This window comes from Citrobacter sp. Cpo126 (assembly GCF_030332445.1).
Lineage (GTDB): Bacteria > Pseudomonadota > Gammaproteobacteria > Enterobacterales > Enterobacteriaceae > Citrobacter > Citrobacter portucalensis.
The window spans coordinates 1-55607 of record NZ_JAOWHT010000041.1; the positions used below are offsets into that span (position 1 = coordinate 1).

Below are 55607 nucleotides of genomic sequence, written 5' to 3' on the forward strand. Positions count from 1 at the left end.
CGGTTGATGAGACAAAACGTGGCCGCTACCAGCGCATTACTACCCGTGATGCCTACATTGACCACCTGCTGGGTTACATCAATCCCGCCAAACTGAAACCGATGAAGCTGGTACTCAATTCCGGCAACGGCGCGGCAGGTCCGGTGGTTGACGCCATTGAAGCCCGTTTTAAGGCGCTGGGCGTGCCGGTCGAGTTCATCAAAATTCACAACACGCCGGATGGCAGTTTCCCCAACGGTATTCCCAATCCTCTGCTGCCGGAATGCCGGGCCGACACGCGCCATGCAGTGATTGAACACGGCGCGGATATGGGGATTGCCTTCGACGGTGATTTTGACCGCTGCTTCCTGTTCGATGAAAAAGGTCAGTTCATTGAGGGCTACTACATTGTCGGCCTGCTGGCGGAAGCGTTTCTGGAGAAGAATCCGGGGGCGAAAATTATCCACGACCCGCGCCTGTCCTGGAACACCGTGGATGTGGTGACGGCGGCAGGCGGTAAACCGGTGATGTCAAAAACCGGGCACGCGTTTATCAAAGAGCGGATGCGCCACGAAGATGCCATTTATGGTGGCGAAATGAGCGCGCACCACTATTTCCGCGATTTTGCCTATTGCGACAGCGGAATGATCCCGTGGCTGCTGGTGGCGGAGCTGCTGTGTCTGAAAGGACAGTCGCTGGGCGAACTGGTCCGTGACCGGATGGTGGCCTACCCGGCGAGCGGAGAAATAAACAGTACGCTGGCAGAGCCGGCGGCAGCGATTGCGCGCGTGGAGCAGCATTTTTCCCGTGAGGCGCTGTCGGTGGACAGAACGGACGGTATCAGCATGTCGTTTGTCGACTGGCGCTTCAATTTACGCTCTTCCAATACCGAACCGGTGGTGCGCCTGAACGTGGAATCGCGCGGAGATATTCCATTGATGGAAGAAAAAACGAAACTAATTCTGGATCTGCTCAGGAAGTAGATAAGTGTGCTGTAGGTGCACTGCTGAGTTACTGCTTAGAGAGAATTAGGCAATTGGTGTGACATAGATCAGCAAAAGCTATTCATTCATCCTATTACTGAGTTAACATCTGGAATACATTTAAGCCGCGCATACCTTGCGCGGTGACCACACCTGACAGGAGTATGTAATGTCCAAGCAACAGATCGGCGTCGTCGGTATGGCTGTGATGGGGCGCAACCTGGCGCTCAACATCGAAAGCCGTGGTTATACCGTCTCCATCTTCAACCGCTCCCGCGAGAAAACTGAAGAAGTTGTTGCCGAGAACCCGGGTAAGAAACTGGTTCCTTATTACACGGTGAAAGAGTTCGTCGAGTCTCTTGAAACCCCACGTCGTATCCTGTTAATGGTTAAAGCAGGGGCGGGAACTGATGCTGCTATCGATTCCCTGAAGCCGTATCTGGATAAAGGCGACATCATCATTGATGGTGGTAACACCTTCTTCCAGGACACTATCCGTCGTAACCGTGAACTGTCCGCTGAAGGTTTTAACTTCATCGGTACTGGCGTATCCGGCGGTGAAGAAGGTGCCCTGAAAGGTCCATCTATCATGCCTGGTGGCCAGAAAGAAGCGTATGAGCTGGTTGCGCCTATCCTGACCAAAATCGCAGCCGTTGCGGAAGATGGCGAGCCGTGCGTGACCTATATTGGCGCTGACGGCGCAGGCCATTACGTGAAGATGGTTCACAACGGCATCGAATATGGCGATATGCAGCTGATTGCTGAAGCCTATTCCCTGCTGAAAGGCGGTCTGAACCTGTCTAACGAAGAACTGGCAACTACCTTTACCGAGTGGAATGAAGGCGAGTTGAGCAGCTACCTGATCGACATCACCAAAGACATCTTCACCAAAAAAGATGAAGAGGGTAAATACCTTGTTGATGTGATCCTGGACGAAGCGGCGAACAAAGGTACCGGTAAATGGACCAGCCAGAGTTCTCTGGATCTGGGCGAACCGCTGTCGCTGATCACCGAGTCTGTATTCGCGCGCTACATCTCTTCTTTGAAAGACCAGCGCGTTGCGGCATCTAAAGTGCTGTCTGGCCCGCAGGCTAAACTGGCTGGTGATAAAGCAGAGTTTGTTGAGAAAGTTCGTCGCGCGCTGTACCTGGGCAAAATCGTCTCCTACGCGCAGGGTTTCTCGCAACTGCGTGCCGCGTCTGACGAATACAACTGGGATTTGAACTACGGTGAAATCGCGAAGATCTTCCGCGCGGGCTGCATCATTCGTGCGCAGTTCCTGCAGAAAATCACCGACGCCTATGCTGAAAACAAAGGCATTGCTAACCTGCTGCTGGCCCCGTACTTCAAAAATATCGCTGACGAATATCAACAAGCGCTACGCGATGTAGTGGCTTATGCCGTGCAGAATGGTATTCCGGTACCGACCTTCTCTGCAGCAGTAGCCTACTACGATAGCTACCGTTCTGCGGTGCTGCCGGCTAACCTGATCCAGGCCCAGCGTGACTACTTTGGTGCACATACGTATAAACGCACCGATAAAGAAGGTGTGTTCCACACCGAATGGATGGAGTAAGTCTTCTGACGTACACTAGCCCGGTTTTTTGACCGGGCTTTTTTTTATCTCAAATTCAATTGATTTAAGTTGATTGCTTAATCTTTTCTTAATATTCCTGGCGTAATCTGATAAAGAAAATCTTAATTGTTTTAACCTTCGTTGACATGATATTCAAAAAAAAGTTAAAACATTATCCTCTTATCAAGATGTACGGCATCATGATTAAATATTAAGATAATACTGAGAGCATGAAATGAAAATCGCCATTTCTGGTACTGGGTATGTTGGTCTGTCAAATAGTCTTCTTATCGCCCAACATCATAAGGTCATTGCTCTGGACATTGTTCCCTCACGTGTCGAGATGCTAAATAATCAGATGTCTCCGATAGTTGATCAAGAAATTGAACAGTATCTGCAATCAAAAGATATAAAATTCGAAGCTACACTAGATAAATACTACGCTTATCAGAGTGCAGAGTTTGTCATTATTGCAACCCCAACAGACTACGATCCTAAAACTAATTACTTTGATACTAGTAGTGTCGAGTCAGTCATACAGGATGTTATTGAAATAAATCCAGATGCCTTAATGATAATAAAATCGACAGTTCCTGTCGGTTTTACTCAATCAATGCGTCAAAAATATAGAACAGATAATATCATCTTCTCCCCTGAATTCCTGCGTGAGGGTAAAGCTCTATACGACAACCTGCACCCATCTCGTATCGTTATTGGTGAACGTTCCGAACGTGCCGAGCGCTTTGCCGGGTTGCTGCAGGAAGGAGCGGTGAAGAAAGATATCCCGACCTTATTTACCGACTCGACTGAAGCCGAAGCCATCAAGTTGTTCGCTAACACCTATCTGGCGTTACGTGTGGCTTACTTTAACGAACTGGATAGCTATGCCGAAAGCCTTGGTCTGAACTCACGGCAGATTATTGAAGGCGTGTGCCTGGATCCGCGGATTGGTAATCACTACAACAATCCGTCATTCGGCTATGGCGGCTACTGTCTACCGAAAGATACTAAGCAGCTGTTGGCGAATTATGCATCTGTGCCGAATAACATTATTGGCGCGATCGTTGATGCGAACCGTACGCGTAAGGACTTCATTGCAGATTCTATTCTTGCGCGTAAGCCTAAGGTAGTTGGCGTGTACCGTTTGATCATGAAAAGTGGTTCCGATAATTTCCGGGCATCATCGATTCAGGGCATCATGAAGCGCATTAAGGCAAAGGGCGTGCCCGTTATTATCTATGAACCGGTCATGGAAGAGGATGAATTTTTCCATTCCCGAGTTGTGCGTGATCTTAATACGTTCAAAAATGAAGCAGACATTATTATTTCTAACCGCATGGTATCAGAATTAGCTGATGTTGCAGAAAAAGTATATACCCGCGATTTGTTTGGTAGTGATTAATCTCGTCTCCATAAAAAAGGCCTTAATATAAGGCCTTTTTTATTTTAATCAGGCCAGTAATCAAACTTTGTAGAAATCACGGTACCAGTCAACAAAGTTCTTCATCCTATCTTTTATCGTGGTTTCAGGTTTAAAACCAATTACCTCATACAGTGCTTTAGTGTCCGCGCTGGTTTCCAGAACATCACCTAGCAGTAGCGGTAGCATATTTTTCTTCGCTTCAATACTCAGTGCATCTTCCAGAGCCTGGATATAGTCCATTAGCTCAACCGGTTAACTATTGCTGATATTGTCGACGTGATAGGGCGCATGCTGGCCGCGGGCGTGCGCGTCTCTACGGTCCATTACGTGTCTGCATCAGTCCACTTTTTTAAACGTATCGTTTTCCAGTAGTGTTTGAAATACAAATCAAAATACCTGAAACAATTTGATTTTTTTATCATTAATCCTATGGCATTGCTGCAATTTATAGCTAAACTAATCCCAGTTTAAGTCTTTCCTTATTTAGGGTTTCTATGTCTGTAAGTGATAACAACATGTCCGGGCGCAGTCACGATCCGGAACAGATTGATCTGATTGATTTACTGGTACAGTTGTGGCGTGGGAAAGTAACAATCGTTATCGCGATTGTTATTGCCATAGTGCTTGCTGTGGGCTATTTGGCAGTTGCTAAGGAGAAATGGACCTCAACAGCCATTATAACTCAACCGGATGTTGGTCAGATAGCTACATATAACAACGCCCTCAATGTGTTGTATGGTGTCAGCGCCCCCAAGGCTACTGAACTGCAGACAAACGTGGTTGGTCGTTTTAGTACTTCTCTCTCTGCATTGGCTGAAACGCTTGATAATCAGGAAGAACCACAGAAACTGTCAATTGAACAATCTGTTAAAGGTCAACCGCTGCCGTTGGCGGTTTCTTATGTGGGTAGCTCACCAGAAGACGCTCAGCGTCAGCTCGCCGAATACATTCAACAAACAGATGAAAAGGTTGCTAAAGAGCTAGAACTTGACCTGGTTGATAATATCAAGTTGCAAACCACCACGTTGCAAGACTCTCTGAAAACTCAGGAAGTGGTCGCGCAGGAGCAAAAAGATCTGCGAATTAAGCAAATTCAGGAAGCGCTGCGTTATGCAGAGCAGGCCGGGGTGACTAAGCCGCAAATTCAGCAGACGCAGGATGTGACGCAGGACAGTATGTTCCTGTTGGGTAGTGATGCCCTGAAGTCCATGATTGAGCACGAATCTACACGTCCTTTGATATTGTCTGATAACTACTTCCAGACCAAGCAAAAGCTGTTGGATATTGAAAGTCTTAAGCTTGAAGGGGCTGAGTTACACGCCTACCGCTATGTGATGAAACCAACGTTACCGATTCGTCGTGACAGCCCGAAAAAAGCGATTACCCTCGTGCTGGCGGTTCTGCTCGGTGGGATGATTGGTGCAGGCGTGGTGCTGGGGCGAAATGCTCTGCGTGGTTACAAAGCCAAAGCTGAGTAAGTCTAAAGCTGACAACAAAAAACCGGGCAGTGCCCGGTTTTTTCATATCTGCAACTTACTGATGACGCTTACGTAAATTCTCAATCACCGTCGTCAGGTCGAGGTCCTGGTCTTGCAGCAGCACCAGCAGATGATACATGAGATCAGAAGCTTCATTTGTCAGCTCAAAACGGTCGTTAATGGTCGCAGCCAGCGCGGTTTCTACGCCTTCTTCGCCCACTTTCTGCGCGATGCGTTTGGTGCCGCTGGCATACAGTTTCGCGGTGTAGGAGCTAGCTGGGTCAGCGGTTTTACGTTCGGCCAGCAGTTGCTCAAGCTGATACAGGAACAGCCACTGGTGGCTTGCGTCACCAAAGCAGCTTGAGGAGCCTTTATGGCAGGTCGGGCCAATCGGGTTAACCAGCACCAGCAGGGTGTCGTTGTCGCAGTCAGGCGCAATGCTCACCACATTCAGGAAGTGACCGGAGGTTTCTCCTTTGGTCCACAGGCGCTGCTTGGTCCGTGAGAAAAAGGTCACTTTGCCGCTTTCGATCGTTTTATCCAGCGCCTCCGGGTTCATATACCCCAGCATCAATACTTCACCGGAAACCGCATGCTGCACGATGACTGGCATCAGTCCGTCGGTTTTTTCCCAGTCCAGTTCGCGGCATTGTTGCTTCGTTAACATATCCTGATCTCCACGCCCTGTGTTGCCAGGTACGCTTTTAATTCGCCAATATTGATAATTTGTTTGTGGAAGACGGAGGCGGCAAGCGCGCCGTCAACGTCGGCATCCCGGAAAGCTTCGAGAAAGTGTTCCATGGTGCCCGCACCGCCGGAGGCAATCAGCGGGACGTGGCAAACATCACGCACTTTTTTCAGTTGCTCCAGGTCATAACCGTTACGTACGCCGTCCTGGTTCATCATGTTCAGGACGATTTCGCCCGCGCCTCGTTTTTGGACCTCCTGCACCCAGTCCAGTGTTTCCCAGTGCGTGACGCGGGTACGGCTTTCATCTCCGGTATACTGATTTACATGATATTTGCCGGTGTCGGCGTCATACCAGGTATCAATGCCCACCACGATGCACTGCACGCCGAAGCGGTCCGCCAGACGGGTGATAAGCTCCGGTTCGGCCAGCGCCGGGGAGTTGATGGAGATTTTGTCCGCCCCGAAGGAGAGAATGCGCGCCGCATCGTCGACGGATTTAATGCCGCCTGCTACGCAGAACGGAATATCGATCACTTCCGCCACGCGTGATACCCAGCTTTTATCCACTACGCGGCCATCGCTGGACGCGGTGATATCATAGAACACCAGTTCATCTGCGCCTTCATCGGCATAGCGTTTTGCCAGCGGGACGATGTCACCAATAATCTCGTGATTACGGAACTGGACGCCTTTTACCACCTGCCCGTCACGGACGTCCAGACAAGGAATTATGCGTTTTGCCAGCATTGAATGGCCTCCTCAACGGTGAACTTTCCTTCCAGCAGGGCGCGTCCGACGATCACGCCGCGAACTCCGGTCCCGCGCAGGGCCGCTACGTCCTCGATTCCGCCAATGCCGCCAGATGACTGAAATGCCACCTGCGGGTATTTGGCGCACACTTCTTCATACAGCGCGACGTTTGAGCCTGCCAGCGTACCGTCGCGGGAGATATCGGTGCACAGCACGTGCTTCAGGCCAACGGGTAAATAGGTCTCAACCAGTTCTTCCAGTGAAACCCCTGAATCTTCCTGCCAGCCACTGACCGCAACCTGTTTATTCCCGTGCTCGTCAATACGAACGTCCAGCGCCAGTACCAGCGCATCGGCACCAAAATGGGCAAACCAGCTCTTGACTATCTCGGGAGATTTTACCGCCGTCGAACCCACCACCACGCGCGCCACACCTGCGTCAAGAAGCGCCGCCACGTCTGCTTCCGTACGCACGCCGCCGCCAACCTGTACCGGAACATTGACGCCAGCGACCAGCGTTTTGATCAGCGGGATCTGGCGCTGCGCCGGATCTTTCGCGCCGGTTAAATCTACCAGGTGCAGCACTTCAGCCCCCTGGGCTGCATAATCCTGCAAACGGGGGAGAGGATCGTTACCGTAATCACGTTGCTTAGCGTAATCGCCCTGATGAAGACGCACCACCGTGCCGTCGATTAAATCTAATGCCGGAATAATCATTACATCTCCAGAAAGTTTTTCAGCAACTGTGCCCCAGCCGCGCCCGAACGTTCCGGGTGAAACTGTACGCCAAAGAAATTGTCCTTTTGTACTGCCGCGGTAAACGGTTCGCCGTAATTGCACTGGGCGATGGTCCACGGGTTTACCGGCATAGCGTAGCTGTGTACAAAGTAGAAATAGGCGCCATCTTCAATACCCTGGAACAGACGGTTCCCCGCCTGCGGATAGACGCGATTCCAGCCCATATGCGGCAGCGGCAGACCGAAATCGGTCATCTTCGGGACGTCCTGCTCAATAATGCCCAGTAGGGAGACACCGTTACTCTCTTCGCTGCGACGGCCCAGCAGTTGCATACCTAAACAGATCCCCAGTACCGGTTGCGTGCAGGCTTTAATCAGTTCAATCAGTTCGCGCTCGTGCAACTGGTCCATAGCCGCCTGCGCGGTGCCTACGCCTGGCAGAAATAGTTTATCGGCGCGCAGCACCACGTCCGGGTCACGGCTGACAACAGGATCGTATCCGTGGCGTGCGACGGCGGATTTTACCGAATGCAGGTTGGCGCAGCCGGTGTCCAGAATCACCACATTCATTACAGCACTCCTTTTGAGGAGGGCAGCGTGTCGCCTTCTACACGAATCGCCTGACGCAGCGTACGGCCAAAGGCTTTAAACAGGCTCTCCACACGGTGGTGGTCATTTTTGCCTTTAGTTTTCAGGTGCAGGGTGACGCCCATAGTGTAGGAGAGTGAACGGAAGAAGTGTTCGATCATCTCCGTGCTCAGATCGCCAACGCGCTGGTAGGTAAACTCCGCGCGGTACTCCAGGTGTGGACGGCCGGAGATATCCAGCGCGCAACGTGCCAGACACTCATCCATCGGCAGCACAAAACCAAAACGGTTGATGCCGCGTTTATCGCCTAACGCCAGCTTTAAGGCTTCGCCCAGCGCCAGACCGGTATCTTCAACGGTGTGGTGATCGTCTATATACAGATCGCCCTTGACGGCAATCTCCATGCGAAAACCGCCGTGGGTGGCGATTTGATCCAGCATGTGGTCAAAGAAGCCAACGCCGGTATTAATTTTGCTGCGGCCTTCGCGGTCCAGCCAGACTTTGACGTCAATCTGCGTTTCTTTAGTATTACGCTCAACGTGTGCGTAGCGGTCACGTTTGGTCAACTGCTCGCCGATCATCGCCCAGTTCAGGGTATCGCGATGGTAACGCAATCCACTAATGCCCATGTTTTCAGCGAGCTGAATATCGGTTATCCGATCGCCAATAACGTAGCTGTTCTCGGTGTCCATGGCCTGTTCAACCAGATACTGCTCAACCAGCTTCACTTTGGGCTTTCGGCAAGCGCATTCGTCCGCTGGCAGGTGCGGGCAAATCAGCACTTCATCAAATGCCACGCCCTGAGAGGTGAATATTTGCATCATCAGTTTATGCGGACCGTCAAAATCGGCCTGCGGGAAACTCTGCGTTCCCAGTCCATCCTGGTTAGTGATCATAACCAGCTTAAAACCTGCTTTTTGCAGTTTCAGCAAAACGGGAACAACTTCCGGCTCGAAGGCGAGTTTGTCAAAGCGATCGACCTGAAAGTCACTTGGCGGTTCGGAAATCAGGGTTCCATCACGGTCAATAAAAAGATACTTCTGGCTCATACTTGCTCCGCACGTAAGGCGTCAATGACGCGCTGGCTCTCTTCACGGGTTCCGACAGTAATTCGCAGGCAGCCGCTTAACGAAGGTTGTTTATTCTGATCTCGTAAGATAATGCCCTGATCCCACAAAGATTTAAATACGCTGCTGGAGGCGGTGAAGCGCGCCAGAACATAGTTGGTTTCAGAATCGAATACCTGCTCTACACAGCGAATTGTTTTCAGGTTATCTACCAGATACTGACGTTCTTGCAGGATCTGCTCTACGCGTTTACGCATGGCGGAAATCCCTTGCGGCGTCAGCGCCTGGGCGGCGATATCTGCCACCGGCGTAGAGAGCGGGTAAGGGGCAATCACTTTTAACAGCAGATTGATAACCTCTTCATTCGCCAGCGTAAACCCGCAGCGTAAACCGGCGAGCGCAAACGCTTTGGACAACGTGCGTAATATCACCAGATGCGGATACTCAGACAGCCAGCCTGCCAGTGTGGCCTGCGGGCAAAACTCGATATACGCTTCATCGGCAACCACGATAGCTTTACCCTGCGTCATGTTGAGCAGCGAACGCAGATCCTGTGGCTTGATCAGTTGGCCGGTTGGGTTGTTCGGGCTGCATACGTAAACAACTTTCACACCATCAAGCTTGTCCGCGATGCCTTGCAAATCAAGTTGCCAGCTATCAAGGGTTGGAACGGTGCGGCACTCAACGCCAATCGTTTCGGCGCTGACGCTGTACATGCCGTAAGTTGGCGGGCAGTACAGAATCGCATCTTTACCGGGTTCGCAAAAAGCGCGCACGAGCAGTTCGATCCCTTCATCTGCGCCGCGGCTGACCAGCACCTGCTCCGGCTTGACGCCAGCATACTGCGCGTAATTCTCAATCACAGCTTTCGGCTGGCATTCAGGGTAGCGGTTCAGCGTTTGCTGAGTGAGCTGGAACTCAACGGCGGTTGGGTACTCATTCGCGTTGAGCCAGACATCGCCGTTACCGCCGAGACGACGGGCAGACTGATAGGGCGTTAATTCGCGAACATTCTTACGGGCTAAATCAGTGACGCTGAGAAAGTTGTCAGTGCTCATGCTTGCTCCTTCAGGGCGTTAACGCGCAGGGTGACGGCATTTTTGTGGGCAGTCAGTCGTTCAGCAGCGGCCAGTGTTTCAATGGTTGAGGCCAGGGCAGAGAAACCTTGTGGGGTTAATTCCTGTACGGTCATCCGTTTCTGGAAATCAGCCAGCCCAAGGCTTGAGCAGGTCGCGGTATAGCCGTAGGTCGGAAGAACGTGGTTGGTGCCAGAAGCATAGTCGCCTGCGGATTCCGGCGACCAGTCCCCGAGGAACACCGAACCGGCGCTGGTGATCTCATCAACCAGTTCACGCGCGTTGCGGGTCTGAATAATCAGGTGTTCCGGACCGTAGGCGTTAGATATTTCAACGCACTGCGCCAGATCTTTCGCCACGATTAAGCGGCTGGCGGAGAGCGCCTGACGTGCGGTCTCAGCGCGGGAAAGCTCAGCGAGCTGGCGTTCAACGGCTTTGGCAACGCCTTCGGCAAGCGTAGCGTCTGGCGTCAGGAGAATAACCTGCGAGTCGGGGCCGTGTTCTGCCTGAGAAAGCAGGTCAGAGGCAACAAAGTCCGGCGTCGCACCGCTGTCGGCGATAACCAGCACTTCGGACGGGCCAGCAGGCATGTCGATGGCCGCGCCGTCAAGACGCTGGCTGACCTGGCGTTTGGCTTCGGTCACATATGCATTGCCTGGCCCGAAGATTTTATCGACCTTAGGAATAGATTCGGTGCCCAGCGCCAGTGCGGCAATAGCCTGCGCGCCGCCTACATTAAACACCTCTTTTACGCCACACAGCTGCGCGGCGTAGAGGATTTCATCTGCAATCGGCGGCGGTGAGCACAGCACCACTTTTTTGCAACCGGCGATGCGCGCCGGGGTCGCCAGCATTAATACGGTGGAAAACAGCGGCGCCGAACCTCCAGGAATATACAGGCCCACGGAAGCGATAGGGCGGGTAACCTGCTGGCAACGCACGCCTGGCTGGGTCTCGATATCCACCGGTGGCAGGATCTGCGCGGTGTGGAAAGTATCAATATTACGCACCGCCGCCTGCATGGCTTGTTTCAGTTCGTCGCTCAGGCGACTGCTGGCTTGCTGGATTTCTTCCTCGGTCACGCGCAGCGCGCCAACCTCGGTTTTATCGAACTTTGCGCTGTATTCACGCAGCGCCCGGTCGCCGTTATTTTTGACGTTCTCAAGGATCTCGGCCACCGTACGGCTGATGCTTTCAGAGGCGGAAATCGCCGGGCGCATCAGCAGTTCGCGCTGCTGCTCAGGGCTATAGCTATTCCAGTCAATCAGGGTATTGAAGCTCATGGTCGTTACTCCATCATCGGGTGTTGCCGGATGGCGGCGCTGCCTTATCCGGCCTACAAGACCCGTAATATCAATGATTGTGACAATTCTTGTAGGCCTGATAAGCGAAGCGCCATCAGGCATCAGATCACTCCATCATCTTCTCAATCGGCAACACCAGAATTGAGCTGGCACCGAGCGCTTTCAGTTTTTCCATTGTTTCCCAGAACAGGGTTTCGCTGCTGACCATGTGCATGGCAACACGCTGCTGGTCGCCCGCCAGAGGCAGAATGGTAGGGCGCTCAGCGCCGGGCAGCAGGGCGATGACCTCGTCCAGACGATCGCTCGGCGCGTGCATCATGATGTATTTGGATTCACGGGCCTGAATAACCCCCTGGATACGGGTTAGCAGTTTGTCGATCAGTTGTTGCTTGGCTTCGGCCATTTCGCCGTCGCGCTGAATCAGACAGGCTTTAGAGCGGTAGATCACTTCTACTTCGCGCAGACCGTTGGCTTCAAGCGTTGCGCCGGTGGACACCAGATCGCAAATCGCATCAGCCAGACCCGCACGGGGAGCAACTTCTACAGAACCGTTTAACAGACAAGATTTAAACGAAACTCCTTTCTGATCGAGATAACGTTTGAGCAGGTGTGGGTAAGAGGTCGCGATACGTTTACCGTTCAGCGCTGCCGGGCCATCCCAGGCTTCATCAACCGGGGTAGCCAGCGAGAGACGGCAGCCGCCGAAGTCCAGACGGCGCAGGGTAAAATAGCGAGGGTCTTCACCCTGTGCCCGGCGGTTGAGCAGTTCCTCTTCCAGAACGTTTTCCCCGATGATGCCGAGGTCAACGACACCGTCCATCACCAGACCCGGGATATCGTCATCACGCACACGCAGAATATCGATCGGCATGTTCTCCGCCATCGCAATCAGGCGCTGGGTGTGAAGATTAATTTTAATGCCGCAACGGGCCAGTAATTCGCGTGAATCATCGCTTAAGCGGCCTGATTTCTGCATAGCTATGCGTAAACGGGTGTTGTCTAACATTCTTTATTCCTCGTTATCCTGTCTGAATCAGTTTGGGTCACGCACAAAAAAAAGCCCCCGGAAGAAATCTTCCGGGGGCTTTCTCATACGCTCATGCACCGCTGGAAGATTTAAACGTCTCCCAGCACACATCGCCTGAAAGACTAGTCAGGATGATGGTGATGATGGTGTTTGAATTGAGCGCGTGTCATAAATTTTCTCGATGAATGTTTATTCATTTGATGTCTTTTAACCTAAACCACTTTAGCTACGGAAAGCAAGGGCTTTTTTTGATCATTAATTCATTTCATATTGATACTATGAATTGTCAGCCACCGCGGGCTGGCGTAGCCTTGCGTTATAGGCCAAAAGTCAGGAGAGAAGGCATGAAAAAGGTCGCAATTGTCGGGTTAGGTTGGTTAGGCATGCCGTTAGCCATGTCGCTGGCGGCGAGAGGCTGGCAGGTTACCGGCAGCAAAACCACATTGGATGGGGTGGAAGCGGCCCGCATGAGCGGTATCGAGAGTTATTCGCTGCGCCTGGAACCTGAACTGGTCTGTGAGGCTGACGATCTCGATGCACTGATGGACGCCGATGCGCTGGTTATTACGCTGCCTGCGCGTCGTAGCGGTCCTGGGGAAGCATTTTACTTGCAGGCCATGCAGGAGCTGGTCGACAGCGCGCTGGCGTATCGGATCCCACGAATTATTTTTACCAGTTCGACGTCAGTCTATGGTGACGTTCAAGGCACAGTGAAAGAGGGGACGCCGCGTAATCCGGTTACGGCGAGCGGTCGTGTCCTGAAAGAACTTGAAGACTGGTTGCACAATTTGCCAGGAACGTCGGTGGATATTTTGCGTCTGGCCGGGTTGGTCGGTCCGGGAAGACATCCTGGTCGCTTCTTCGCTGGCAAGACGGCACCTGACGGACATCATGGCGTCAATCTGGTGCATCTGGACGATGTAGTTTCTGCCATCACGTTACTGCTGCAAGCGCCTAAAGGGGGACACATCTATAATATATGTGCGCCTATGCATCCGGCGCGTAACGTGTTCTATCCGCAGATGGCCCGCCAGTTGGGGATGGAGCCGCCGGAATTTCGCGGCGGTACGGATAACGGTAAAGGTAAAGTCATTGATGGCAACCGTATTTGTAATGAGCTTGGGTTTGAGTACCAGTATCCTGACCCGCTGGTGATGCCGATGGAGTGACAATCCAGCAGAGTGCCGCTGTATACCGCCAGGGGGCGAGTATGAAACCACTGCTGGACGTTCTTATCATCCTCGATGCATTAGAAAAAGAGGGCAGTTTCGCGGCGGCGTCGGCAAAATTGTTTAAGACGCCGTCTGCGCTTAGCTACACCGTCCATAAGCTGGAAAGCGATCTTAATATTCAGCTACTCGATCGCAGCGGACACCGGGCTAAGTTCACCCGCACCGGGCAGATGCTGCTGGAAAAGGGGCGGGAGGTGCTGCACACCGTCCGCGAACTTGAAAAGCAGGCGATTAAACTTCACGAAGGCTGGGAGAATGAACTGGTTATTGGCGTAGATGATACGTTTCCCTTTTCACTGCTGGCCCCACTCATCGAATCTTTCTATCAACACCACAGCGTGACGCGCCTGAAGTTTATCAATGGCGTGCTGGGCGGCTCCTGGGACGCCCTCACTCAGGGCCGGGCGGATATTATCGTTGGCGCAATGCATGAACCCCCTGCAGCGAGCGAATTTGGCTTTGCACGGCTCGGGGTTTTGGAACAGGTGTTTGTGGTTGCGCCGCATCACCCGCTGGCGCAGGAACAGGAACCGTTAAATCGTCGTACCATTCGCCGTTTTCGCGCCATTGTGGTGGGCGACAATGCGCAGCATGCCAACGTCTCAGGTTCCCAGGTGCTGGACGATCAAGAAGCCATTACCGTTTTTGACTTCAAAACCAAGCTGGAACTGCAAATCAGCGGTCTGGGATGTGGCTATATTCCGCGCTACCTGGCGCAGCGATTTTTGGACAGCGGCTCGCTGATTGAGAAGAAAGTGGTCGGACAAATTCTGTTTGAACCCGTGTGGATAGGGTGGAATGAACAGACCGCCGGGCTTGCCAGCGCCTGGTGGCGGGATGAGATTTTAGCAAATAGTGCTATTGCCGGGGTGTACGTTAAAACGGCTGCTGACAAATCAATCAGTTAAGAAAAAATATTCTTTTGTGGTCGCTTCAATCTCTTGTTATTTCTCCCCAATTTAGGGCAAAATACGCCGCTTGCAAAAAATGACATTAACCGACGTTTTAATACGCGTCGGTTATTTTTTTGCATCAAACCAATCATTCATAAAAGAGGCCGGGCTTCGTACCGGATAGATACTTACTTAAAAATCGACAGTTGTTGTCGCTGAGGATTAACAAAAAATGGGGCAATTTTTTGCTTACGCGACGGTTTTCGCCGTAATGGGGGATAACCATGTCGCATAACGCTACTCCAAACACCTCTCGCGTGGAATTACGTAAAACGCTTACGCTGGTTCCGGTTGTCATGATGGGCCTTGCCTATATGCAGCCGATGACGCTGTTCGATACATTCGGTATCGTATCAGGAATGACCGATGGTCACGTCCCGACAGCTTACGCCTTTGCACTGATCGCCATCCTCTTTACCGCACTGAGCTACGGTAAACTGGTGCGTCGCTATCCGTCTGCAGGCTCTGCCTACACTTACGCCCAGAAATCCATTAGCCCGACCGTTGGCTTTATGGTGGGTTGGTCATCACTGCTGGACTACCTGTTCGCTCCGATGATCAACATTCTGTTGGCAAAAATTTATTTTGAAGCCCTGGTGCCGTCGATACCGTCATGGATATTCGTGGTGGCGCTGGTGGCCTTTATGACCGCCTTTAACCTGCGCAGCCTTAAATCCGTTGCGAATTTCAACACCGTAATCGTGTTGTTGCAGGTGGTGCTGATTGCAGTGATCCTCGGCATGGTCGTTTATGGCGTGTTCGAAGGGGAAGGTGCTGGTACATTGGCGAGCAGCCGTCCATTCTGGTCAGGTGATGCACACGTGATCCCGATGATCACGGGCGCTACGATCCTGTGCTTCTCGTTCACCGGTTTTGACGGTATCAGCAACCTGTCAGAAGAAACTAAAGACGCTGAGCGCGTGATCCCGCGTGCGATTTTCCTGACTGCGCTGATTGGTGGCCTGATCTTTATCGTCTCCACCTATCTGTTGCAGCTGTACTTCCCGGATATCTCGCGCTTCAAAGATCCAGACGCTTCACAGCCGGAAATCATGCTGTACGTCGCCGGTAAGTTCTTCCAGGTTGGCGCGCTGATTTTCTCTACCATTACCGTACTGGCGTCCGGTATGGCGGCGCATGCTGGCGTAGCGCGTCTGATGTACGTGATGGGGCGTGACGGCGTGTTCCCGAAAAGTTTCTTCGGTTATGTACACCCGAAATGGCGTACTCCGTCTATGAACATCATTCTGGTTGGTGCGATTGCTCTGCTGGCAATCAACTTCGACCTAGTGATGGCGACGGCGCTGATTAACTTTGGTGCGCTGGTGGCGTTTACCTTCGTAAACCTGTCGGTGATCTCCCAGTTCTGGATCCGTGAGAAGCGTAACAAGACACTGAAAGACCACTTCCAGTATCTGTTCCTGCCGATGTGCGGTGCGCTGACCGTTGGTGCGCTGTGGGTGAATCTGGAAGAGAGCTCAATGGTTCTGGGTCTGATCTGGGCCGGTATCGGTCTGATTTACCTGGCTTGTGTGACCAAAAGCTTCCGTAACCCGGTGCCGCAGTACGACGAAGATGTCGCGTAATAACAGCATTTAACTAAAAAAAACGGAGACATGTTCTCCGTTTTTTTATGTGTGGGATTTATACAATCTCTTCGGCATACTGCCAGAGTGATTTCAGCAGCATCAACTTTTCTTTGTTATCCGCATACTGCTGGCTCAATAACTGCAGTTCATTGGCGTAATTTTGCAAAAACTCCGGTGTGAATACCTGGCGGCGGTGGTCCAGCCAGCGTTGCTGTTCTGCTTCGTCCAGCGTTCCCGGGAAGTTACGTGCACGGTAATTAAACAACAGTTTTTCAATGCGCTTATCGACAAAGGAGATATCCAGCGCCGGTAAATTGCGTGGTTCTGTTTCCAGAACGATTTTCATCGCCGCACGGTCAGCATCGCTGAAAAAGCCGTTATAAAGTTGGGCATCTACGTTATCTGATGGTGTAAAGGGTTCCGCATCTGCAAAGATCGCGACCACTTTGTCTCGTATCTGCGGATTTTCGCGCAGAACTTTGAGATTATCCAGACAGTGCTGGCGGTTAATGCCAAGACGGTCGGCATCTTCCGGACGCAGGGTATTAGCCTGTGCCAGTACCGGGCATTTGTTGATGTGCACCAGTTTAACCGGTACGGCCGGGTTATCACCCAGATCCGCTTTAGACGTGTAAAGCCGCTCGCGCAGGGCATCACTGTCGAGTTCGAGCAGCGGCGAAATATCACCGGCTAAGTCGACCATAATAACCGCGTTACGATTCTCCGGATGCCACGCCAATGGCGCTACCCAACTGGTGTTGCCGCGCCATGCGCCGAACATACCAGAGACATGGACCAGCGGCTTCATTTGCGGGACATCAATCAGCGCGGCCAGCTTGTGCTTATTACGATGGCTGTAGAGATAATCAAACAGACGCGGCTGGCGCGACTTCACTAATTGCGCCATTGCGATTGTAGCGTATACGTCCGCCATAGCATCGTGAGCATTGGTATGCTCAATACCGTTGGCTTTGGTCAAATGCTCCAGTCGGAAGCTGGGTAAGCCGTCGTCGTTTTCCGGCCAGTTAATGCCTTCAGGGCGCAGGGCATAGCAGGCGCGCATCACATCCAGCAGATCCCAGCGCGAATTATCGTTCTGCCAGCTCCAGGCATAGGGATCGTAGAAATTGCGATACAGGATGTTGCGCGTCACCTCATCATCGAAGCGCACGTTGTTATAACCCAGGATGCAGGTTTTCGGCACGGTGAACAGGGCGTGGATGCGTGCAGCAAAAGCGGCTTCATTTTCTCCCTTTTCACGTGCTTCCTGCGGTGTAATACCCGTAATCAACACCGCCTCAGGCTGCGGCAGATAATCGTCCGCGGGTTTGCAATAAAAGACTTCTGGTTCACCGATGATGTTGAAATCATTATCTGTGCGGATAGCCGCAAATTGCGCGGGTCTGTCCAGCGCCGGATGGGTACCAAAGGTCTCGTAATCGTGGAAGAGAAAACCAGGTTGCTGCTTGCCGTCATTCATTGTTCAGTTATGTCCGGGATCAATTTAGCGCTGGTTCAAGAATACCAAAAAATAGCGAGATAATCAGCTATGGCATTATAGAAGCTGGATTGTGTACGCAATAAAATTGAGATAAACAGGACATTAATGGAATTAACTAATAAATTTCGCGCGGTTAAAATAAATTACGGAAATAAAATATCTTGAGGTTGCGGGTTTGTAAATAATCTAACTGATAACCATTATTGTTATTTTCCTTTTCTTTGCTGTGTTCTGGAAACTTTAAAAATCTTTTATAAACAATGGGTTTTTATTTATGTCAATTCGCTGTCATGCATTGTAATGAAATGTGATTGATGTAAAAAATAAATAATCTAAACGCCATATAATTATTGGATATATCTAATAACAGGAGGTTATATGAGTATTAGTCGGCGTAATTTTTTGCGAGGCGTGGGTATAGGCTGTTCAGCCTGTGCGATAGGCAGTTTCCCGCCTGGGGCACTGGCGCGAAATTCTCCGGAGAGCATCAAAGGGAAAACATCACTGACGCCAAGTTTGTGCGAGATGTGTTCTTTTCGCTGCCCAATTCAGGCTCAGGTGATTAATAATAAAACGGTTTTTATTCAGGGGAACCCTAATGCGCCACAGCAGGGGACACGTGTCTGTGCTCGCGGCGGCAGCGGCGTTAGCCTGGTCAACGACCCTCATCGCATTGTTAAACCCATGAAACGCACAGGACCTCGCGGGAGCGGTGACTGGCAGGTGATTAGCTGGGAACAGGCGTATAAAGAAATTGCCGAAAAAATGACGGCAATAAAAACGCAATATGGTCCCCAGGGAGTCGTCTTCTCGTCTAAATCTGGCTCGCTGTCTGGCCATTTATTTCACCTCGCGACGGCTTTCGGGTCACCGAATACCTTTACTCACGCATCAACGTGTCCTGCCGGTAAAGCCATTGCCGCTAAAGTTATGATGGGTGGCGATTTAGCCATGGATATCGCCAATACCCGTTATATGGTCTCTTTTGGCCATAACCTCTATGAAGGGATCGAGGTTGCTGATACGCATGAGCTGATGACCGCGCAGGAGAAGGGGGCGAAGATGGTCAGCTTCGATCCCCGTCTGTCCGTATTCTCCAGCAAGGCGGATGAATGGCATGCGCTCAAGCCGGGTGGCGACTTACCGGTGCTGATGGCCATGTGTCACGTCATGATCAATGAAAATCTGTATGACGCGGACTTTGTTGCGCGCTACACCACGGGGTTTGAGCAACTGGCAGAAGCGGTACAAGAGACCACGCCGGAATGGGCGCAGCAGCTCGCGGATGTGCCTGCTGATGTCATTGTTCGGGTCACCCGCGAAATGGCCGCCTGCGCGCCTCATGCCATCGTCAGTCCGGGCCATCGCGCGACGTTTTCGCAAGAAGAAATTGATATGCGGCGCATGATTTTTACCCTCAATGTGCTGCTTGGCAATATTGAGCGTGAAGGCGGTTTGTATCAGAAAAAAGCGGCGGCAACTTACAATAAGCTGGCTGGAGAGAAGGTCGCTCCGGTGCTGGCAAAACCCGATGTCAAATTACCCAAGCCAACGGCGCAGCGTATCGATCTGGTAGCCCCGCAGTTTAAGTACATCGCGGCGGGCGGTGGTGTGGTGCAAAGCATCATTGATGCTGTGTTAAACCAGACGCCTTATCCGGTGAAGGGATGGATTATGTCCCGACACAACCCTTTCCAAACCGTAACCTGTCGACCAGATCTGGTCAAAACCGTTGAACAGCTCGACCTTGTGGTCAGTTGTGATGTCTACCTAAGCGAAAGCGCGGCGTATGCCGACTACCTTTTGCCTGAATGTACTTATCTTGAGCGCGATGAAGAAGTTTCAGACATGTCGGGTCTGAATCCAGCCTATGCCCTGCGTCAGCAGGTAGTAGAACCTATTGGTGATGCGCGTCCGAGCTGGCAAATCTGGAAAGAGCTGGCCGTGCAGTTAGGCCTTGGCCAATTCTACCCATGGCAGGATATGCAAACGCGTCAGTTATACCAGCTTAATGGCGATCATGCGCTATCTGCTGAATTGCGTCAGAAAGGGTATCGGGAGTGGGGTGTTCCGTTGCTGCTGCGTGAACCTGAAGCGGTGCGTCAGTTTGTGGAACGCTATCCGGGCGCGGTGGCGGTTGACAGCGACGGTACCTATGGCGAGCAACTGCGCTTTAAATCTCCGTCAGGAAAAATCGAACTCTATTCCGAAGAGCTGGAAACGCTCCTGCCTGGATACGGTATTCCGCGCGCGCGCAATTTTGCGCTTAAAGGCGACAGTGAACTCTATTTTATCCAGGGAAAAGTGGCGGTTCATACCAACGGTGCGACGCAATACGTGCCACTGCTTAGCGAGTTGATGTGGGATAACGCGGTGTGGATCCACCCGCAAACGGCACGTGAAAAAGGCATCAAAAGCGGCGATGACATCTGGCTGGAAAATGCGACCGGCAAGGAAAAAGGCAAAGCGCTGGTCACCGCCGGAATTCGGCCCGATACGCTGTTTGTTTATATGGGATTTGGCGCCAAGGCGGGAGCCAAAACCGCAGCGACAACGCACGGTATCCATTGCGGTAATTTGCTTCCGCATGTTACCAGTCCGGTTTCCGGTACGGTGGTCCACACCGCTGGCGTTACGCTTCGTCGGGCATGAGAAAGGAGAACATCATGAATCAATCTACAAACCCTTATGTCATGCTGCATGACGAGAAACGCTGTATCGGCTGTCAGGCATGTACGGTTGCCTGCAAAGTTCTGAATGATGTGCCAGAGGGATTTAGCCGTCTACAGGTGCAGATCCGTTCACCCGAACATGAACCCGAGGTGCTGTCCCACTTCCAGTTTGTTCGCGTTTCCTGTCAGCATTGTGAAGATGCGCCGTGTGTCAGCGTCTGTCCGACTGGTGCGTCATTTCGCGACGAAAATGGCATTGTGCAAGTGGATAAGTCTCGCTGTATTGGATGTGACTACTGCGTTGCCGCTTGTCCGTTCCATGTCCGTTATCTCAATCCGCAAACGGGAATTGCCGACAAATGTAACTTCTGCGCAGATACCCGACTCGAGAGCGGTCAATCGCCCGCCTGCGTTTCCGTTTGTCCGACGGATGCGCTGAAATTTGGTCGTCGTGACGACCCGGAAATTCAGCACTGGATAAATCAAAAAGAGGTTTATCGCCAGCAGGATACGCGTAGCGGCCCGGTGAGTGTTTATCGGCGTAAAGAGATCCATCAGGAGGGTAAAGCATGAATTCTATCTGGGGAGCAGAGCTTAACTATGCGCCGGACTACTGGCCGCTGTGGCTCATTTATGCAGGCGTTGTTGTTGTGCTGATGATTGCGGGCCTGGTTATGCACGCGCTGTTACGTCGGATGCTGGCACCCAAGACGGCAACCGGAGAAGAGCACCGGGATTACCTTTATTCTCTGGCAGTCCGCCGCTGGCACTGGGGTAATGCGCTGCTTTTTATCCTGCTTTTGCTGAGTGGCCTGTTTGGTCACTTCTCTCTCGGACCGGTGGCATTGATGGTGCAGGTACATACCTGGTGCGGTTTCGCCTTGTTGGCCTTCTGGGTTGGTTTTGTGCTAATCAACGCAACCAGCGGCAACGGTTGTCATTACCGGGTGAAGTTTAACGGGTTGATATCACGCTGCTTGTTGCAAACGCGCTTTTATCTGTATGGCATCATGAAGGGTGAACCACACCCGTTTGCCGCAACGGCAGAGAGTAAATTTAACCCGCTACAACAGCTGGCTTATCTGACCATCATGTATGCGCTGGTTCCGCTGCTAATCATCAGCGGGTTGTTATGCCTCTACCCGCAGGTGATAGGGGCAGGGCCTGTGATGCTGGTGCTGCATATGGTGTTGGCGATTGTCGGCTTACTGTTCATCTGTGCACATATTTACCTGTGCACGCTGGGTGACACGCCGGGGCAAATTTTCCGCAGCATGATAGATGGCTATCATCGTCATCGTAGCCATCACGCAGAAACGGCACCGCGCAAAGGGTAACGCCAGACGCGGTCGATATCTGAAATCCTTTCCTTACAGCAAGAAAATGTGCCTTATGTCACATTTTCTTGCAATTTATCCATGTTTGTTCGCCAGAACTTCCGTAAAAAGAACGGCTATTTCTCCATTTCCTGAGGACATGCTGTTGAAACGCCGTTTGTTTATTGCCGCTTCACTATTTGCGATGAGTTTTTCGCCCGCGTACGCGACTGACGTCGCCAGTTTCGCTCCACAGCCTCCAGCAATTAATGCCGGGGCGTGGGTATTAATGGATTACACCACGGGCCAAATCCTGACAGCCGGAAATGAACACCAGCAGCGCAACCCTGCCAGCCTGACCAAGCTGATGACCGGCTATGTTGTCGATCGCGCAATCGACAGCAAGCGTATTAGTCCGACAGATATTGTCACTGTAGGACGAGATGCCTGGGCGAAAGATAATCCGGTATTCGTCGGTTCATCCTTAATGTTCCTGAAAGAAGGGGATCGCGTTTCTGTGCGCGATCTGAGTCGCGGGTTAATTGTTGATTCCGGTAATGATGCCTGTGTGGCGCTGGCGGATTACATCGCCGGAGGGCAGCCGCAGTTTGTCGCGATGATGAACAACTATGTGCAAAAGCTGAACCTGCGGGACACGCATTTTGAAACGGTACATGGTCTGGATGCGCCAGGTCAGCATAGCTCAGCTTACGATCTGGCCGTGCTGTCGAGAGCTATCATCCATGGAGAGCCGGATTTCTACCATATGTACAGTGAAAAAAGCCTTACCTGGAACGGAATTACGCAGCAAAACCGTAACGGTTTGTTGTGGGATAAAACCATGAACGTCGATGGTCTGAAGACAGGACATACCTCCGGCGCTGGATTCAACCTGATTGCTTCTGCCGTTGATGGGCAGCGCCGCCTGATTGCAGTTGTGATGGGGGCGGAGAGTGCGAAAGGGCGTGAAGACCAGGCGCGAAAACTGCTGCAATGGGGACAACAGAACTTCGATACCGTGCAGGTTTTACGTAGCGGTAAGCAGGTTGGTATTGAACGGATCTGGTATGGAGATAAAGAAAAAATTAGCCTTGGCACAGAGCAGGATTTCTGGATGGCCCTGCCTAAAGCCGAAGTCGCTAATATCAAGGCAAAATATGTTCTTGATAAGAAAGAACTGGTTGCCCCCATTGCTGCCCATCAACGTGTGGGGGAAATTGAACTCTACGATCGGGATAAACTGGTGGCGCACTGGCCTCTGGTTACGCTGGAGTCTGTCAACGAAGGCGGCGTCTTCTCGCGTTTGAGCGATTATTTCCACCACAAGGCGTAGTTTTTCCTGATGTGCCTGACTGGCAAGAGTGCGAATCTGCTCACATAATAATCACTGATTCCTTGTGGCCGTCATACCTAAAAATTACACTGTATATAAATACAGTGTAATAACGGAGGTTATATGGAGTACGAGATAAAGCAGGTCGAGAAACGCATAATTGCCGGTTTCCATATGGTTGGACCGTGGGAACAAACGGTAAAGCAGGGTTTCGAACAGTTAATGATGTGGGTCGACGGTAAGCAGATCGTACCGCTGGAATGGATAGCTGTTTATTACGACAATCCTGACGTTGTTCCGGCGGAAAAACTGCGTTGTGATACCGTGGTGTCTGTGCCTGAAGGTTTTGAGATCCCAGAAAACAGCGAAGGGGTGATCCAGACCGAACTGGCGGGGGGCGACTATGCTATCGCCGTTGCGCGCGTTGAAAATCATGACTTCGCGACGCCGTGGTATCAGTTCTTTGAGCGCCTGCTGCAGGATTCGACGTATGCGATAGCCGCTAAACCTTGCTTTGAAGTTTATATGAACAATGGCATGGAGGACGGCTACTGGGACATTGAAATGTACGTGCCGGTACAGTCGAAGTAACTGTTTTTGGTGTAAATCAGGATGAATGTCCTGGTCATCAGGGTGATGTTTTCACTCAAAAAACAGGTACAATTCTGTTCTTTGCAATTCCCTGACGGAGTGCATGAGTGCGTGCAGATAAGTCACTGAGTCCTTTTGAAATTCGTTTGTATCGTCATTATCGTGTGGTGCATGGTGTTCGCATTGCGCTGGCGTTTCTTTTTACTTTTCTGTTGGTTCGCCTGTTGAACATTCCTGAAGGTACATGGCCTCTGATTACGCTGGTGGTAATCATGGGGCCAATTTCTTTTTGGGGTAACGTTGTCCCCAGAGCGTTTGAGCGTATTGGCGGGACAATTCTGGGTTCGGTACTTGGGCTGGTGGCTCTTCGTCTGGAGCTCTTTTCACTTCCGCTAATGCTGATATGGTGCGCGGTGGCGATGTTTCTCTGCGGCTGGCTGGCACTGGGTAAAAAGCCTTATCAGGCGTTGCTGATTGGTATAACGCTTGCGGTCGTTGTGGGTGCCCCCGCTGGGGATATGAACACAGCGTTATGGCGCGGTGGCGATGTTATTCTGGGTTCATTACTGGCAATGCTGTTTACCGGTATCTGGCCGCAGCGTGCATTTATACACTGGCGAATTCAGCTGGCGCATTGCGTAACGGGGTACAATCGGGTGTATCAGGCTGCGCTATCTCCCAACCTGCTGGAGCAACCGCGACTGGAGAAGCATTTACAACAGCTTTTAAGCGATGTTGTCAAAATGCGTGGGCTCATCGTTCCTGCCAGCAAAGAAACCCGCATTCAAAAATCCATCTTTGAAGCTATTCAGACGGTTAATCGCAACCTGGTCTGCATGCTTGAGCTGCAAATCAATGCGCTATGGGCCAGCCGTACCAGCCACTTTGTTATGTTGAATGCGCATACTTTGCGTGAAACACAGCTCAGGACACAACAGGCGCTACTGACGATAACCCACGCATTGTATGAAGGTAATCCACAACCGGTGCTTGCCAATACGGAAAAACTCAATGACACCGTGGTGGAGTTACGTCAGCTTATTGCTGAGCATAAGGGCGATAATGTCGCTGAAACGCCCATTCACGGCTACGTTTGGCTAAATATGGAAATGGCGCGACAGCTGGAGTTGCTCTCTCATTTGATCTGTCGCGCGCTGCGCAAATAAAGAGCAGATGAGGGGATTGGTTCTACTGCTGCTTCGATTCAGCAACGATTAGAGGTATGATACTGAAAAAGGCTAAAACCATTGGTAACTGCAATGGCTTTACCCTCGATAATTCAGGTTTCAACCATGCATGGTCGATGCAGATGCAACTTGAAGTATGGCGGGCATGAAAGTAATGTTGACCCACTTTAGCCGTTGTTTTAACGAATCCGAATCTCACATTATCAGGGGTGTAAAAATGGAAACTACCAAGCCTTCTTTCCAGGACGTGCTGGAATTTGTTCGTCTGTTCCGTCGTAAAAACAAACTGCAACGTGAAATCCAGGACGTTGAGAAAAAGATCCGTGACAACCAGAAACGTGTTCTGCTGCTGGACAACCTGAGCGACTACATCAAGCCTGGAATGAGCGTGGAAGCGATTCAGGGCATTATCGCCAGCATGAAAAGCGATTATGAAGATCGTGTTGATGATTACATCATCAAAAACGCTGAGATCTCTAAAGAGCGCCGCGACATCTCTAAAAAGCTGAAAGCGATGGGCGAAGTGAAAAACGGCGAAGCGAAAGCCGAGTAACGATTTTATGCTTGTCCGGGTCGCTGCTTAGCGGCGGCCCTTATTGCAGTTCGACCCCGCCAGTTACCATCCGCAACAAATGCTGTTCCGGCCAGTGTTCCGTCAATTTTTTCTGCTTCAGCATCCATTTAATGTAGTCCACATCATGACGCTTTCTGTCGAGCATCAGACCGACTACGCTGCCACTGTGCGCAACGTTGACACCGTATAAATCACATTCTTCTACCAGCGCTAAAAGTGAATCAAAATTTGGTTTAGGTAACAGCAACTGGCTGGCGATCGCGCTCAGCGTGGCGGCTTCACCCATCCGATAAGGATTTTGACTGATACAGGCTTCCTGTACCTTTTCCCATGCGCGTTTCAGCGCTGGAGCGCCTGCCAGTAACCCTGACTGGCGTGGAGTACGGTGATAATCAGCAGTAAGCAAGGTTTCCGGACTTTCGAGAACCAGCAGATCGAGTTGAGGCTGGGCTTCACAGGCAATTTGCGTGGAGGCGTCGTTGTGATCGAACAGCGTAAGCTGGCGGAAAACGGTGCTGTCGGTAGGTTCCAGCGAAACGCAAAGCTGCGCCAGAGTAGATTCGTCTAGCTGATGCCCCAGATACTGCGCTGTGGCGATTGCCGTGGCGGCGATATCCGCTGTGCTGCTGGCCATCCCTTTAGCGACAGGAATGGTTGACTGGACATCAATTCGAATATCCTGACTCATTTGTGCCGGGTATTGCCAGTGCAGCAATAACCTCTCAACCATCGCCCGCGAAAGTGGACGTTCATCTGTCAGCGGTGAACCTGAAGTGACCTCAACGGTGCTATACCATTCAACCGGGCAGGAGACCAATTTCTCACTGCCCAGAATCCAGCCCTGGATAAGTTCTCCGCACGATGCGGGACATTGCGCAACAGCCACGTCTTCACCTATGTGATCAGCAATCCTCGGCGCATAGTGTCATGGCGATCTCGCTATTACCATGATTTGCCGCAATTTGCGGTGCGGCAGTATTATGCAGGAATGCCCAATGTCACAGTTTCAGATATCGCTAAACGCATAACGTCTTGCGCAATCATCAGCTCTTCATTGGTATTAATCACCGCCACTTTGACCATCGCATTTTCCGTCTGAATGAAGGTGGCATTACGCTGATTTTTTTCCTCATCAACGGCCAGCCCCAGAAAATTCAGATTACGACAAATCGCAGCGCGCGCCCGTGCGGAGTTTTCGCCAATACCACCGGTAAACACCAGGGCATCCAGACCGCCCATCTGCATAATATAGCTACCAATGGTGGCACGAATGCGCTCAGCAAAAAGCGTCAACGCCAGCGCAGCCTGGTGATTGCCCGTATCTGCGGCATGTTCAACGTCGCGGTAGTCAGGGGAGATGCCAGAAACACCGAGCAATCCGGACTCATTGTTGAGCAATTGGTTGAGCTGCTGCGGTGTTTTGCCTTCTCGCAGGGCAATCCACGGTAAAATGGACGGATCGATATCGCCACTTCGCGTGCCCATCATCACGCCAGACTGCGGCGTAAAGCCCATTGACGTATTCACCGATTGTCCGCCTTTGATGGCGCAGATGCTGCTGCCGTTGCCCAGATGACAACAAACAACGCGCAGGGCGCTGAGTGGTACACCCAGTTTTTCAGCAAGCTGTGAGCTAACGTATTTGTGGCTGGTACCATGAAAACCATAGCGACGAATACCCAACTCTGCATAGTAACGCCAGGGCAGGGGATAGATGAAAGAAGGCTCATCAAGCGTTTGATGAAAGGCGGTGTCGAACACCGCAACGGCTGGTGTTTTGGGCAATAGCTGGCGGAATACCGCGATCCCCAACGCATTTACCGGGTTATGCAGAGGGGCCAGTTCCGCGAGTCGCTCGATTTCTGCCAGCGTTTCATCAGTTACCAGCGCGGAGTCTTTAAAAGATTCTCCGCCGTGCGCGACGCGATGACCCACGCCGTCGATCTCTTCCAGACTGTTGATAATGTGGTGGTTGAGCAGTTTTTCCAGGAGCAACGTTACGGCTTCACGGTGATCGGCTACGGGCAAAGTCTCCTGCCATTTCTGCGCTGGCGTTTTTAGGGTGACCTGCGCATCAGACAAACCGATACGTTCAATCAACCCCTGACAGATCATTTCACCCTGCGGCATCGCCAGTAGTTGAAATTTAAGCGAGGAACTACCTGCATTAATGGCCATTATTTTGTGAGACATGAAGGTTCCTTTGCATTCAGAAAAATGAACATCTCATCGACCCCAGTATTCTCCAGCGCGCTGGTGACAAATACTTTTTGCGCACCAGCCTGAACTAACCAACTCTCCACAAGAGAAAGACGCTGCGGATTGGCTAAATCGGCTTTGGTAACGAGGCCAATAACGGGTCGGTTCATTGGTCCGGTAAAACCGGGAGAAAATGGTGACCACGGCGCGTCAGCATTGAGTACCAGCGCAATAATGTCTGCTTCACAGGCGCTGGCCAGCAGCGCGCTGTACAGGCAGCGGTTCTCAAGATATTCACCCGGTGTGTCTATTGTCGTAGGAGACCAGACTATGGCCTGGGTCTTCTGATAGTGAAGCGCCTCTCCCCGCATGCACTGCGTGAGCGACGTTTTACCGCACTGGCTGGGGCCAATTAGCATGATACGTTTCATGAGATTACGTCCGGGTGATGGGACACGCGGTAAAACGCATCATTTCGCCGAGCGTTCGGGTTACCTGTTTCAGCGCGTACTCAACGGCGGAAACATCACCCGTCAGTACCACCGCGCCGGTAAACCGGTCGAGAAAACCAATCTCTACCGCCCCGGATTTCGTGGCGATATCACAGGCGATGATTGAGGCTTCGCTGGGGGTAATGGTCAGAATACCGATTGCGGAAACCGCATCTGGTAATCCCAGCTTCTTGAACAAATCTTTACCTGGATTAGCAATAAGATGCGCCAGCGTGACCTGTTTGCCTGGTACATATTCCTGAATCATTCGATCCGTGGTGGGTTGTCTTTCCATTATCCCTCCACCATTTGTCGCCACATGCTTTCATGCGGGCGAGGTATGACCGAGCGGTAAACCAGCAGGCCTTTTTCACCCGCACTTTCACTGGCAACCGTCACTGCGTTATTCACATCGGATACATCGCCAGCAACGACCATGTAGCACTTGCCGCCAATACCAAATGCCATATGGACACGTACCAGCGTGACGTTGGAGGCTTTAACCGCCCGGTCGGCGGCGCAGATGCAGGCAGCAACGCTCCATGTTTCGACAATACCAACAGCCTGACGCTTATCCACGCTGTTTAGTCCGCTGATTGCGGGGAGTACGCTGGCATGAATGTTGGGGAGTACCAGACTGTCAACGAGCATATCGCCAGCAAGAGATGTTCCAGTGGCAATCGCCTGTTGTACGGCACCTACGTCACCACCGAGCATGAGTAGAAATTTTCCCGGGCAGATGGTCTTGCTGACCAGTAAATTCACATTCGCGCTTTTTAACATGGCATCACCAGCTTCCATCCCTTTGGCAATGCTGGTGAGTTCTAAAATCCCTATAGCCTGAGACATGATTAACCTCTAATTACCGTGATAGATTGCTCAGTGATTTCGCTGACAATACCGTCAATGCTGGCGTGAACAGGCGCGCCTAATGCACCGGACGGCACATCGGCAACGCATTGACCGCGAACAACGCGTTCGTCTTGTTCTACACATGGGATGGCGCTGGCACCAATATGCTGGCGTAACAACAGCGTCGTTTTATCTGTGGAATAATCAGTCTCAGCCAGTGGCGCATCGTGATACCAGTCGCTAAGACCCAGTTTGGTAATAAGGCGCTTAACCGGGATCAACCGGTATTTCGCCATTTCATCCTCAGGATTTAGCGGCCCTTCATAACGATGGTTGAGCGCCCGCAGCTCGCGTTTCAGCATACGGTTGATGCGCATCGGTGAAATCCCAACCGGGCAGGCTACGCTTTCACACACGTTGCATTCTGAACAGGTCAGGGCCGTGAGCAGCAGTTGCGGTGTGGCCGCCTGCTGATAATTAACCGCACGAACCAACAGGTGCGGGGATAATTCATGGCCGATCAAATGCCTTGGGCACAAATCCGTACACAAACGGCACTGCTCGCATACGGTTTTTGCTACAGAAAGCACGGTGCGTTCATCCTGCATCCGCCGCTGAATCAACGCATGAGACTTAGGCAAAACCAGCAGGCCCCCGGTGGTCTTGCTTACGGGGGTATCCAGTGAAGTAATCAGGCCGCCCATCATCGGACCACCGTTAATAAAACCGGGATCGTCAACGGTTGCACCACCGGCCAGCGCCAGAACGTCACGTAAAGACATTCCGATAGGGACAGTAAGTGTGATGGGACTGGCGACTGCACCGTTAACGGTCAGGGTGCGACGCGTAACGGGGTACTGCTGCTCAACTGCTCTGGCGATGTTGATCACGGTCTGGACGTTATTGACCACTACACCGACGCTGACTGGCAGCGCGGCAGGCGGAACTCTCCGACCTGTTGCCATCCAGATGGTCAGAACCTCGTCACCAGCCGGGTAGACATCGGGCAAAATATGTAAGCGGATCCCGGTAGGTAGAAGGGGCGTTAATGCATTGATAGCCTTCTGGTATTTCTCTTTGAGCGCAATAATCCCGGCACTGGCTCCGGTCGCCGTCATGGCATATTGAACGCCGCGGATAAGTCGATCAGCCTGGACGGCCATCAACTGCTGGTCAACTTTCAGCATTGGCTCACATTCAGCCGCATTGACCAGAAATGTATCGACCTGCGCCTGTAATTTTACGTGAGCAGGAAAGCCTGCGCCTCCGGCTCCGACAACACCCGCTGCGCGAACGCGTTCGCGAATGGTCTGCGCATCATAAAGCGTGGACTCTGCCGTCATGGCTGTCTTCATAATAATTCCTCAAGCAGTTCCTGCATGGCACTGGCATCGGCAACACGAGGATTGGTTTGCAGCGTGACGTCAGCCAGCGCGGCCTGAACCATCAATGGGATACGTTGTGACCAGGCTTGCTTTCCGTCTTTAAGCGCGTCAACAAAAGAAGGCAACGCACACTGTTTTTTGAGTAGCTCGATATGATGAATGAGCGCATTCAATGCCGCTGTATCGTTCGCGTTATCCGGGCATAAATGGCAGGCTTTAGCGAAACGGGTATAGCGCTTCGCAGCCCGCGGGTCGCGGGCATTAAAATGAATGACATGGGTCAGCAGCAGCGCATTGGCAAGTCCATGCGGCAGATGAAACTGACCACCCAACTGATGGGCAATCGCATGATTGATCCCCAGTCCAGCCTGACTAAATGCCATTCCCGCGAGCGTTGATGCATTGTGCATTTTCCCCCTGGTTGCCAGACAGTCGCCTTTGCTGACGGCGACAGGCAGGTACTGGAAGACGATTTGAGCCGCTTTTTCAGCCAGTGCGTCTGTGAAGTCGCTGGCCTTCGTGGACACGTAAGCCTCCAGCGCATGCGTTAACACGTCCATGCCGGTATTCGCGGTGATGGCAGGTGGTACGCTGACAACCAACGTTGGATCAAGGATGGCCATGTCCGGGTAAAGCGCATTATTAAACAATGGATATTTAATGCCTTTATCCGGATCGCTAATCACGCAGGCACTGGTTACCTCGGAGCCTGTGCCGCTGGTGGTGGGAATTGCGACACAGGTTTCAATTTCAATACCGAACTGTCGGCTGAACCAGACGATGGCTTTTGCGGCATCCAGTGCTGAGCCGCCACCAAAACCCATCACGACGTCCGGTTGCAGGGACTGCATTTGTGCAATCCCTTGAACTACCGTGCCGATGGTGGGATCGGGGGTGATATCGCTGAAAATGCTGATGCGGTTATCCGCTGGCAGAGCGTTGCGCAGCTTTTCAATCAGGGGAGAACGCGCGAGAAAACCATCGCAGATAATCCAGATATGCTTATTCGTGAAGCGCTTGAGCACATCCAGACTTCCCTGGCCGCTGTACAATCGAGTTTGCAGTGAAAAGCTTTTCATAACGGCCCCATTAGCGAATAGAAAAACCGTTTGTCAGCACGCAACGACGAGAGCGTGCGAAAGTGCGTGCAGATGTTGTTCCTTCACCGGTTGGCGTCGCAATAGTGAAGGTTGTAAAACCTTCGCCACCAACGCCGATCCCGGCGTAAGAGGGGCCATTTTTCACAAAGATGGAGGTCTGAAGCGTGCGCGCGGCAAGGTTCAAACGTGACACATTTTGCGAATGCATAATGGCGGTGTGATGCAATCCCTCTTCAACTTTCAGGGCCAACGTTAATGCACTGTCAAAATCGCTCACCGTTACGACGGGGAGCATTGGCATCAATTGCTCGCTGGTAACCCACGGGTCGTCAGCCTTGACGATGCCTGTCAGTAATCGAGGTACTTTTGCCGGAACCGGTATTCCTGCTGCTTCCAGTAAGGTTGCCGGGCTTTTACCCACCAGTTTTTTATTGGCTATGCCTTCTGGTAGACAGACAGCGCGCAGTTTGTCTACCTCTTCGCTATTGAGAAGCATCGCACCAAAAGACTGCATCTGTTGAACCAGTCGTTCGGCAACGGCATCAACAACAATCAGGCTCTTCTCAGCGATGCAGGGGAGGTTGTAATCAAAGGATGCGCCATTGATGATATCCTCTGCCGCCTTAACCAGGTCGGCCGTTTCATCAACAATGCAGGGTGGATTTCCTGCGCCTGCGCCGATGACTTTTTTCCCGCTTTTCATGCCCATAGCAACAATGCCTGGGCCACCGGTAATCGCGAGAACTGCGATTTTAGGGTGCGCCATCATCTGCTGGGTAGCCTCAAAGGTGGGTTCTGTGACCGTAACGACAAGATTACGAATTCCGCAGCAACGGAAAGCAATATCTTCGATCATGGCAATCAGCTTGAGTGAAACCTTTTTGGCACCCGGATGCGGACTGAAGTAAACGCTATTCCCTGCCGCCAGCATGCTGATGCTGTTGTTAATAATGGTCTCTGTCGGGTTAGTACTGGGGGCGACAGAACCAATCACGCCAAATGGGGAATACTCGAATAACACCATGCCGCCGTCACCGGTTAACGCCGTGGTAGTGAGATCTTCGATTCCTGGAGTGTTGTCCAGCGCGGCTTTATTTTTAAGGAACTTATCCTCTTTGTTGCCCATTCCTGTTTCAGCTGCGCTCTCAGCGGCCAGTGAAGCAAGATGAGGCGTCAGTTCCTCGCGTAGGGCGTTTATGATGGCGCTGCGGGTTTTCAATGGACATTGCTGGTAACGCAGAAAAGCCTGATGCGCTGCATCGATAGCTTCGCCAACGGACGGAAAAATACCGTTACCCTGAACTTCTGCTTTTGCCGGGGCGAGTTGCTCACTCAAAATGTTACGAATAAGGGTTTCAAGTTCTGAAGTATTCATTGATGTGTTCTCACGTTAATCGCCGCAATGGCCGTTTCTGCAATGTCCATATCCTGTTCAACGCTTCCTCCGCTGATGCCAAGACCCCCGAGGAGTAAACCCTCACGCCATAATGCGTATCCGCCACCGAAGGTGACGACTTTTCCCTGCATATGGCTTTCCAGACCGTAAAGCGCAGCGCCGGGTTGCACTGCCGATGTCAGCTCATGTGTGGCGGTTTTCATCGCCACGGCAGTCCAGGCTTTTTTGGGTGCCAGTTCGCTACTCACGAGTAAAGCGTCAGGCATGCGCCAGGCCACCATTTGGGTTCCGTTGGCATCAACAATGCTAATGACGACCGGAACCTGAAGTTCTTCTGCTCTCGTCACCGCAGCGCGAGTGAGTTGGTGGAGCTCCTGAAAAGACAGAGACATAGTCGGCTCCTTTATGGCTGGTGCTTGAACGGCAGCGAGATAGCGCTCAGCCACTTTCTGAATGATGTCGTTTTGATGGGCGTCATGATCTTCTGCTCGTGCAAGCGCATATAAGCAGTCGGACAGGCGATTGATATAACGCATCAGCACGTGTCTGACGGATATATCGGTGGAGAGCTCGACCAGTCGTCTCTCTGCGCGGCGTGCCAGCGTACGGGCAAAGTGCAGTCGGCTGGCGGCTTCGCTGCGGCCAGGTAGAATAAAGCTGCGCAGGGGCGGTACTCTTCCCATTGCGGTATCGATGGCAGCTTCCAGTGCCGCAATTTCTTCTGAGCTGATGTAGCGCTGCTCTGGCGTTGGTTCTTCGCTTTCGCTTGCCAGTTCGGCGCTGAACCAAAAAAGCTGCAGCTGGATATTTTCAAGTAACTGCCGGTGCTGCGGGGTTTTCGCTGCACAAACGCACAGACTTAGCGCCGCATTCAGTTCGTCCAGCGTACCGTAGGCTTCCACGCGTGGATGCGTTTTGCTCACGCGCTGTCCGGTAAAGAGGGCTGTTGTTCCGGCATCACCAGTGCGGGTATAAATCGCCATAGTTCCTCCTAACGAGAAAGCGTGTCGACAATGCCGACGATAGCCAGATCGATGGCCTCATTAGGGCCAGAAAAAACGTGTCTGGCGCTGGATCCGCTGCTGAGTAATACCAGTTCGCCGGTCCCTGCGCCGACAGAATCAACAGCGACTTCATCTCCACTCACAGGGGATGCAGGAAGCTCTCCGTCAGCACTTACCCGACGTACCAGCAACAGTTTTTTTCCCACCAGTGATGGGGATTTTTGCGTGGAAACCACAACGCCTGTAACCCGGGCCAGATGCATAGCTCACTCCTGCTTAATTAGTTGGACATTTCGCAGACTGACAGCTTCCTGAGCCAGAGCCGTCACAACACACCGACGGCGCAACACCAGTACGCCATCCCTTAATTGGGCGACGTCGGCATAGCTGAGAAGCTTCTCAGGATGCAAAAAGATGATTCGTCCCCGTTCGTCATTGAACTCCAGCGGCAGACGTGCGAGTTTTTTCACGGGGATTGCGGGTAACAATCGGTGTTGTAGTGAAATTTTCACGCGGACTCCGCATGCCAGCGCGTCGTGAATCTTTCCCACCGACATGTTGGCTGGGCAGCCTTCGGCAATTTGTTCCAGTAATGGCAGATCCACTTGCTGGAGATGGAGCGACGAGTACTGGCAGCATACTGTCCGTGAATCGATTTCCCGTAACTGCGCGACGCTAAGAGTGAGCGTGCTTTCCGCGCGTTTTTTTAATCGGGAAACAACCTCCTCGATAATGCGTTGCAGCAGTTCGTTGTTCATCGTGAGGTCACCAGTGTGGCGAATGCCTGGGGATTATCAGCGCCTGCAGCATTGGCTTCGTCTGTATCGATATGCATTTCGAGGCGCATATCCGGCGAAACGCGTACGGCGACGTTATCGAAAATCAGTCGACGTTCATCGCCATTAATGGCGACCGAGACTTTATCACCATGGGAAACCCGCAGAATCAGAGCATCAAGCGGCGACATATGGATATGCCGTTGGGCGACGATCACCCCAGATGCTAAGTCCAGTTCAGCAAATGGGCTGACGAGACGAACACCGGGTGTGCCCTGAATATTGCCCGACATCCGCAGCGGAGCAGCAATCCCCAACGTGCGGGCGTCGGTACGAGAAATTTCGACCTGGCTGGTACTGCGCAGCGGGCCGAGTAAACGCACATTTTTTAACTGACCTTTTGGCCCCACCAGCGTGACAGTCTGCTCTGCTGCATATTGTCCTGGCTGCAGCAGCCCTTTTTTCTCACTAATGGGGTGATTGGGAAACAAGCGACCGTAATCTTCAGCGCACAGATGAATATGACGATTAGAGATCCCCAGCGGAATCGGGCGCTCGCGCATTTCGTCCAGAACCTTAGCGACAGTGGTCTCCAGTTGCTGTTTATCCATTACGCTTCACCTCGTTTGCCAGAGTGAAGACAAAGCGTGCGCGGCTCGCCTTTTTGGCGAGGGCAGGCAGGATCAAGACACAAATTGCAGCAAATCAACTCTGCATCTTGCGGTGCTTCGGGTACATCATGGTCTACAAATATCTCTTCATGCGCTACGGCTGGTATGGGTTCGGGCGTTGGCTCAGGCTCCAGGACAACGCTATGCGACAGGATCCCATCCCCGGGTCTGGAAATGACTTTGTGAGCCACCAGTCCATCTCGCTGGTCAGCGAAACTGACACCGGTGGAAATGGCCGCCTGGACGGAGGCCACATCCCCGATTATCTTGATCACCGTCCAGCCTGAGCCGTTGGTTTTTTCGAGGCCCACCAGCGTGATGGAGGCGGCTTTCGCCATGACGTCCGCGCAACTGATGGCTAATGCCAGACCACTAACTTCAAGTAATCCCAGTGATTGCTTCACGCTGTGCTCCTTGGTTGCAACGACTTATGCGGATTTAGGTAAAATGGCTTCAACGTCGCTGTGCGGACGCGGGATAACGTGGCAGGATTTCACCTCACCAACGGCGCTTGCGGCTGCGCTTCCAGCATCTACGGCTGCTTTCACCGCGCCGACATCACCGCGAACCATAACGGTGATAAGGCCAGAGCCGATTTTTTCGTAACCAACCAACTGCACGTTTGCGGATTTCACCATGGCATCAGCGGCTTCAATAGCGCCGACAAGCCCTTTTGTTTCAACCAGTCCCAGTGCGTTATTCATACTGCTTTTCTCCTGTGGGTTATGAGTGGCATTCCCGGAACGGAATGCCTTTAACCAGCCGCGCAGCGTTGTTACCAATGCTGCGGCGATCGTGGCTATTTTGTTGATACGTCAGCGTAAAAAGTGGTGCTGATGTGGGTAAGTTTTTGTAGTGCACGACCAGTTTTTCGCGGCTACAGCCAATACCGACCAGCAATGGAGACTGGCAGGCGGCCAACCATGCGTTGTGGATAACGTCAGTTGAGCTACTCTCCTGAATCACAAAGGGGATCCCTTCTTCTTCAATACCCAGCAGTACGTCATTCCAGACGTCAGCACAGTCAGCACTGGTGAAGATAACGATGGCTGGGGTGGTGAGATTACTTTCCATGAGCGAATGCCTTATGCCAGGAGAGAATCAGTCCTGTCGCAACCGCATTGCGCGGACCTTCGGTACCACGAATGTTGCCGCGCCCGGCAACCAGTCGATAATGCGCCAGAGCATCGGTGACCAGCTGTGGAACTTCAAAATCCAGAGATGAGCCGCCAACCAGCACCACAAAGGGAATATCCCGAATGTTCCCGGTCGGACTGACCTGACGTAGCGCTCTGAGTGCGTTAGTAACGAAAACGCGCTCCTTGGCGCTTCGACGAATGGCCCGTACTTTCTCCAGCGCCAGTTCACCAGGCAGTGGCACCAGTTCATCGGATTTCACTACGCACACGCGCGCAAAAACCGTTGGTGGGAGTGGCGTAGGGAAGAACTGAACGCTGCCGTCTTCGTGGCGAAGGTGGAACAAGCTCTCAACTTTCGCCAACGGATACTTTTTAATCTCTTCAGCGAGATAACGGTCATCCAGACCCAGTTCACGGGCAATGATCATCGTGACCATATCGCCTGCGCCTGCCAGGTGCGTGGCAATAATTTCGCCCTTAGGATTGATGATAGAAGCGTCGGTTGAACCCGCGCCGAGATCCAGAATAGCCAGTGGTCGTGTTGTGCCCGGAGTTGTTAAGGCTCCCAGAATGGCAGCTTCGGCTTCGGCCCCGCCAACCTGGACGTCAATGTTGAACTTTTGCGTGATCTCCTGGGCAATCATCGCCATTTGCAGGCGGTCTGATTTCACCATGGAGGCTATGCCGACAGCCTGCTCCAGCGAGAACTCACCGGCAAGTCCACCCGTCACACTGACGGGAACCGAGGTATCGACCGCCAGCAGATCCTGAATAAAAATTTCATGACTGGGTTTGTTGGTTAATTCAGCCATCGTCTGGCGCACATGCTCCAGCATGCCGCCAATATTGGTGCCAGCTTCTCCGGTCACGTTATCCAGTTTTGGGCATTCACCAACCGCTTTCATAATCGCTTCGGCGCCCGCGGCAACGTCGACCCGTACGGTACGACCCTGAGACTGTAGCTCCAGATTTCCGGCAGGAATCGCTCGCGCTTTCACATCACCTGACGGCGTTTTCACCACCACGGCTGAACGGTTGCCGATCAGCGCCCGTGCCATCGGAACAATGTTTTTAGTCTCATCGGCATTGAGGCCAAAGACAGTTGCAATGCCGTAGGGGTTAGAAAGGGTTTCAATGACCTTTCCTGGTACAGCGACCTCAATGGCAGCCAGCATCCCCAACGGGATACGGTCGATATGAAGGACTTCATCGACGATGGGCAGGGGATGAGTCAGACGATTACTGACCAACACACCGTCGTCCTGCTGCAAAATAACGCCAGTCAACTGGTATCCGGCACGGACGGAGGCATTAATCATCGTAGCGACATCGGCGAAATCAAATGCCGATGACACCACCAAAATATAGGGCGTATCCGCCGGGCGACTGAGAAGGTCTTCCGGCGTAATAGTGACGCCCACGCCTAACCCGACGCCGCCCGGTGTTTTAGGGTTATGGCCGATCATGGTGGATTCAGTGATGATGGTTTCGGTTATTGTTTCCATCGCCACGTCGCCAATGACCGGGGTGGCTTCGTTAATACGGATGAGCGAAATATCGCTGACATTGATACCGGCGTTTTTTGCCGCCAGCGTAAGGGCCTCCTGAATGCCAAACACATTACGTAATGTGCCCTTAATTCCGGTGGTTTCTGCCAGCGCGCTGCCGGTGATGCTCAGCACGCCAGACTCATCCAGAGTAGCCAGAGCGACTTCTGTTGATGAGTTGCCTATGTCAATGCCAGCTATATATCGCATGATCCTGTCCCTGAGTTAGTCGTCGCCTTTGAGTTTTTTACGCTCAACGTACAGCGCTGCCGCTTCACGAACGAAAGCTGCGCAGATTTTTGCCTGATAACGATTTTCGAGATCGTCGGCGATAGCCATCAGCTCATCTTTTGTTGAGCGGTACGGGCGCAGCGCGTTGTAGATCTCAAGAATGCGATCGTCAGGAACAGCGGTTAGCTCGGCTGCACGCTCGAAGTTCATCGCCAGCCTGTCACGTCCGGCATCTTTGGCGATTTCCGCCTGCAGGCGCAGTGTTTCAGGGGTGATGCGCATGTCCTGCGCGGTCACTTTGTTGCTCAGAACATTTTCAAGCGTGAAGTCGTCCAGCGTTTTGTTGGTCGCAGTTTTTACCCACTCAGGATGTTTATTCGCGAGAGGGTAATCCGTGACTTTCGCGGTATGTGCTGATGAACTCGCCGCGGGCGGAGTCGCAGACTCGCCTTGCAGGCTGTTCATCCGGCTCAACACATCCCGAACCATCGATTCAATTGCGTCGGTATTCATGGAGGTATCCTTTATCAAAGCGCCACGCGCAGTTCCTGCGGGTTTTTGCCTGTCACAACGTATTTGGTCTCTTTAATGTGCAGAATGGCTGATTTCGCCTGGTACTTAGGACGGGCCATCTGGTCATTCAGAGTAGGGACCGGTTGCGGAGATTCACGCTTGGCATAACGCGCGGCGTTTTTACCGATCTGACGATAGGTTTCCAGCGTCAGAAGCGGTGCCTGAGGGAACAGCTCCAGGTTTGAAAGCGGCGGTAACCCCTGCTGGTGGATAACCGTGGTACCTTTTGACTGGATGCCGATAGAGATCCCGGAACCGCTCAGACGGTTCCCCTCAACGGCGACAAACGCCACATCGGAGGATTTAAAGCAGCGGATAACGCGCGCTTTAATGCCTTCTTCTTCAATACCGGCAATCACTTCGCGCAAGATATTCTTATGCGGGATACCTACGATATTGACGGTTTGCGAGAGCCCGAACGCCGGCCCTACGGCAATAATTACTTCGTCCTGTTGCTGGCCTTGTTTGGCTTCACCAATCTCGGTCAGAAAGCTGTCTCCCTGTGTCGCCGCAGCCTGAGGTGCGCTTGCCGCTGTAGATGCGCGGAAAGAGACGGGTTTGTCGCTGGTCTGCATTTCAGACAACACATCTTCAATTATCTGGCGCAGTAGTTTTTCATTAATTTCCATTTTTCACCCCTTAGCCAAGCTCGTTGGGATCAAGTGCGCCAGGGATGTTTTTGATTTCTTCCCAGCGTTCGCCCTGCAGGCGATAACCTGTTGCCGGACCGGCGTAGTCGTTAACATCATTGACAGCGGATAGCACCTGTCCGTCGCCAACGATAATGGCGGAGGTATGCAGATAATCCCCGGTTAACTTGGCTTTCTGGATGTTGAGCATGTCCTGAGCGACATCGGTAAATCCGCCCTGAGCAAGGGCTTTCACCACTTCCAGACCGTTACGGTTTTTATTGATGATCTCTTGTGCAAACTTGATGTCTTCAACGATGTTACGTTCCGGCATATCTTTCGAACCGTGGGCGTAGGTCGCAGCTTCCACTTCTTCATCAGTGATTGGTGGTAATCCCATCCCGGCAAAGACGGCCTGCAGCGCACGTGCCGCTTTGTTACGAATGGCGATAACATCTTCTTCGCGAACCGGGCGCAGACCACCGTCTACTTTCAGGTCACGCTGGAGAACGTTGTAGTCGTCAAAATCTTCAGCATCCTCGTTCGAACCCGCAAACATGTTGTCGTAGTTCGGCACCGCGGAATAACCAGAAGAAATGAAGTCAGTACCCGGCAGGAACTGCATCAGCAGACGCGCAGTACGACGCATATCCGAGTGGGTAAAGGTTTGGTCGTTGCTGGAGGCGCATTCCAGATCCAGAGAGGAACAGATCAGGTTTTCAGCCAACACTGCACGAATGCCTGACGGCACGGCGGAAGGGACACCGATGCAGCTTACTGAACCGTTTTGCAGGCCCTGTACACCCGCAGCTTTGGTGATGTAAATGCAGCGGGCTTCCAGATAAAGCATTGATTTGCCTTCGGCGTAACCCATTTGAACTTCTGAGCCAGAGCCGGAGGTAAAGCGCATTTTCAGACCACGGGAAGCATAGGACGAGGCGAGGAAGCCTTTCGACCATGGCGTGTCATCGCCGTCGGTAAAGACGGGTTCAGTACCATAGACGGAGATGGTTTCCGCGTAGCAGGTGTGGCCTAGCATGCCGAGTTTAAGTTCGGTAGCTTCTTCCAGCGAGCACTGGGTTAATACGCCCGGGCGTCCAACCTGTGAGCCGACTAACAGCGCAATGGCGTTAAATGGCGCATAACGTGCAACGGCAACGGTTGTTTCCTGTTCGTCAAACCCGCGCCATGCGCCTTCAGCGGCATCAGCGGCAATCTGCACCGGGTTATCTTTGACGTTAGTGACGTGCGCTTGTTGAGATGGTGTACGACGAGCACGCATTTTCTGCATCGCCATCATCATCTCAACGACGTTCATATGGGACACCACTTCGACAATTTTTGCCGGCGTCATTGCGGTGGTCAGCGGCACAATGTCTTTGCGCTTCACGTTAGGGTCGCAAAGCATATTGGCCAGTTTGACCGAGTCCATCGCCATGACCTCTTCAGCGCGCGCCAGGTTAATGCCATAGCGGGCAATGAAATGGTCGATTAAGTCAAATTCACTGGCGGATTTACCGTCCAGTTCAGTGACTGTACCGTTGACGATTTTAATCGACGGTTTGGGGTCGTTCGGGCTTTCCATCGCAATGAAGCCTTCTTCGATCCACTCCTTAACGAAACCATCCTGATTCACAGGGCGCTTCGCCAGTGCTTCAAATCTTTTCGATCTCATGAATCAGCCTCACTGATATCAGATGTAGGACGGACGATCGTTTTTCGGCTCTGAGCCGAGGGTCCCGAGTACGGTTTTACCGATTTCACGGGCGGAGATAACGGCCTGACGAACAGCGCCAGAGTCACCCGAAATAACCAGAATGGCTTCGTTACTGAAGCTGGTGCCATGGGCAGGGGAGCTGTAGGCCACAACTTCCACGTTGGCGGATTTCAGGGCCGTATCGGCCATCAGGACACCAACGGATGCTGGCGCGCCGACGATAACGCCACAGGCACGGCCAATCGGTGCGCCAAAGGCTTTTTCCAGCGCGTAGCTGGCGCGTGCGGTGTACTGCATTTCGATGTGACCGGCTTCGTTGGCATAAACATCGCCAAAGGTGCGATCCAGTTCTTTCAGTGCGACTTCAATGCCGCGTTTCACGTCGGAAACATCGTTGCCACCAAGAATAATCAGCGAGCCATGACCTGCGCCGCCTTTGGTATCACGTGGTAACTCAATACTGACGACTTCAGTATTGGTGGCTTTTACCGCTTCATCGGCGGCCATGATGTGCGGGCCTGCGCCAGTACGGGCGCCAAGGATGCCAATGGAGCGATACCGTTTTTCAAGTTTCATCGCGTCCAGTAGGGCGCTGTCTACGTTGGCGATTACCAGACCGACGGTGTCGCCAATCGCGGTACCGACAAACTCCGTTAAACTGCAGCTTTTCTCTGCCATAGCCGTTTCTCGTGTTGGAGGATTATTTTCAGGGATAGCCTGCTGTTCCGGCGTTGCCACGCGAGCAATCACCTGCGCCATGATCTGTTCAACCAGCTCATTGCTGCTCATTAGCTAATTCCCTTCGGTAAGATTTTTTCTACATCGGTATGCGGGCGTGGGATGACGTGTACGGCTTTCACTTCTCCCACATTACGGGCTGCGGCGGCACCTGCATCTGTTGCTGCTTTGACTGCGCCGACATCGCCACGGACAATGACTGTTACCAGTCCCGAACCAATTTTTTCGTAGCCGACCAGCATTACATTGGCTGACTTCACCATTGCATCTGCGGCCTCTATGGCTGCAGTTAAGCCTTTGGTTTCTACCATTCCTAACGCTTCTTGTTGCATAAAGACCTCGCCTGGGTTGTCCCGATTTTTATGACTATAAAAAGAAGCGAGGAAAAAGAATGGCTGAGTTGAAAGTAAGAGTGAAAAAATAGTGGGGTTATGGTGAGATAAAATTGCCATATACCATCATAACAATTTGTTTTTGTTGATTATTTATATTTATTGTAATGTGACTATTTGGTTATGTTAATTCCATATTTACACTTTTTCGAGTGACAGTTTAAATATCATTTGCTATGCGAGAAAAATGAAATTGTGATGATCGTTTGAAAATGGAATTCTGCTGTTCGCAATATTTTATTATTTTGAAAATGTACTTTTAATAGGGTAAATCCTCGTTTTACCGCCTGCTTTAATAAAGGTGATAGCAAGAATTTGCTATCACAACACGATTTTTAAGGGCATGTCGCTTGCAGATTGCCAACAATTTGCCGATACAGATTTTTATAGTAAGCCTTGAAGTAATCTTCCTGCCAGCAAGGAGTCCGCTGGTAAAGACACGAACTCTGCTTAGAAGGTGTCACAATGAACGATTCACTAAGAGCGCAATGTATTGCTGAGTTTTTGGGTACCGGACTATTTTTGTTTTTTGGTATTGGGTGCCTGAGCGCCCTGAAGGTCGCGGGTGCCAGTTTGGGATTGTGGGAGATCTGCATCATATGGGGTTTGGGGATCTCGCTTGCAGTTTACCTGACAGCCGGGATTTCTGGGGCCCATCTCAATCCCGCTATTACCATCGCACTTTGGTTGTTTGCCTGTTTTCCGGGTCGTAAGGTACTACCTTATTCTGTCGCTCAGATCGCGGGGGCCTTTGGTGGCGCTATGCTGGCCTATTTGTTGTACGGCAGCTTATTTATTGAGTATGAATCAGCCCATCAAATGGTACGCGGTAGTCTGGAAAGCCTGCAACTTGCCAGCATTTTTAGTACGTATCCTGCCGCCGCACTGAGTGTCTGGCAGGCCGCACTGGTCGAAGTGGTGATTACCTCCATTCTGATGGGGATGATTATGGCGCTAACGGATGACGGTAACGGTGTTCCCAAAGGCCCGTTAGCACCACTGCTGATTGGTATTCTGGTTGCTGTTATCGGCGCATCAACCGGTCCACTTACCGGTTTTGCGATGAACCCGGCACGTGATTTTGGTCCTAAATTGTTTGCCTGGATGGCTGGGTGGGGTGATGTTGCGATGACAGGTGGGCGTGATATCCCTTATTTCATCGTGCCGATTGTGGCACCCATCATCGGCGCCTGTGCGGGCGCAGCAATTTATCGTTATTTTATTGGCAAAAATTTACCGTGTAATTCGTGTAAGTTGGAGGAAAACGAGAGCTAGCTTCACGAAAGATGTTTATTATTGAAAGGTAAAAACTGTTTTCGTGATCCGGTTTCCTGAACGGCTTAAAAAGTCTCCCAACAATGGGAGACTTTTGTTATGTTCAATGCTGACTTTCATCAGAGCGCTGGATCGCGAGATGAAAATGAATGTGTGAATAATATGTTTTATTTATAACAATAAATTAACTGAGAGGTTTTATCATGATTTCTGCGAGTGCCCTGAACTCAGAACTCATTAATAAAATCGCACAGGATTTTGCACAGGCCACCAGTCTGGCTGTTGTGGTTGTCAATATTCACGGTGATGAAATTTCTGAGCTTTTTAATTTCACTCCTTTTTGCCAGTTGATGCGCCAGCATCCTCAGCATAGTACGCGTTGTCGTATGAGCGACCGCTGTGGAGGGTTGGAAGCCTCTAAATCCGATCAACCCTGCATTTATCGCTGCCATGCCGGGCTTACCGATTTCTCAATTCCGCTGGTCATCGCGGGACACCTGGTAGGGTTCGTGCTTTGTGGACAAGTACGCTTAAGTAACGATGTAGGCCTCGTTGATATTCTGAACGTCGATGACCGCTGGCAAGCCGATCCCGAACTGGTCAACGAGTTCCGTAATGTACCTGAAATGGACTATTCTCGAGTCATTGCTTCAGCGGATTTACTCAAGCTCATCGTCGAAAATTGCCTTAAGAAACAACTTAATTTTGTTGTTATCAAAGATAACCCGCAGCAGTCAGAGCCGGTACGCGCTAACCGTAGTACCAACCCTCATGACAGTAAAATGAAAAAAGCCCTGCGCTATATTGATGCACATTTATCAGACGATCTGCGTCTGGAGGATGTTGCCTCTCATGTTTTCCTTAGCCCGTACTATTTCAGCAAATTGTTCAAAAAATATCAGGGTATTGGTTTTAACGCATGGGTAAACCAGCAAAGAATGGCCAGTGCCAAAGAGCTGCTTTGTCACAGTGACTGGAGTATAGCCAGCATTGCGCGTAATTTAGGCTTTTCGCAAACAAGTTATTTTTGCAAAGTTTTCCGCCAGACCTATCAGGTTACGCCGCAGGCATTTCGTCAGCAAATAAATGTCATTTCACGCGGTGAATCCGCTTAAATAGCAATATTTTGCTATTGCCGATTTTTGATATCGGGCGCTATGTTAGTCATTATAAAATGAAATGTGACAACAGCAGTCAATAAATTGTCATAGCGCAACAAAATAATGGTATTAGAGGGATAAACTGCACCAGTTTTTATTTTTGTGATGAGATACAGTGTCTGTGTGAATGACTTTCTTTATTCTTAGCTGATACTTTCATTCAAAAAGTGAACGTGTGAATAAGTGGGTTAAGGCCAGAAAATTGGCTGAATGAACTCGGAAAGATATTAAATTGAATTATTGTCATGAGGTCGTGAATTTACCTCATAACAGAGAGCTTAATTAACCAGGCTCTTGAACTGACAGGTTTGCCACATTTGTGGTAGGGAAGGGGGTGAGAATCCCCCGCAGCCCCCGCTGCTGTGATGCTGACGACCCCGTATGGACCACTGATCGCAAGATTGGGAAGGACGGGTGAGGATGACGCTAAGCCAGAAGACCTGCCTGTCAGTGACTACCAACAACTTCGGTGGGAAGTGGGTGGTTCAGATGCATACAGTCGAGAGACTGGGTATCTCTACACCCCTACCACCCTGAACAGGATCAGGGTATGGCGGCCAATTTTCACGCATTTGTTCTTGCAGGTACCGGAAGCGGCTGTGGTAAAACCACGGTGACGCTGGGCTTGTTGAGCTTGTTGAAAAAACGCGGTTTGCGCGTCCAGCCTTGCAAAGTGGGTCCTGATTACCTTGATACCGGCTGGCATACAGCGGTATGCGGTACCGCTTCCCGCAATCTTGATAGCTTCATGCTTCCCGTCCCCACGCTGAACGCTCTATTCAACGAGCAGATGCAACATGCGGATATCGCCGTTATTGAAGGTGTTATGGGGCTGTATGACGGCTATGGTACCGACCCAAACTACTGCAGCACCGCCGCGATGGCTAAACAGTTAGGCTGTCCGGTCATCTTACTGGTTGATGGCAAAGCCGTTTCCACTTCAATCGCCGCAACGGTAATGGGTTTTCAGCATTTTGATCCCACCCTGAACATCGCCGGGGTTATTGTTAATCGGGTTAACAGCGAAACGCATTACCAGTTACTGAAAGTCGCAATCGAACGTTACTGCGATGTACCCGTCTTGGGCTACGTACCCCGTATGGATGGGGTTGCCCTTCCCGAACGTCATCTGGGTTTAGTAACCGCACGTGAGTCGGTTATCAATCAGCAACCGTGGCAGGCTTTTGCCGCGACGCTGGAGCAAACCCTTGATATCGACGCACTTCTGACATTAAGCCAGTCAACCAATCTTCCTGCTGGCGAATGGCCCGCGCTTCCTGCCGCAGACGCCGGAGCAGGGCTAACGGTTGCCATTGCCGATGACGAAGCCTTCAACTTCTACTACCCGGATAACATTACGCTGCTGGAACGTACGGGGCTTAAAGTTGTCCGTTTTAGCCCGTTGCACGACACCTGTTTACCGGACTGTCAGATGATCTGGTTAGGTGGCGGATATCCAGAGCTACACGCTGCGGCGCTGGCTCGCAATGTCTCGATGCTGAATCAACTGCGAGAGGCACATCAACGTGGCGTCGCGATTTATGCAGAGTGCGGCGGGCTGATGTATCTCGGCAGTTCGCTTGAGGACAGCAACGGCGATACCTGGCTGATGGCGGATATCATTCCCGGCCACAGCAAAATGGGGAAACGTCTGACCCGATTTGGCTACTGCGAAGCGCAGGCCGCGCAGCAAACATTGTTAGCTGCAGAAGGCGAAGTGCTGCGCGGGCATGAATTCCACTATTCCGATTTTACCCCTGAAACGCCAGCGGTGATGAACTGTCGCAAAGTGCGCGATGGTAAAACGCTGCAAGCCTGGTCCGGCGGCTGGCAGGTCGGAAACACCTTCGCCAGCTATCTACACGTTCATTTTGCTCAACGTCCGCAGATGCTTAACCATTGGCTGGCAGCTGCGAGGAGTGCGCTATGACGATCCTTGCATGGTGTGTTGCCTGGCTGCTTGATTTTATCATCGGCGATCCGCAGAACTGGCCGCATCCGGTGCGCTGGATTGGTAATCTGATTTCTGCCGTGCAGCGAGTTATTCGGCGTTATTGCCATAGCGACCGTGCGCTGCGCATCGGCGGCGCGGTGATGTGGATTGTGGTGGTTGGTCTGACCTGGGCGGTGTCCTGGGGCGTGCTGGCACTGGCAGAATCTATTCATCCCTGGTTGGGTTGGGTGGTAGAGGTATGGATGATCTTTACCGTGCTGGCCGGACGCTGCCTGGCAAAGGCCGCGCAGGATGTCGAACGTCCGCTACGGGCCGGTGACCTTGCTCAGAGTCGGGAAAAACTATCGTGGATTGTGGGGCGTGATACCTCACAGCTGCAACCGCAGCAGATCAATCGCGCGGTGGTGGAAACCGTGGCTGAAAACACCGTAGACGGTATTATCGCACCGTTGTTCTTTCTCCTCCTCGGCGGTGCGCCCCTGGCGATGGCCTACAAAGCGGTAAACACCCTTGACTCCATGGTGGGCTACAAACATGAAAAATACCGCGCTATTGGTATGGTCAGCGCGCGTCTGGACGATGTCGCGAACTTTATTCCTGCAAGACTGAGCTGGCTGTTGCTGGGCGTGGCGGCATTTTTATGTCGTAAAGACGGCTCTCGAGCTTTACAGATTGGCTGGCGCGATCGCTACAACCACAGCAGCCCAAACTGTGCGTGGTCAGAGGCATCCGTAGCCGGGGCATTAGGCATTCGGCTGGGTGGTCCTAATGACTACTTTGGCGAGCGCGTTGAGAAACCGTGGATCGGTGATGCTCAACGTGACATTTCGGTAGACGACATTTCCCATACGATTCGACTGATGTGGGTGGCATCGACGCTGGCACTGGCGCTGTTTATTGCGCTGCGGTGGCTGTGGGTCGGTGTAGCCTGAGGACAACATAATGCAATACATCCAGCAACCCCAGGCGATTGAAGCCAAAAGTTTCGACATTATTGGCGAGATCATCCGTGAAACCCGTCCGGACTATCAGTTTGCCAGTCCGTTACATGAAGCCATTATCAAGCGGGTTATTCACACGACGGCAGATTTCGACTGGCTGGACATTCTGTGGTTTTCCAGTGATGTGCTGGAGCAGTTTTGTGCGGCGCTTAGCCGTTCGAGCGTGATTTATACCGATACCACGATGGCGCTTTCCGGGATCAATAAAACGCTGCTGGCAAAATTCGGCGGTGAATGCCGCTGCTACATCAGCGACCCGCGGGTTGTGCGTACGGCAAAAGAGCAGGGTATTACCCGGTCCATGGCGGCAGTCGACATTGCGGTGAAGGAAGAGGGGGAAAAGCTGTTTGTCTTTGGCAACGCGCCGACTGCGCTGTTCCGCCTGCTTGAGCATGATGTTGCCGTCAGCGGTGTGGTGGGTGTACCGGTCGGGTTCGTTGGTGCTGAAGAGTCGAAAGATGCCCTGACCCAAAGCAATTTGCCCGCCATTGCAGCGTTAGGCCGCAAAGGGGGAAGCAATGTCGCCGCCGCTATCGTCAACGCCATGCTTTATCACATGCAGGGGGCGCGATGAGCGAGGCCTTCGATACGCCGGTGTGGCACAACGGTAAAGCGCTGCGTAAAGGATATACCACGGGATCGTGCGCCACGGCGGCGGCAAAAGTTGCCGCGTTGATGGTATTGCGCCAACACCTCATCCATCAGGTTTCCATCGTGACGCCTTCCGGGGTGACGCTGTGCCTGAACGTGGAGTCACCGCATATCGAAGGGCAGCAGGCAATAGCGGCCATCCGCAAAGACGGTGGAGATGATGTGGACGCCACCCACGGCATGCTGATTTTTGCTCGCGTGACGTTAGACGATAGTGGCGTGATTGCCTTACAGGGCGGTGAAGGGGTCGGTACGGTAACCCGCAAGGGGATTGGCCTGCCGGTGGGCAGTTCGGCGATTAACCGTACACCTCGCCAGACCATTGAATCAGCCGTCCGCGAAGCGATTGGCCCAAATCGTGGGGCGCAGATTGAAATCTTCGCGCCAGAAGGCGAAGAACGGGCGCAAAAAACCTACAACTCTCGCCTTGGCATTCTTGGCGGCATTTCGATTATCGGCACCACGGGTATTGTCACGCCGATGTCAGAAGAGAGCTGGAAGCGTTCGCTGTCGCTTGAGCTGGAAATTAAGCGGGCGGCAGGGCTGGAGCGTGTTGTACTGGTGCCGGGAAACCACGGCGAGCGTTTTGTGCGCGAGCAGATGGGTATCGACACCCAGGTTGTGGTCACCATGAGCAACTTTGTCGGTTACATGATTGAAGAAGCTGTACGTCTGGGGTTCCGGCAAATCGTACTGGTGGGGCACCCCGGTAAGCTCGTCAAAATCGCGGCGGGGATCTTCCATACCCATAGCCATATTGCCGATGCCCGCATGGAAACGCTGGTGGCCCACCTCGCGCTACTTGGCGCACCGCTGGAACTGCTGACGTTGGTCAGCGAGTGCGATACCACCGAAGCGGCGATGGAACATATCGACGCGTACGGTTTCCAGCACATTTATGACCATCTGGCTCAGCGCATTTGTATGCGTGTTCTGCAAACGCTGCGCTTTACCAAAAATCCCCCGACCTGCGATGCCATCATGTTTTCTTTTGATAATCAGGTTCTTGGAAGTAATCGTCCGGTCGCAGAGATTGCTGAGGAGATGCAATGTTAACCGTTGTAGGGATGGGCCCCGCCGGTTTGCATTTGATGACGCCTGCGGCACGAGAAGCGGTCGCGACGGCGGATGTTCTGGTCGGTGGAAAGCGGCATTTGCAGCAATTCCCGGATTTTGCCGGTGAACAGTTTGCTCTTGGCGCCAATATCCCGGAACTCCTGAGCTGGATTAGCGCGCACCAGGAGAAGCACGTTGTGGTACTGGCGTCTGGCGATCCCCTGTTTTACGGCATCGGGACGCGCATGGTGGCGCATTTTGGTATTGAGAATGTGCGGATTATTCCCGGCATTAGTGCGGTGCAGTACCTGTGCGCGCAGTCCGGTATTGATATGAACGATATGTGGCTGACCAGTAGCCATGGCCGCAGCGTCTGTTTTGATGAGTTGGCGCGACATAACAAGGTGGCGATGGTGACTGATGCGCTGTGTGGCCCGCGAGAAATCGCGCAGCAGCTCATTGCCCGAGGCAAGGGGCATCGCTGGATGGTGATTGGCGAAAACCTGGCGATGGAAAACGAACAGATCCATTTCCTGCCTGTGCGTGAAGTTAACGCTGACTATGACATGAATGCAGTGGTGATCCTTGATGAAAGATGAGCTGTTTCTGCGTGGAGAGAAAGTGCCGATGACCAAAGAAGCGGTACGCGCACTTGCCCTCTCAAAACTTGAATTACACCGCGCCAGTCACCTGATTGATATTGGTGCCGGAACCGGCAGCGTGTCGATAGAGGCGGCGTTGCAATATCCCGGATTACGTGTAACGGCCATCGAACGTAACCCGGCGGCGCTCAGGTTGCTGGATGAAAACCGCCAGCATTTTGCCTGCGCAAATATCGATATTTTTCCCGGCGTTGCTCCCATGACCATCGCTGAAAAAGCCGATGCCATTTTTATGGGCGGCAGCGGAGGCCATCTGACCGAACTAATTGACTGGTCGATGCGCCAATTGCATCCCGCAGGGCGTCTGGTAATGACGTTTATCCTCCAGGAAAACCTCAACACCGCGCTGGCACATCTGGATCATCTTGGCGTACAGGGAGTGGATTGCCTGCAGCTACAGGTTTCCTCGCTTACCACGCTTGGCAATGGTCACTATTTTAAACCGAATAACCCCGTATTTGTTATCGCCTGTCAGAAGGAAGGAAACCATGTCTGAGATTTTTGATCCCCGTAGCGTGTGGTTTGTTGGCGCAGGTCCTGGCGATCGCGAGCTGATTACCCTCAAAGGTTACCGGTTGCTGCAGCAGGCGCAGGTTGTTATCTACGCCGGATCGCTGATTAACACTGAATTGCTGGAGTATTGCCCTGCCGGTGCTGAATGTCACGACAGTGCCGAACTGCATCTGGAGCAGATCCTTGATCTGATGGAGGCCGGAGTGAAAGCGGGCAAGACCGTTGTGCGCCTGCAAACCGGTGATGTCTCGTTGTACGGTTCCGTACGCGAGCAGGGTGAGGAGCTGACCAAACGCGGGATTGACTGGCAGGTGGTCCCCGGCGTCAGCGCGTTCCTCGGCGCGGCGGCGGAGCTGGGCGTGGAGTACACCGTACCTGAAGTTTCACAGAGCCTGATCATTACGCGCCTGGAAGGCCGCACCCCGGTACCAGAGCGTGAACAGCTGGAGTCTTTTGCCAGCCACCAGACATCAATGGCGATTTATCTTTCCGTCCAGCGTATTCATCGGGTGGCCGAGCGTCTTATTGAAGGCGGCTATCCGGCGACCACGCCCGTGGCGGTGATCTATAAAGCGACCTGGCCGGAAAGTCAGACCGTGCGCGGGACCCTGGCGGATATTGGCGACAAGGTTCGCGATGCGGGCATCCGTAAAACGGCCCTTATTCTGGTCGGTAATTTCCTGGGCTCGGAGTATCACTACTCCAAACTCTATGCGGCGGACTTTAGCCATGAATACCGTAAAGCCTGAGTCAATTGCGCTTTTTTGCCTGACTCCTGGTGGCGTTGTGCTGGCGAAACGTCTGGCAGCCATGCTGCCGGTTACCTGTTTTACCAGTGAAAAGCTGCTGGAGGAGGGGTTTATTCCCTTTGAAAACGGCTTTGCGAATACCGCCCGCGAAGCGTTTACGAATTACTCGGCGCTGATTTTTATCGGTGCGACCGGCATTGCGGTGCGCGTACTGGCCCCGCTGGTCAATGACAAATTCTGCGATCCGGCGGTGGTGGTCATTGATGAACGTGCCCAGCATGTCATCAGCCTGCTCTCCGGTCACGCGGGCGGTGCCAATGCATTGGCGCGTTATCTGGCGGGCATGTTGGGCGCTGACCCGGTTATCACTACCGCGACGGATGTGAACGATATGGCGGCACTGGATACGCTGGCATTTCAACTGAATGCCCGGATGAGTGATTTCCGTTCGGCGGTGAAAATCGTGAATCAGATGCTGGTCAGCAATAAGCGGGTTGGTCTGTGGTGGGATGACGAACTGACGCAGGATGTCAGCCATTGCGACCGGCGCGGATTTATCACGGTAACCGATCTCAACCAGCTCCCTGAACTGGATGCGTTGGTGTGCATCACCTTACGCACCAATTTACCTGACCTGCCTGTTCCGCACTGGAAGTTGGTGCCACAGCGGGTTGTGGCCGGAATTGGCTGTCGCCGTGATACGCCGTTCCCTCTGCTGGCTGCGCTGCTTGCCCGGCAACTTGAAGCTCAACAGCTCGATCCGTTGGCGCTAAAAGCGATTGGCAGCATCACGCTGAAAAAAGATGAACAGGGACTTATCCAACTGGCTTCGTGCTGCCGCGTTCCTTTCGAAACCTTTACTGCTGACGCGCTGCGTGAGCATGAGCACCGTTTTCCAGCCTCATCGTTTGTTCGCAAAACGGTGGGTACAGGAAGCGTTTCCGGTCCTGCAGCCTGGCTGTTGAGCCACGGAAAACTGTTAGGCGAGACCCTGCGAGAACAGGGCGTCACTATCACTTTGGGAGTTTCACACTGATGTTAAGCGTAATTGGAATTGGCCCTGGCTCGCAGGCAATGATGACCATGGAAGCCGTTGAAGCACTGCAGGCAGCGGAAATCATCGTTGGCTATAAAACCTACACCCATCTGGTAAAAGCGTTCACGGGTGACAAGCAGGTGATCAAAACCGGAATGTGCAAAGAGATTGAACGCTGCCAGGCGGCGATCGAACTGGCACAGGCGGGTCACAACGTGGCGCTGATCAGTAGCGGTGACGCGGGGATTTACGGTATGGCCGGGCTGGTGCTTGAACTGGTCAGCAAGCAAAAGCTGGATGTTGAGGTCAGGCTAATACCTGGCATGACCGCTAGTATTGCCGCGGCCTCTTTGCTGGGTGCGCCGCTGATGCACGACTTCTGCCACATCAGCTTAAGCGATCTGTTAACGCCATGGCCGGTTATCGAAAAACGCATCGTTGCCGCCGGTGAGGCAGACTTTGTTATCTGTTTCTACAACCCGCGCAGTCGGGGTCGCGAAGGTCATCTGGCGCGCGCATTTGAACTGCTTTCCGCCAGCAAAAGCGCACAAACGCCGGTGGGTATTGTGAAGTCTGCCGGACGTAAAAAGCAGGAAAAATGGTTAACCACGCTCGGTGAAATGGATTTCGAACCGGTTGATATGACCAGCCTTGTGATCGTGGGTAACAAAACAACCTATGTTCAGGACGGCCTGATGATCACGCCACGAGGTTATGTGCTGTGAATTACGGTGATGTGCTGGTCATGGGCGGTACGAGCGATGCGCGCATGCTGTGCCAGCAACTGGATGCGGCAAACGTGGCCTACACCCTGTCAGTTGCAACCCCAACAGGGAAACAACTGGCGGGAGACATCAAAGGCCAGGTGCGCTGCGGGCGTCTGGAGCGCGAACAAATGATTGCCTGGCTACAGGAAAATCGGACGCGCTGGGTGATCGATGCCTCGCATCCGTACGCCGAGGTGGTGAGCCGCAACATCATGAGCGCCTGCGAAGCGGCGGGCGTACTGCTGAGCCGCTACCAGCGCCCTGAGCAGTTGAGTGGTTTAACTCACCCGCACCTGTATACCGTACAAAGCATTCAGCAAGCCTGTGAGTTGGCGCGACGCTTCGGCGATCGTGTGCTGCTGACGACCGGCAGTAAAGATCTGGCTATCTGGCGCGAAGGGTTGCCTGAAAAAACGCTGCTGGCGCGCGTTCTGCCTGTTCCTGAGGTCATTCAGCAATGCGCGGATCTGGGATTTGGCGTCGGTGAAATCTTCGCACTGTGCGGACCGTTTAGCGCCGAGTTCAACGCTGCGTTTTATCGCCAGTGCCAGGCTGATGTGGTGATCACCAAAGCATCTGGCGCTGAAGGTGGTTATCAGGAAAAGGTTCAACCCTGTCTGGATGCCGGAATCCCCTGCATCGTGATTACACGTCCGGCACCGTTGGTGACGGGAGAAGAGTTACTGGAAAGTCAGGCCGCCTTTGGGGCGCGTTTAACGCGCTGGCTGGCCACTGCTTAAGGAGTTTGAGATGAAAAAGGCGCTTCTGGTGGTCAGTTTTGGCACCAGCTATCACGACACCTGCGAGAAAAATATTGTGGCCTGTGAGCGCGATCTTGCAGCTAGCTGCCCTGACCGCGACCTGTTCCGGGCGTTTACCTCCGGGATGATAATCCGCAAGCTCAAGCAGCGCGACGGCATTGAAATCGACACGCCGCTGCAGGCGCTGCAAAAACTGGCGGAGCAGGGGTATCAGGATGTGGCTATTCAGTCGCTGCACATTATTAATGGTGACGAATACGAAAAAATTGTCCGCGAAGTGCAAAGTATGCGTCCGCTGTTTTCACGCCTGACGCTGGGTGTACCGCTGCTGAGCAGCCATGAAGATTACGCACAGTTGATGCTGGCGCTGCAACAGCAGATGCCGGCGCTTGGCGAAAGTGAAAAAGTGGTCTTTATGGGACACGGTGCCAGCCACCATGCTTTTGCCGCCTATGCCTGTCTCGACCACATGATGACGGCGCAGCGCTTTCCGGCGCGGGTTGGGGCGGTGGAAAGCTATCCGGAAGTGGATGTGCTGATTGAAAGTTTATCTCAGGAAGGGGTGACGGCGGTGCATCTGATGCCGCTGATGTTAGTCGCTGGTGACCATGCCATCAACGATATGGCCTCCGACGAAGATGATTCCTGGAAAACGTTGTTCAATGCAGCAGGGATACCGGCTACGCCGTGGCTTAGTGGTCTGGGTGAGAACCCGGCGGTTCGCGCCATGTTCGTGGCACATTTACAGCAGGCGCTTAATGTGGCGCTGGAGGAAGCAGCATGAGCGGAAAACTGTATGCACTGAGCACCGGGCCAGGTGCTTCCGACTTGATTACCGTGCGTGCCGCACGCACGCTGGGCGCGCTGGATATTCTCTATGCGCCTGCCGGGCGTAAAGGCGGCGACAGTCTGGCATTGTCGATTGTACGTGAGTATATCGGTGAACAGACCGAAGTCCGCTGCTGCCATTTTCCTATGAGTGCCGATAGCGCTGAAAAAGAGGCCGTCTGGGATGAAGTTGCTGCCGCGCTGGTTCAGGAAGTCGAGGCCGGTAAGCAGGTGGGGTTTATCACTCTCGGCGATGCGATGCTGTTCAGCACCTGGGTCTTTTTACTTCAGCGTATTGGTTGTCCTGACTGGCTGGAAATCGTTCCTGGCGTCACGTCTTTCGCCGCGATTGCCGCGCGTTCCAAAACGCCGCTCGCTATGGAGCAACAGTCACTGGCGGTGGTCTCCTGTACCGCGCCGGAAGCGGAAATCCAGCAAGCGTTAAAACAGCATGACAGTCTGGTGTTGATGAAAGTGTACGGTCGTTTTGCACGTATCAAAGCGCTGCTACGACAAGAAGGTTTGTTGGACTGTGCATTAATGATGTCTGAAGCCACGCTGCCAGGTGAACAGTGCTGGCGTCATCTCGATGAGGTGAGCGACGATCAGCCGCTGCCTTATTTCTCGACCATTCTGGTCAATAAACAGTGGGAGTATGCACAATGAAGCTTGAACAACAGCTAAAACAGCTGTCTTTCAGCGGGTTGGCTGCGGCGCTATTACTGATGA

60 protein-coding genes, 2 pseudogenes, 1 riboswitch and 1 other annotated feature (1 of these 64 running past the window's edge) are annotated in these 55607 nt (G+C 52.5%); of the genes and pseudogenes, 30 read left to right on the forward strand and 32 right to left on the reverse strand.

Annotation, left to right across the window (positions count from 1 at the left end):
• The 3 genes from OGY17_RS18755 to ugd form a co-directional block, all read left to right on the forward strand.
• Window positions 1-962 (forward strand): phosphohexomutase domain-containing protein (locus OGY17_RS18755; protein ID WP_286608033.1); only part of this gene is annotated, 962 nt, incomplete at its 5' end.
• A gap of 169 nt (window positions 963-1131) precedes the next feature.
• The gene (gnd, locus tag OGY17_RS18760) at window positions 1132-2538 is read left to right on the forward strand and encodes an NADP-dependent phosphogluconate dehydrogenase (RefSeq protein WP_063940469.1); all 1407 of its coding nucleotides are present in this window, start codon (window positions 1132-1134) and stop codon (window positions 2536-2538) included.
• Between the two features lie 235 nt (window positions 2539-2773).
• Window positions 2774-3940, forward strand: a complete 1167-nt coding sequence (gene ugd / locus OGY17_RS18765) for a UDP-glucose 6-dehydrogenase (protein ID WP_234103730.1) — start codon at window positions 2774-2776, stop codon at window positions 3938-3940.
• A 60-nt stretch (window positions 3941-4000) separates the two neighbouring features.
• Here the strand turns inward: ugd and OGY17_RS18770 are convergent.
• Window positions 4001-4284 (reverse strand): annotated as a pseudogene (locus OGY17_RS18770) (protein CapI); the annotation flags it as partial.
• 171 nt (window positions 4285-4455) lie between these two features.
• Here OGY17_RS18770 and wzzB point away from each other — a divergent pair.
• A complete protein-coding gene (gene wzzB, locus OGY17_RS18775; RefSeq protein ID WP_286608036.1) occupies window positions 4456-5439 on the forward strand; it encodes an LPS O-antigen chain length determinant protein WzzB in 984 nt (327 codons plus the stop codon).
• 55 nt (window positions 5440-5494) lie between these two features.
• Here the strand turns inward: wzzB and hisIE are convergent, their stop codons facing one another.
• The 9 genes from hisIE to hisL all read right to left on the reverse strand — a co-directional run bounded on the left by hisIE (window position 5495) and on the right by hisL (window position 12847).
• On the reverse strand, window positions 5495-6106 hold the full coding sequence (gene hisIE / locus OGY17_RS18780; protein WP_060683597.1) for a bifunctional phosphoribosyl-AMP cyclohydrolase/phosphoribosyl-ATP diphosphatase HisIE: 612 nt from the start codon (window positions 6104-6106) through the stop codon (window positions 5495-5497).
• The gene (gene hisF / locus OGY17_RS18785) at window positions 6100-6876 is read right to left on the reverse strand and encodes an imidazole glycerol phosphate synthase subunit HisF (RefSeq protein ID WP_060683598.1); all 777 of its coding nucleotides are present in this window, start codon (window positions 6874-6876) and stop codon (window positions 6100-6102) included. Before hisF ends, hisIE begins: the two co-directional genes overlap by 7 nt.
• Window positions 6858-7595 (reverse strand): 1-(5-phosphoribosyl)-5-[(5-phosphoribosylamino)methylideneamino]imidazole-4-carboxamide isomerase, encoded by a 738-nt coding sequence (gene hisA, locus OGY17_RS18790; RefSeq protein ID WP_048235079.1) that lies wholly within the window; start codon window positions 7593-7595, stop codon window positions 6858-6860. Before hisA ends, hisF begins: the two co-directional genes overlap by 19 nt.
• Window positions 7595-8185: an imidazole glycerol phosphate synthase subunit HisH gene (gene hisH, locus OGY17_RS18795; RefSeq protein WP_001103544.1), complete on the reverse strand. Its 591-nt coding sequence runs from the start codon at window positions 8183-8185 to the stop codon at window positions 7595-7597. The genes hisA and hisH overlap by 1 nt, the downstream gene beginning before the upstream one ends.
• Window positions 8185-9252 (reverse strand): bifunctional histidinol-phosphatase/imidazoleglycerol-phosphate dehydratase HisB, encoded by a 1068-nt coding sequence (gene hisB / locus OGY17_RS18800; RefSeq protein ID WP_192463872.1) that lies wholly within the window; start codon window positions 9250-9252, stop codon window positions 8185-8187. Before hisB ends, hisH begins: the two co-directional genes overlap by 1 nt.
• Window positions 9249-10328, reverse strand: coding sequence for a histidinol-phosphate transaminase (hisC, locus tag OGY17_RS18805; RefSeq protein WP_192463871.1), 1080 nt, complete (start codon window positions 10326-10328; stop codon window positions 9249-9251). Before hisC ends, hisB begins: the two co-directional genes overlap by 4 nt.
• The gene (gene hisD, locus OGY17_RS18810; protein ID WP_048235082.1) at window positions 10325-11629 is read right to left on the reverse strand and encodes a histidinol dehydrogenase; all 1305 of its coding nucleotides are present in this window, start codon (window positions 11627-11629) and stop codon (window positions 10325-10327) included. Before hisD ends, hisC begins: the two co-directional genes overlap by 4 nt.
• 127 nt (window positions 11630-11756) lie before the next feature.
• Entirely contained in the window at window positions 11757-12656 is a 900-nt protein-coding gene (hisG, locus tag OGY17_RS18815; RefSeq protein WP_060683602.1) for an ATP phosphoribosyltransferase, read from the reverse strand.
• A gap of 45 nt (window positions 12657-12701) precedes the next feature.
• Window positions 12702-12824: a sequence feature (His leader region), on the reverse strand.
• Complete coding sequence (gene hisL / locus OGY17_RS18820; protein WP_100250077.1) at window positions 12800-12847, reverse strand: his operon leader peptide; 48 nt, start codon at window positions 12845-12847, stop codon at window positions 12800-12802. (Overlaps the previous feature by 25 nt.)
• Window positions 12848-13021: 174 nt before the next feature.
• On the opposite strand from hisL, the gene OGY17_RS18825 reads away from it, so the two are divergent.
• From OGY17_RS18825 to plaP, 4 genes and pseudogenes are all read left to right on the forward strand, one after another.
• On the forward strand, window positions 13022-13846 hold the full coding sequence (locus OGY17_RS18825) for an SDR family oxidoreductase (protein WP_008785162.1): 825 nt from the start codon (window positions 13022-13024) through the stop codon (window positions 13844-13846).
• A gap of 41 nt (window positions 13847-13887) precedes the next feature.
• Window positions 13888-14872 (forward strand): annotated as a pseudogene (locus tag OGY17_RS18830) (LysR family transcriptional regulator).
• Between the two features lie 162 nt (window positions 14873-15034).
• Window positions 15035-15097 carry a membrane protein YoeI gene (gene yoeI / locus OGY17_RS23295; RefSeq protein ID WP_099045591.1) on the forward strand — a complete coding sequence of 21 codons (63 nt, stop codon included), beginning with the start codon at window positions 15035-15037 and terminating at the stop codon, window positions 15095-15097.
• On the forward strand, window positions 15087-16448 hold the full coding sequence (gene plaP, locus OGY17_RS18835) for a putrescine/proton symporter PlaP (RefSeq protein WP_003834188.1): 1362 nt from the start codon (window positions 15087-15089) through the stop codon (window positions 16446-16448). Before yoeI ends, plaP begins: the two co-directional genes overlap by 11 nt.
• 58 nt (window positions 16449-16506) lie before the next feature.
• On the opposite strand, the gene sbcB is transcribed toward plaP, so the two are convergent.
• Window positions 16507-17931 (reverse strand): exodeoxyribonuclease I, encoded by a 1425-nt coding sequence (sbcB, locus tag OGY17_RS18840; RefSeq protein WP_048215987.1) that lies wholly within the window; start codon window positions 17929-17931, stop codon window positions 16507-16509.
• Window positions 17932-18330: 399 nt separating this feature from the next.
• On the opposite strand from sbcB, the gene phsA reads away from it, so the two are divergent.
• The 7 genes from phsA to OGY17_RS18875 all read left to right on the forward strand — a co-directional run bounded on the left by phsA (window position 18331) and on the right by OGY17_RS18875 (window position 25604).
• Window positions 18331-20604, forward strand: a complete 2274-nt coding sequence (phsA, locus tag OGY17_RS18845; RefSeq protein WP_008785159.1) for a thiosulfate reductase PhsA — start codon at window positions 18331-18333, stop codon at window positions 20602-20604.
• 14 nt (window positions 20605-20618) lie between these two features.
• A complete protein-coding gene (gene phsB / locus OGY17_RS18850; protein WP_003834185.1) occupies window positions 20619-21197 on the forward strand; it encodes a thiosulfate reductase electron transport protein PhsB in 579 nt (192 codons plus the stop codon).
• Window positions 21194-21961, forward strand: coding sequence for a thiosulfate reductase cytochrome B subunit (gene phsC, locus OGY17_RS18855; RefSeq protein ID WP_008785158.1), 768 nt, complete (start codon window positions 21194-21196; stop codon window positions 21959-21961). The genes phsB and phsC overlap by 4 nt, the downstream gene beginning before the upstream one ends.
• A 139-nt stretch (window positions 21962-22100) precedes the next feature.
• Window positions 22101-23273 (forward strand): serine-type D-Ala-D-Ala carboxypeptidase DacD, encoded by a 1173-nt coding sequence (dacD, locus tag OGY17_RS18860; protein WP_032941959.1) that lies wholly within the window; start codon window positions 22101-22103, stop codon window positions 23271-23273.
• Between the two features lie 123 nt (window positions 23274-23396).
• Window positions 23397-23864, forward strand: coding sequence for a DNA gyrase inhibitor SbmC (gene sbmC, locus OGY17_RS18865; protein ID WP_008785156.1), 468 nt, complete (start codon window positions 23397-23399; stop codon window positions 23862-23864).
• Window positions 23865-23971: 107 nt separating this feature from the next.
• Window positions 23972-25030, forward strand: a complete 1059-nt coding sequence (locus OGY17_RS18870; RefSeq protein WP_008785155.1) for an FUSC family protein — start codon at window positions 23972-23974, stop codon at window positions 25028-25030.
• A gap of 238 nt (window positions 25031-25268) precedes the next feature.
• Complete coding sequence (locus OGY17_RS18875) at window positions 25269-25604, forward strand: DUF496 family protein (RefSeq protein ID WP_003834176.1); 336 nt, start codon at window positions 25269-25271, stop codon at window positions 25602-25604.
• A gap of 40 nt (window positions 25605-25644) precedes the next feature.
• On the opposite strand, the gene OGY17_RS18880 is transcribed toward OGY17_RS18875, so the two are convergent.
• The 21 genes from OGY17_RS18880 to pduA all read right to left on the reverse strand — a co-directional run bounded on the left by OGY17_RS18880 (window position 25645) and on the right by pduA (window position 42405).
• Window positions 25645-26511, reverse strand: coding sequence for a GHMP family kinase ATP-binding protein (locus OGY17_RS18880; RefSeq protein ID WP_032943903.1), 867 nt, complete (start codon window positions 26509-26511; stop codon window positions 25645-25647).
• A gap of 92 nt (window positions 26512-26603) precedes the next feature.
• A complete protein-coding gene (locus OGY17_RS18885; RefSeq protein ID WP_008785153.1) occupies window positions 26604-27818 on the reverse strand; it encodes an acetate/propionate family kinase in 1215 nt (404 codons plus the stop codon).
• Window positions 27803-28255 (reverse strand): propanediol utilization protein PduV, encoded by a 453-nt coding sequence (gene pduV / locus OGY17_RS18890; protein WP_286608043.1) that lies wholly within the window; start codon window positions 28253-28255, stop codon window positions 27803-27805. Before pduV ends, OGY17_RS18885 begins: the two co-directional genes overlap by 16 nt.
• A 4-nt stretch (window positions 28256-28259) precedes the next feature.
• Window positions 28260-28610, reverse strand: a complete 351-nt coding sequence (pduU, locus tag OGY17_RS18895; protein ID WP_008785151.1) for a propanediol utilization microcompartment protein PduU — start codon at window positions 28608-28610, stop codon at window positions 28260-28262.
• Entirely contained in the window at window positions 28610-29164 is a 555-nt protein-coding gene (pduT, locus tag OGY17_RS18900) for a propanediol utilization microcompartment protein PduT (RefSeq protein WP_003030201.1), read from the reverse strand. The genes pduU and pduT overlap by 1 nt, the downstream gene beginning before the upstream one ends.
• A gap of 2 nt (window positions 29165-29166) precedes the next feature.
• Entirely contained in the window at window positions 29167-30522 is a 1356-nt protein-coding gene (gene pduS / locus OGY17_RS18905) for a cobalamin reductase PduS (RefSeq protein WP_286608046.1), read from the reverse strand.
• Window positions 30519-31631, reverse strand: a complete 1113-nt coding sequence (locus OGY17_RS18910) for a 1-propanol dehydrogenase PduQ (protein WP_286608048.1) — start codon at window positions 31629-31631, stop codon at window positions 30519-30521. Before OGY17_RS18910 ends, pduS begins: the two co-directional genes overlap by 4 nt.
• A gap of 10 nt (window positions 31632-31641) precedes the next feature.
• Window positions 31642-33027, reverse strand: a complete 1386-nt coding sequence (gene pduP / locus OGY17_RS18915) for a CoA-acylating propionaldehyde dehydrogenase PduP (RefSeq protein WP_008785148.1) — start codon at window positions 33025-33027, stop codon at window positions 31642-31644.
• On the reverse strand, window positions 33024-34031 hold the full coding sequence (gene pduO / locus OGY17_RS18920; RefSeq protein WP_057067510.1) for a two-domain cob(I)yrinic acid a,c-diamide adenosyltransferase PduO: 1008 nt from the start codon (window positions 34029-34031) through the stop codon (window positions 33024-33026). Before pduO ends, pduP begins: the two co-directional genes overlap by 4 nt.
• An 8-nt stretch (window positions 34032-34039) precedes the next feature.
• The gene (locus tag OGY17_RS18925) at window positions 34040-34315 is read right to left on the reverse strand and encodes a EutN/CcmL family microcompartment protein (RefSeq protein WP_003030211.1); all 276 of its coding nucleotides are present in this window, start codon (window positions 34313-34315) and stop codon (window positions 34040-34042) included.
• Window positions 34316-34318: 3 nt separating this feature from the next.
• Entirely contained in the window at window positions 34319-34810 is a 492-nt protein-coding gene (gene pduM / locus OGY17_RS18930; protein WP_008785146.1) for a microcompartment protein PduM, read from the reverse strand.
• Window positions 34807-35439, reverse strand: coding sequence for a phosphate propanoyltransferase (locus tag OGY17_RS18935; RefSeq protein ID WP_008785145.1), 633 nt, complete (start codon window positions 35437-35439; stop codon window positions 34807-34809). The genes pduM and OGY17_RS18935 overlap by 4 nt, the downstream gene beginning before the upstream one ends.
• Window positions 35439-35903 carry a BMC domain-containing protein gene (locus tag OGY17_RS18940; RefSeq protein ID WP_008785144.1) on the reverse strand — a complete coding sequence of 155 codons (465 nt, stop codon included), beginning with the start codon at window positions 35901-35903 and terminating at the stop codon, window positions 35439-35441. Before OGY17_RS18940 ends, OGY17_RS18935 begins: the two co-directional genes overlap by 1 nt.
• Window positions 35904-35927: 24 nt before the next feature.
• Window positions 35928-36203 carry a propanediol utilization microcompartment protein PduJ gene (gene pduJ / locus OGY17_RS18945; RefSeq protein ID WP_001057752.1) on the reverse strand — a complete coding sequence of 92 codons (276 nt, stop codon included), beginning with the start codon at window positions 36201-36203 and terminating at the stop codon, window positions 35928-35930.
• A gap of 19 nt (window positions 36204-36222) precedes the next feature.
• On the reverse strand, window positions 36223-36573 hold the full coding sequence (locus OGY17_RS18950; RefSeq protein WP_003834139.1) for a glycerol dehydratase reactivase beta/small subunit family protein: 351 nt from the start codon (window positions 36571-36573) through the stop codon (window positions 36223-36225).
• A complete protein-coding gene (locus tag OGY17_RS18955; RefSeq protein WP_191215624.1) occupies window positions 36563-38395 on the reverse strand; it encodes a diol dehydratase reactivase subunit alpha in 1833 nt (610 codons plus the stop codon). The genes OGY17_RS18950 and OGY17_RS18955 overlap by 11 nt, the downstream gene beginning before the upstream one ends.
• A gap of 15 nt (window positions 38396-38410) precedes the next feature.
• Window positions 38411-38929 (reverse strand): propanediol dehydratase small subunit PduE, encoded by a 519-nt coding sequence (pduE, locus tag OGY17_RS18960; RefSeq protein ID WP_003030243.1) that lies wholly within the window; start codon window positions 38927-38929, stop codon window positions 38411-38413.
• Window positions 38930-38943: 14 nt separating this feature from the next.
• A complete protein-coding gene (pduD, locus tag OGY17_RS18965) occupies window positions 38944-39618 on the reverse strand; it encodes a propanediol dehydratase medium subunit PduD (RefSeq protein ID WP_003834131.1) in 675 nt (224 codons plus the stop codon).
• A 10-nt stretch (window positions 39619-39628) separates the two neighbouring features.
• The gene (gene pduC / locus OGY17_RS18970; protein ID WP_003030249.1) at window positions 39629-41293 is read right to left on the reverse strand and encodes a propanediol dehydratase large subunit PduC; all 1665 of its coding nucleotides are present in this window, start codon (window positions 41291-41293) and stop codon (window positions 39629-39631) included.
• A gap of 18 nt (window positions 41294-41311) precedes the next feature.
• Window positions 41312-42124: a propanediol utilization microcompartment protein PduB gene (pduB, locus tag OGY17_RS18975; RefSeq protein WP_003834129.1), complete on the reverse strand. Its 813-nt coding sequence runs from the start codon at window positions 42122-42124 to the stop codon at window positions 41312-41314.
• A complete protein-coding gene (gene pduA / locus OGY17_RS18980) occupies window positions 42124-42405 on the reverse strand; it encodes a propanediol utilization microcompartment protein PduA (RefSeq protein ID WP_003030255.1) in 282 nt (93 codons plus the stop codon). The genes pduB and pduA overlap by 1 nt, the downstream gene beginning before the upstream one ends.
• Window positions 42406-42930: 525 nt before the next feature.
• On the opposite strand from pduA, the gene pduF reads away from it, so the two are divergent.
• The 15 genes from pduF to cbiM all read left to right on the forward strand — a co-directional run.
• Window positions 42931-43740: a propanediol diffusion facilitator PduF gene (gene pduF / locus OGY17_RS18985; protein ID WP_003030258.1), complete on the forward strand. Its 810-nt coding sequence runs from the start codon at window positions 42931-42933 to the stop codon at window positions 43738-43740.
• A 203-nt stretch (window positions 43741-43943) separates the two neighbouring features.
• Entirely contained in the window at window positions 43944-44855 is a 912-nt protein-coding gene (pocR, locus tag OGY17_RS18990) for a transcriptional regulator PocR (RefSeq protein ID WP_003834122.1), read from the forward strand.
• 332 nt (window positions 44856-45187) lie between these two features.
• Window positions 45188-45362: riboswitch (cobalamin riboswitch) on the forward strand.
• A gap of 88 nt (window positions 45363-45450) precedes the next feature.
• Window positions 45451-46830 carry a cobyrinic acid a,c-diamide synthase CobB gene (locus tag OGY17_RS18995; protein WP_079935269.1) on the forward strand — a complete coding sequence of 460 codons (1380 nt, stop codon included), beginning with the start codon at window positions 45451-45453 and terminating at the stop codon, window positions 46828-46830.
• Window positions 46827-47786, forward strand: a complete 960-nt coding sequence (gene cbiB, locus OGY17_RS19000) for an adenosylcobinamide-phosphate synthase CbiB (protein WP_048216004.1) — start codon at window positions 46827-46829, stop codon at window positions 47784-47786. Before OGY17_RS18995 ends, cbiB begins: the two co-directional genes overlap by 4 nt.
• A gap of 10 nt (window positions 47787-47796) precedes the next feature.
• Window positions 47797-48429 carry a cobalt-precorrin-8 methylmutase gene (locus OGY17_RS19005; RefSeq protein WP_008785140.1) on the forward strand — a complete coding sequence of 211 codons (633 nt, stop codon included), beginning with the start codon at window positions 47797-47799 and terminating at the stop codon, window positions 48427-48429.
• A complete protein-coding gene (gene cbiD / locus OGY17_RS19010; protein WP_003030269.1) occupies window positions 48426-49562 on the forward strand; it encodes a cobalt-precorrin-5B (C(1))-methyltransferase CbiD in 1137 nt (378 codons plus the stop codon). Before OGY17_RS19005 ends, cbiD begins: the two co-directional genes overlap by 4 nt.
• The gene (locus OGY17_RS19015) at window positions 49556-50161 is read left to right on the forward strand and encodes a cobalt-precorrin-7 (C(5))-methyltransferase (protein WP_003834111.1); all 606 of its coding nucleotides are present in this window, start codon (window positions 49556-49558) and stop codon (window positions 50159-50161) included. The genes cbiD and OGY17_RS19015 overlap by 7 nt, the downstream gene beginning before the upstream one ends.
• On the forward strand, window positions 50151-50720 hold the full coding sequence (locus tag OGY17_RS19020; RefSeq protein ID WP_008785138.1) for a decarboxylating cobalt-precorrin-6B (C(15))-methyltransferase: 570 nt from the start codon (window positions 50151-50153) through the stop codon (window positions 50718-50720). Before OGY17_RS19015 ends, OGY17_RS19020 begins: the two co-directional genes overlap by 11 nt.
• Window positions 50713-51486, forward strand: coding sequence for a cobalt-precorrin-4 methyltransferase (locus OGY17_RS19025; protein ID WP_003030275.1), 774 nt, complete (start codon window positions 50713-50715; stop codon window positions 51484-51486). The genes OGY17_RS19020 and OGY17_RS19025 overlap by 8 nt, the downstream gene beginning before the upstream one ends.
• Window positions 51467-52522 (forward strand): cobalt-precorrin 5A hydrolase, encoded by a 1056-nt coding sequence (gene cbiG, locus OGY17_RS19030; RefSeq protein WP_003834107.1) that lies wholly within the window; start codon window positions 51467-51469, stop codon window positions 52520-52522. The genes OGY17_RS19025 and cbiG overlap by 20 nt, the downstream gene beginning before the upstream one ends.
• Window positions 52522-53247, forward strand: coding sequence for a precorrin-3B C(17)-methyltransferase (locus OGY17_RS19035; protein ID WP_003030278.1), 726 nt, complete (start codon window positions 52522-52524; stop codon window positions 53245-53247). The genes cbiG and OGY17_RS19035 overlap by 1 nt, the downstream gene beginning before the upstream one ends.
• Window positions 53244-54029, forward strand: a complete 786-nt coding sequence (locus OGY17_RS19040; protein WP_008785136.1) for a cobalt-precorrin-6A reductase — start codon at window positions 53244-53246, stop codon at window positions 54027-54029. Before OGY17_RS19035 ends, OGY17_RS19040 begins: the two co-directional genes overlap by 4 nt.
• Window positions 54030-54039: 10 nt before the next feature.
• Window positions 54040-54834: a sirohydrochlorin cobaltochelatase gene (gene cbiK / locus OGY17_RS19045; protein ID WP_008785135.1), complete on the forward strand. Its 795-nt coding sequence runs from the start codon at window positions 54040-54042 to the stop codon at window positions 54832-54834.
• Complete coding sequence (locus OGY17_RS19050; RefSeq protein ID WP_008785134.1) at window positions 54831-55544, forward strand: cobalt-factor II C(20)-methyltransferase; 714 nt, start codon at window positions 54831-54833, stop codon at window positions 55542-55544. The genes cbiK and OGY17_RS19050 overlap by 4 nt, the downstream gene beginning before the upstream one ends.
• Window positions 55541-55607, forward strand: partial view of a cobalt ECF transporter S component CbiM gene (cbiM, locus tag OGY17_RS19055; RefSeq protein ID WP_003834098.1) — the beginning only. 671 nt of this gene lie beyond the right edge of the window; only the first 67 of its 738 coding nucleotides appear in the window; the start codon lies at window positions 55541-55543; its stop codon lies beyond the right edge, outside the window. Before OGY17_RS19050 ends, cbiM begins: the two co-directional genes overlap by 4 nt.

Excerpts from the sequence above, each read along its gene's own strand:
- OGY17_RS18825 (WP_008785162.1), top strand. The coding sequence starts at position 13,022 with ATGAAAAAGGTCGCAATTGTCGGGTTAGGTTGGTTAGGCATGCCGTTA.
- cbiK (WP_008785135.1), top strand. The coding sequence starts at position 54,040 with ATGAAAAAGGCGCTTCTGGTGGTCAGTTTTGGCACCAGCTATCACGAC.
- hisH (WP_001103544.1), bottom strand. The coding sequence starts at position 8,185 with ATGAATGTGGTGATTCTGGACACCGGCTGCGCCAACCTGCATTCGGTA.
- pduO (WP_057067510.1), bottom strand. The coding sequence starts at position 34,031 with ATGGCGATTTATACCCGCACTGGTGATGCCGGAACAACAGCCCTCTTT.
- sbmC (WP_008785156.1), top strand. The coding sequence starts at position 23,397 with ATGGAGTACGAGATAAAGCAGGTCGAGAAACGCATAATTGCCGGTTTC.
- OGY17_RS19020 (WP_008785138.1), top strand. The coding sequence starts at position 50,151 with ATGAAAGATGAGCTGTTTCTGCGTGGAGAGAAAGTGCCGATGACCAAA.
- pduF (WP_003030258.1), top strand. The coding sequence starts at position 42,931 with ATGAACGATTCACTAAGAGCGCAATGTATTGCTGAGTTTTTGGGTACC.
- OGY17_RS19025 (WP_003030275.1), top strand. The coding sequence starts at position 50,713 with ATGTCTGAGATTTTTGATCCCCGTAGCGTGTGGTTTGTTGGCGCAGGT.
- OGY17_RS18925 (WP_003030211.1), bottom strand. The coding sequence starts at position 34,315 with ATGCATCTGGCCCGGGTTACAGGCGTTGTGGTTTCCACGCAAAAATCC.
- plaP (WP_003834188.1), top strand. The coding sequence starts at position 15,087 with ATGTCGCATAACGCTACTCCAAACACCTCTCGCGTGGAATTACGTAAA.
- OGY17_RS18950 (WP_003834139.1), bottom strand. The coding sequence starts at position 36,573 with ATGGAAAGTAATCTCACCACCCCAGCCATCGTTATCTTCACCAGTGCT.
- pduJ (WP_001057752.1), bottom strand. The coding sequence starts at position 36,203 with ATGAATAACGCACTGGGACTGGTTGAAACAAAAGGGCTTGTCGGCGCT.
- cbiB (WP_048216004.1), top strand. The coding sequence starts at position 46,827 with ATGACGATCCTTGCATGGTGTGTTGCCTGGCTGCTTGATTTTATCATC.
- pduS (WP_286608046.1), bottom strand. The coding sequence starts at position 30,522 with ATGAAGACAGCCATGACGGCAGAGTCCACGCTTTATGATGCGCAGACC.
- phsB (WP_003834185.1), top strand. The coding sequence starts at position 20,619 with ATGAATCAATCTACAAACCCTTATGTCATGCTGCATGACGAGAAACGC.
- cbiG (WP_003834107.1), top strand. The coding sequence starts at position 51,467 with ATGAATACCGTAAAGCCTGAGTCAATTGCGCTTTTTTGCCTGACTCCT.
- pduC (WP_003030249.1), bottom strand. The coding sequence starts at position 41,293 with ATGAGATCGAAAAGATTTGAAGCACTGGCGAAGCGCCCTGTGAATCAG.
- pduA (WP_003030255.1), bottom strand. The coding sequence starts at position 42,405 with ATGCAACAAGAAGCGTTAGGAATGGTAGAAACCAAAGGCTTAACTGCA.
- hisA (WP_048235079.1), bottom strand. The coding sequence starts at position 7,595 with ATGATTATTCCGGCATTAGATTTAATCGACGGCACGGTGGTGCGTCTT.
- pduB (WP_003834129.1), bottom strand. The coding sequence starts at position 42,124 with ATGAGCAGCAATGAGCTGGTTGAACAGATCATGGCGCAGGTGATTGCT.
- wzzB (WP_286608036.1), top strand. The coding sequence starts at position 4,456 with ATGTCTGTAAGTGATAACAACATGTCCGGGCGCAGTCACGATCCGGAA.
- OGY17_RS19050 (WP_008785134.1), top strand. The coding sequence starts at position 54,831 with ATGAGCGGAAAACTGTATGCACTGAGCACCGGGCCAGGTGCTTCCGAC.
- phsC (WP_008785158.1), top strand. The coding sequence starts at position 21,194 with ATGAATTCTATCTGGGGAGCAGAGCTTAACTATGCGCCGGACTACTGG.
- pduV (WP_286608043.1), bottom strand. The coding sequence starts at position 28,255 with ATGAAACGTATCATGCTAATTGGCCCCAGCCAGTGCGGTAAAACGTCG.
- OGY17_RS18995 (WP_079935269.1), top strand. The coding sequence starts at position 45,451 with ATGGCGGCCAATTTTCACGCATTTGTTCTTGCAGGTACCGGAAGCGGC.
- OGY17_RS18885 (WP_008785153.1), bottom strand. The coding sequence starts at position 27,818 with ATGTCTCACAAAATAATGGCCATTAATGCAGGTAGTTCCTCGCTTAAA.
- OGY17_RS19035 (WP_003030278.1), top strand. The coding sequence starts at position 52,522 with ATGTTAAGCGTAATTGGAATTGGCCCTGGCTCGCAGGCAATGATGACC.
- hisF (WP_060683598.1), bottom strand. The coding sequence starts at position 6,876 with ATGCTGGCAAAACGCATAATTCCTTGTCTGGACGTCCGTGACGGGCAG.
- OGY17_RS19005 (WP_008785140.1), top strand. The coding sequence starts at position 47,797 with ATGCAATACATCCAGCAACCCCAGGCGATTGAAGCCAAAAGTTTCGAC.
- sbcB (WP_048215987.1), bottom strand. The coding sequence starts at position 17,931 with ATGAATGACGGCAAGCAGCAACCTGGTTTTCTCTTCCACGATTACGAG.
- gnd (WP_063940469.1), top strand. The coding sequence starts at position 1,132 with ATGTCCAAGCAACAGATCGGCGTCGTCGGTATGGCTGTGATGGGGCGC.
- hisG (WP_060683602.1), bottom strand. The coding sequence starts at position 12,656 with ATGTTAGACAACACCCGTTTACGCATAGCTATGCAGAAATCAGGCCGC.
- pduU (WP_008785151.1), bottom strand. The coding sequence starts at position 28,610 with ATGGAAAGACAACCCACCACGGATCGAATGATTCAGGAATATGTACCA.
- dacD (WP_032941959.1), top strand. The coding sequence starts at position 22,101 with ATGCTGTTGAAACGCCGTTTGTTTATTGCCGCTTCACTATTTGCGATG.
- hisIE (WP_060683597.1), bottom strand. The coding sequence starts at position 6,106 with ATGTTAACGAAGCAACAATGCCGCGAACTGGACTGGGAAAAAACCGAC.
- pduE (WP_003030243.1), bottom strand. The coding sequence starts at position 38,929 with ATGAATACCGACGCAATTGAATCGATGGTTCGGGATGTGTTGAGCCGG.
- hisB (WP_192463872.1), bottom strand. The coding sequence starts at position 9,252 with ATGAGCCAGAAGTATCTTTTTATTGACCGTGATGGAACCCTGATTTCC.
- phsA (WP_008785159.1), top strand. The coding sequence starts at position 18,331 with ATGAGTATTAGTCGGCGTAATTTTTTGCGAGGCGTGGGTATAGGCTGT.
- OGY17_RS18955 (WP_191215624.1), bottom strand. The coding sequence starts at position 38,395 with ATGCGATATATAGCTGGCATTGACATAGGCAACTCATCAACAGAAGTC.
- cbiD (WP_003030269.1), top strand. The coding sequence starts at position 48,426 with ATGAGCGAGGCCTTCGATACGCCGGTGTGGCACAACGGTAAAGCGCTG.
- ugd (WP_234103730.1), top strand. The coding sequence starts at position 2,774 with ATGAAAATCGCCATTTCTGGTACTGGGTATGTTGGTCTGTCAAATAGT.
- OGY17_RS18935 (WP_008785145.1), bottom strand. The coding sequence starts at position 35,439 with ATGGATAAACAGCAACTGGAGACCACTGTCGCTAAGGTTCTGGACGAA.
- OGY17_RS19015 (WP_003834111.1), top strand. The coding sequence starts at position 49,556 with ATGTTAACCGTTGTAGGGATGGGCCCCGCCGGTTTGCATTTGATGACG.
- pocR (WP_003834122.1), top strand. The coding sequence starts at position 43,944 with ATGATTTCTGCGAGTGCCCTGAACTCAGAACTCATTAATAAAATCGCA.
- pduT (WP_003030201.1), bottom strand. The coding sequence starts at position 29,164 with ATGTCTCAGGCTATAGGGATTTTAGAACTCACCAGCATTGCCAAAGGG.
- pduD (WP_003834131.1), bottom strand. The coding sequence starts at position 39,618 with ATGGAAATTAATGAAAAACTACTGCGCCAGATAATTGAAGATGTGTTG.
- hisD (WP_048235082.1), bottom strand. The coding sequence starts at position 11,629 with ATGAGCTTCAATACCCTGATTGACTGGAATAGCTATAGCCCTGAGCAG.
- OGY17_RS18910 (WP_286608048.1), bottom strand. The coding sequence starts at position 31,631 with ATGAAAAGCTTTTCACTGCAAACTCGATTGTACAGCGGCCAGGGAAGT.
- pduM (WP_008785146.1), bottom strand. The coding sequence starts at position 34,810 with ATGAACAACGAACTGCTGCAACGCATTATCGAGGAGGTTGTTTCCCGA.
- pduP (WP_008785148.1), bottom strand. The coding sequence starts at position 33,027 with ATGAATACTTCAGAACTTGAAACCCTTATTCGTAACATTTTGAGTGAG.
- OGY17_RS18875 (WP_003834176.1), top strand. The coding sequence starts at position 25,269 with ATGGAAACTACCAAGCCTTCTTTCCAGGACGTGCTGGAATTTGTTCGT.
- hisC (WP_192463871.1), bottom strand. The coding sequence starts at position 10,328 with ATGAGCACTGACAACTTTCTCAGCGTCACTGATTTAGCCCGTAAGAAT.